The following is a 57,671-nucleotide window of genomic DNA, read 5'->3' on the forward strand; positions in this document are numbered from 1 at the left end:
GCTTTTTGGTTTTTGGCTTCTTCGTGGTCATTGCATCGGTCATGGACAATCCCTTTCGGTATTATTTCATGACCCCGGACTCACACGAAAATTCTGACAGGCTCACAATTCCAGCTTCTCGAAACCGGCAAGTTCAAGCGGCTGTGAGCACGTTCGCTGGAATAGTTCTTTTATGCTTGTCCCAGGTATCGAGCGGCCCATCTGATGCAACTTAAGTCAACGCTGGCTTTCATAACTTTCGCCTGCTTCGCCAGCACGGGCTTTGCTTACGAATTCGAGAACGGGGTCCCGCTGACACTGGGCTTTCAGTTGGGCGAAACGACGGTCGAAGACGTTCAACTTCGAATAACCGGTCATGACGTTGAATTGGCGATATCGGTGCGGAACGCTACCGGGCAGCCGCAGTACGCGGGCTTTTATGCAGCCACCCCGCTGTTCGGGAGCCTTGGTGAGGGCGAAGAAAATTCAGATAAGACCTTTCCGGGGCTGAAGGCTTTCCACGATGGGAAGCCAGTGCGAACCTCACGTCACCATCGGGGCTTTTTCTTAGGACGGGACATCACGGCGCTTCTTCGTAAGGCCGGTGTGAATCCGATTCCGTCGAACAGTGGCGACTGGAGAAAAATCGAAAAGCTGCCGCGCTTGCAAGACCTCCGCTTGGAAAACTGGCAGGGCCAGGCCTCCTTGGGCTGGAGTGTGCGGTTGGCACCCGATTCCACGGCGCTTGAGACGATCAGGTACACGGCGTTGCCCAAGTTCGCTTTGGAAACCATCGACGCCGACTCCTTTACCCAGTTAGTACAACAGCATTGCGGCTCGCCTGAAAAGCTGAGGGACATGCTCCATCTGGCAGCGCCGGAAGAAACACTGGTGCTGACGGAGGTTTTCGAGTTTCCCCTTCCCTCCCTCGCGTTGCAGGATACGCGTTTGACGATAGAGAAGCCGGTGAAAAAAATGCCAGGCGGTCGCCGCTTCGCCACTTTGGCATGCGGTTTTGATGGCGCCGTGACGGTGCCGTCGGACGGCACGATTCACAGAGCTACCTATTCTGTCTCCGCCCTGGTGGTCTCCCTATTGTCCAGCGCACCGGAAAAATGAAATCTCGAATCAGATTTGGAGCCGCGATGCTTGCCACGGCCCTTGCCAATGTCGACGCCCAAGCACAGATGGCCACCTTGCATTACATGGTGGGAATCGTCAGCTTTACAGAGGACGCGACATATCCAGATTCAAAGCAAGCCTGAAGTTGGAATCGAGGTGCCGCCGGGAGGGCACACGTAGGGATTGTCGTCGCTGGTGAGCAGTTATATCGCGGATCGCAAGCAAATCTGGCTGAAAGGGCAGAAACGCAAGGTAGCCCAAAAGGCGGCTGGCGCGGGGCGGCGCCAGCCGCTGCCAGGTCTCATGCGCCCGTCGCAGTTTTCTCAAGCTTGCTGCGGCTGTACACGCGGCATTCGTTTTTCTTCCAACGGCCTTCACAGACGCGAATACGGCAGCGGGCGGCGTCCTGCTTGCCCTGCTTCTTGCATTGGTCAAGCGCCTTCGGCAAGGAGACGCGGGCGCTCGCGGAAGTATCGTACTTGGCGTGGGCAACCAGGGCCGCCAGGAGCTGCAAGTCGTTCTCTTCTTCCGCCGATGGCTGCGTGGCTTCCGGCTCCGCTTCCTTGACTGGCTTTTCCTTGGCTGGCTTGCGTACCGCCTTTGCTGCCACAGGCCTGGATGCTGCCGGCGCACCGCCTTCCAGCATCTGCTTCAAGGATTCTTTTGGTTTGCCGGCGACAGGCGGCGGCGATTCATCGATGATGGCCGCGACTTGCGGCGCTGGCGCGGTCAACGCGGCGAGCGGGGAATTGTCCGCTGGCTGCACAGTCTCCGCGACCACTGCGTTGGCAGCTGCCGGTGTGACTGCAGGCGGGGTAGCTGGCGCCGGCGCCGGTGTGGCAGCCAAAGTTTCGGCAGCCGGCTCGCTGTCGCCGAACGACACGAACGCCAAAGCGACTGCGACAACCAGCACGCTGACGCCGCCGGCAATCCACAGGTGCTTGCGGCGCGGTGCTTCCGCGACCAGCGGCGGCTCGAATTCCGCAGGGGAAGCTGGTTGATTCTCTAGAGCATTTTGCTGCTCAGCCGTAAGCAGGCTTGGACGGCCTGCCGGTTTCCGGGTTTCGTTGCTTGATGACAATGGATTACTCCTGGCAAAGGTTATCATTAATATACTTTACCTATGGAAAAAGGTGCGCACTCTAGAGCGCAGAGCCGCTAACGGGGGTGCGCACGATTGAAATCCCGGCAAAAGCGGATTATCAGAACTTCAAGATATACTTTCCCGCAAATAACTTATTGCTAAGGCGACACGCGCCCGCAGTGTTATCAAATTGGTAATTTAGATTCCAGAGGTCAATAGTGGTGTTCGTTGCCGTCGTGCTGTATTTCCTGCTGGCTTGCGCGCTGAGCTGGATGGTCCTGTTCCCTGCGGGACGGGCCTATGTCTCGCGCCGCCTGGAGCTGGTAGGCAGCCGCGTCCAGCGCAGTATGCAAAACATCGCACGCCGCGGCGGCGCACAGGCCGGCGCGCTGGGATCGGAATCGGCATTCGCCGTACGCCAGGGCGGCAACTTCCTGCGCGAGCATAAATGGACCGCGATTGCGGCGCTGGTGATCATGCTGCTGCCCGCTGGCGTGGCGTGGATGGCGAGCAGCCGCACCATGGTGGGCGGTTTCGATGCACCGGTGCGCGAAGCGAACCAGCAGGTATCGGCACTGCTGCAGGGCGAGCAGCTCGTTCCGCCGCCGGCCCTGCCGCCGGTGCTGTTCATGACGCCGGAAGTGGAAGTCGTGCGTCCTAACCTGGTGTCGGCGAGCCGCGACTGGGCCTTGCTGGATAAGGAATATTCGCAGCGCTTGCTGCAGGCGTTCCGCATCATGAAGGAGCGCCATGGCTATGACATGGCCATCCTGGAAGGCTACCGCAGCCCCGAACGGCAGGATGCGCTGGCGGCGCAAGGCAGCAACGTAACCAATGCCAAGGCCTTCCAGAGCTGGCACCAGTATGGCCTGGCCGCCGACTGCGCCTTCCTGCGCGAGGGCAAGCTGGTGATCTCGGAGCGTGATCCGTGGGCCATGCGCGGCTACCAGTTGTTTGGTGAAGTGGCGGAAAGCCTGGGCCTGACCTGGGGCGGCCGCTGGAAAATGATGGATTTCGGCCACACCGAGTTGCGTGTGGACGGCGTGAGAAAGAAATAGGGGTACGAAATGCCAGGAGCACTGATCCTTTTAGGCGACAAGACGACACATAAGGGCACCGTGGTCGAAGCTTCGCAGCAGAGCGATAGCGGCGGCAAGCCGATCGCCGGCCTGGGCCACAAGGTTTCCTGCCCGGTTCACGGCGATACCACCATCACCAGCGGTGACCAGAGCCTGCTCGTCGACGGCAAGCCGGCGGCGCGCCATGGCGACAAAACCAGTTGTGGCGCTACGCTGATCGCGAGCCAGCAGAATTCGACGGACGCGGTGTGAGGCAGGCATGCAGAATTGGATGAAACGCAGCTTGCTGGTGCTTGGTGTATTCGGTCTTTGCTGGATTGGGGCGGTTTGGTACTGGCGCACTACCACGCGCATGCCCGACACGGGCGACCTGACGCTGGCCATGCTGGTCATGCCGCTCACGCTTATCATGGGCTTCGTGCTGGCGCGGAAGACTTTCGCCGCACCGGAGGCGGTGACGGCAGGTGCCGGCGGCGCCCAAGCCCCAGCCACCCCGGAGCTGCAGGCCGGCCGGGCGACGCAGGGCTCGGGCGACGCACATGGCGCCGCAAACGTCGCGCATGCAGCCGCACCGTGGATGCAATTTGCTGTCGCAGGCACTGCCCTGCGCATGGCGCACGGCGACTCGCCGGCTGAACTGGCGGCTGCCATCGCCGAGGGCGAAGCGCGCCTGGACCTCGATCCTGAACTCACGGATTTGCAAGGCTTTCCGCTGCTTGCCGGGCGCGTGGCGGATATTGCCCTGGGGCCGCTGGAAGAATGGCTGTCTTCCCTGCAGCCGGCTCCGCGCACGCCGTCGGCGCAGCACCTGCGCGCCATGGCGCTGGGCGGCGATATCGCCGCCAGGCTCGCTGCACAAGCCTCGGAAAGCGGCAGCGATGGCGTGCTGCAACTGATCCCCCTGCTGCCACAGGACTGGCCGGCCACTACGCAGGTGCTGGCTACGCGCTGGCTGGAATATTCCATCACTGAGGCGGGCTGGCCGCTGGAGCAGCTGGCTGTGCGCCAGCCTGCAGCGGCAGCACATGCCTTCGCAAGCGCTGTACCGCCAGCACCGGCAACCACCCTTGCCGCGCTGCGCGCAGTGTCGGCCCAGGCGGCCGGCGCCGACGCCCCCGCGCTCAACCTGCTGCTGGCATGCGGTTCCGATATCGATGCCGATGCGGTCGAAAACCTGGCTGTCAACGGCAAGCTGTACGGCGCGCGCAATCCGAACGGGCGCATGCCGGCGGAAGGTGCCGCGGGCATCCTGCTGCAGTCGCAGCCCGAAGCTGGCGAAGAGTTGCGCCTGCTCGCGCTGCACGCGAAGGAAGATGCAACGCTGCGCGAACTGGCGCAGGAAGCCCTGGTCCAGGCCGATGGCGCGAAGCCGGCCTATGTTGCCGCCGATACCGATCACCGCGCTGCCCTGATGTCGGACCTGATGCAATGCGTCGAGGCTGCAGTCCCAGGGCTGGACGCCAATACTTCGCTGGCCTGCGTCGGTGCAAGCTGCGGCCACACGGGCGCTGTCGGCGCCCTGGCGGCGATTGCGCTGGCCCATCACCAGGCAATGGACAGCAGCGGCATTGCGCTCGCGCTGGCCAACAGCGACCCAACCCAACGTTACGCCTTGCTGGTCGGCCCGCTCCCGGCCCCGGCAAGTAAAGCGCCATCCCTTAGCTAACCTTGCAAGAGTAAAAAATGATGCACAGAATCCGGGAAATCCTGACCTCGCGCACCGCCTTCCTGATCTATGGCTGGCTTGCCTTCGCGGCATTCCTGCTGGTCGCGGCGGTACTGCTGGAATTGCCATACACCCTGGCCTTTGCCGTGTTGGCAGCAGCGCTGCTGCTTGGCATAATGGTCTGGTCATGGCGCCGCTATCGCGCGCGCCGCGCCGCCAACCAGCTGGGCAGCATGCTGGAACAGCAGGCCGTCACCACGCAGGCCAAGGCCGAACCGGCGCCGCGCCACGAAACGGAAGCGCTGCGCAAGCGCATGCTGGATGCGATCCAGACCATCAAGACTTCCAAGCTGGGCCTGCGCTCCGGCAGCGCGGCCTTGTACGAGCTGCCCTGGTACATGATCATTGGTAACCCGGCCGCCGGCAAGAGCACGGCAATCGCCAACTCGGGCCTGCAGTTCCCGCTGGCCGGCAGCCGCATCGTGCAAGGCGTGGGCGGCACCCGTAACTGCGACTGGTTCTTCACCACCGACGGCATCCTGCTGGATACCGCGGGCCGCTACGCAGTCAACGATGAAGACCGCGCCGAGTGGTTCGGCTTCCTCGGGCTGCTGAAGAAGTACCGCAAGAAGGCGCCGATCAACGGCATCATCATCGCCGTCAGCATCGCCGAACTGACCGGCAAGCGTCCTGAATTCGCCATCGAGCTGGCCAAGAACCTGCGCCAGCGCGTGCAGGAGCTGACCGAAAAGCTGGAGGTGCATGCACCGGTCTACATCGTCTTCACCAAGGCGGACCTGATCAACGGCTTCACCGACTTCTTCCACGATACCGAAATCGGTGAGCGCGACCGCGTCTGGGGCGCCACCCTGCCCTACCACAAGAACCAGCCGAACGAAGACCTGCTGCGCCAGTTCGACGCGCGCTTCGACGAGCTGTACGAAGGCCTGAAGGAAATGAGCCTGGCCAATATGGCCCTGCAGTGGCGCGAACGCCTGCCGTCCGGCGTGTTCACCTTCCCGCTGGAATTCAACTCGGTCAAGGCGCCCCTGCGCACCTTCATCGCGACCCTGTTCGAAGAAAATCCTTTCCAGTTCAAACCCGTGTTCCGCGGCTTCTACTTCACCAGCGCGCTGCAGGAAGGCGAAGGCGTTTCCGCCACATCGCACCGCGTGGCACAGCGTTTCGACCTCAGCCTGCAACGCCAGGAACACCACGGCAGCGAACAGCAGCATGGCTACTTCCTGCTCAAACTGTTCCGCAACGTGATCTTTGCGGACCGCAACCTGGTGGCGCAGTACGCCAGCCCGGCCAAGGTCCGCATGCGCTACGCCGCCTTCTTCGGCGCCGTAGCCCTGAGCGGCCTGCTGCTGGGCGGCTGGAGCTGGTCGTACATGGGTAACCGCACCCTGGTGGCCAATGTGCAGGCCGACCTGGATAAGGCAGTCAAGCTGCAGAAACAGCGCCCTGACCTGGCGGCACGCCTGGAGGCGCTGGAAATCCTGCAGGACCGTATCGAACAGCTGGACCGCTTCCGCGACAACCGTCCGCTGTCGGTCAGCCTGGGCCTGTACCAGGGCGCCTACCTGGAACGCAAGCTGCGCGAGGAATACTTCGCCGGTGTACGTGAAGTGATGCTGAAACCAGTTGGCCAATCGCTGGAGACCTTCCTCGGCGAAGTCAACACCAATGCCGAACGCCTGCAGCCGCTGGCGCGCAATGCCGCCGCAACCCCTGCCGCGGCAGCGGCCGGCGCGGCACCTGCCGCCGGCGCGACCCCGGCGCCGGCCGTCGCACAAGCCGGACCGCAGCAGTTCAAGGACGCTTCTCCGGAAAATGTGGAAGACGCCTACAACGCGCTGAAAACCTATCTGATGCTGGGCGATAAATCGCGCGCCGAAGCCAGCCACCTGAACGACCAGTTGACCCGCTTCTGGCGCGTTTGGCTGGAATCGAACCGCGGCGCCATGCCGCGCGAGCAGATGATCCGCAGTGCGGAACGCCTGATTGCCTTCTACCTGTCCGAGATCAACGATCCCTCCTGGCCGACGGTCGAAAACCGCCTGACCCTGGTCGACCAGTCGCGCATCACCCTGCGCGGCGTGGTGCGCGGCATGCCGGCGCGCGAGCGCGTGTACGCCGACGTCAAGGCGCGCGCCTCGACCCGCTTCCCGTCCATGACCGTGGCCCGTATCGTGGGCGACCAGGACCGCGAGCTGGTGCTGGGCAGCTATTCGATTTCCGGCGCCTACACCCGTGCGGCGTGGGAAGGCTATGTGCGCGACGCCTTCAAGGAAGCCGCCAACCATGAACTGCAAAGCGCCGACTGGGTGCTCAAAACCGCCGCCAAGGACGACCTGACGCTGGAAGGCAGCCCTGAGCAGATCCAGAAAGCCCTGGTCGACCTTTACAAGAACGACTATGCCAAGGAATGGCAGAAGTTCCTGCAGGGCGTGGCAATCAAGGACCTGAACGGTTTTGAAGCGGCGGCCGGCGCAATGAACCGACTTGGCGATCCGGCGACTTCGCCGATTTCCAAGCTGGTCACCACCGTCTACCAGGAAACCTCGTGGGACAACCCTTCCCTGCTCGATAGCGGCCTGCAGCGCGCCCAGCGCGGCATCGGCGACTGGTTCCGCGAAACCATCCTGCGCCAGAAGCCTTCGCAGGTGAACATCAACCTGCCGGCCAATCCACAAGGCCAGCCGGGCGCACCGCTGCCACTGGGCCCGGTTGGCCGCGAATTCTCCGGCGTAGCGCAACTGGTGGTGGTCAAGGACAACAACGCCTCGCTGATGCGCGGCTATATGGACAACCTGGGCAAGCTGCGCGCCCGCTTCAACCAGATCCGCAACCAGGGCGATCCCGGCCCCGGCGCCAAGCAGCTGATGCAGCAGACGCTGGACGGCAGCGGTTCCGAACTGGCTGACGCGCTGAAGTATGTCGACGAGCAGATGCTGGTGGGCATGAACGATCCGCAGAAACAGGCCATCCGTCCGCTGCTGGTGCGCCCGCTGATGCAAACCTTCGCCGTCATCGTGCAGCCTACCGAAGCCGAAATCAACAAGGTGTGGGCGGCGCAGGTGCTGGAGCCGTTCCGCCGCGACCTGCAGACCAAGTACCCGTTCGCGACCGAATCCAAGCTGGAGGCAAGCAATGCCGAAATCGGCCAGGTGTTCGGTCCGGAAGGCGCAGTGGCGAAGTTCTTCAACACCACCATCGGCCCGCTGGTGGTACGCCGCGGCGACTCGCTGAGCGCCAAGACCTGGGCCAATATGGGCATTACCCTGTCGCCTGCCGTCGCTAACGCCTTCCCGGGCTGGATCGCGCCGCTCAGCGCCAACGGCGTCGCCAACCAGGCAGCCAGCAGCGAAGAAGCGCAAACCCGCTTCGAGCTGCAGACCGTCGCCGTGACCGGCGTCAGCGAATACACCATCGAAATCGACGGCCAGTCGGTACGCTGGAAAGGCCAGCAGCAGCCATGGGTGTCGATGGTATGGCCCAACCCGCAAGGCGTTCCAGGTTCGCGCATCACGGCTTTCACGCCGGACGGCAGGAAAGTGGTGGTGCTGGAAGAAAATGGACACTTCGGCTTGAAGAAAATGATCGATGCAGCGCAGCGCAAGCGCCGTCCGGACGGCAGCTTTGAGCTGAACTGGAGCAACGGCGGTGTGACCGTGGCGGCCAACCTGCGCCTGCTGCCTTCCGCACCGGCGCCGGTTGCGGCGCCGGTCCAGGCCAGCCAGGGCTTCCGCAAACTGCGCCTGCCTGACGCGGTGGTCGGCGGCCCGGCACCGGCCGGCGCCGGCGGCGAGCCAGCGATTGCCGCGGCGGGAGGTGCGCAATGAGCCGCGCTGCTGCTATCGGTTACTTCGGCAAGATCCCAAGCCGGGCTGACTTTGTAAAAGGCGGCAGCGACCCGAAAGTGCTGCAGATGATGGATGACTGGATGGCGCGCTCGATGGACATGCTGAGCATCGACGCGCGCTGGAAGCTGACTTACGACGCCGTACAACCGCTGCACTTCGCCCTGTTCGGGCCGCGCCGGCGCGCGGCTATCGCCGGCCATATCGCGGCCAGCAGCGACCAGTCCAGCCGCCGCTTCCCTTTCCTGATGGCTGGCAGCATCGACGTCGACGAACCGTCGTCCTTCGCCGCCAACAGCCCGCTGGTGCTGAACCGGCTGTGGAATCGCCTGGAAAACCTGAGCGGCGGGGTGTTGTCCGCCGAGGATGCGGCAGCGCCGTTGCAGGCCTTGAACGGCAACACCGTGGAACTGGACACCCGTGCCAGCGCCTACGATGCGGCGTTTGCCGATTTTCTCGAGCTGCAGACTGTCGCCGGCCTGGATGGCATGCTGGCGCAGGCCGGCTTTACCGGCAGCGTGCGCCAGGTGCTGCTGGCACTTGGCATCCTGTTGCAGCCGGTCATGGCAAGCAGCTCGAGCCGCCTGGAGAAAAGCCTGGTGCTGCCGCTGCCTACCGATCCGATGTACCGCTACCTGGTGGCGGCGTTCTGGATGCATGTGGTGACGCCGTTCCTGGCGCGCGCCGACTTCGAGCTGTCGCTGTTCGTCACGCGGCTGGAAGGCAAGCCGGTGCTGGTGCTCGGTTTCAGCGGCGCATCGCCGCAAACCCTGCTGGGCATCATGGACCCGCAAGTCGGCGAAGGCCACCACATCGCCTTCGACAACGTCGAATGGGTCGAGGACCAGGTCAATGAAGACTATGCGATACAGAAGGTATCGGCCTACCTCGCCAATCCCGGACTTTCCCTGAAATCTGCGCACGACTCGCTGCGTACTTCCTTTATCGGAAACTGATATGCGTTACCTTCCCCTTCTCCTGCTGTGCGCCGCCTTTGCGGTGCAGGCGCAAATACCCGGCCAGGTCGTCGCCAGCGGCACCGTGGCCGATGAAGCCAGCAAAACCGCCGTACTGGCCAAGCTGCGCGAAGTCTACGGCGCCGACAAGGTGCTCGACCAGATCACCGTGGGCCAGGTCACCACCCCGGCCAACTGGGGCGACTACGTGCAAAAGCTGATTACGCCGGACCTGAAGCAGGTCAGCCGCGGCCAGCTCAAGGTCGACGGCACCACCGTCAGCGTACGCGGCGAAGTCGCCAACGAAGCGCTGCGCCAGCGCATTGCCAGCGACTTTGCCACGCGCCTGAATCCCACCTACACCGTCACCAACGGCCTGCGCGTCTCGGCGGCGGACCAGGGCGTGCTGGACCGCACCCTGGCCAACCGCATCGTCGAATTCGAAAGCGGCCAGGCCGTGCTGACGCCGACCGGCAGGACCATCCTCGACGAAATGGGCTCGGCGATGCTGAAGCTGAAGGGCCAGAAGGTCGAAATCATCGGCCATACCGACAATGTCGGCCTGCGCACCAGCAACCAGAACCTGTCGCAGGCGCGCGCCGAAGCGGTGCGCAACTACCTGGCCGGCAAGGGCATCCCTGCCGAGACCCTGGTCGCATCGGGCTCCGGCCCGGATCGCCCGATCGCCAGCAACGATACGGTGGAAGGGCGCGCGCGCAACCGCCGTATCGAATTCCGCATGGCCCAGTAACCGAGGAGATATCCATGTTTAACGCAGACACCTTGCTGGCGCCGATCTCGCCGGCGCAACCGGCCGGCAACGACCTGGCCTTCTCCAGCGACTTCGACGCCATCGCGCAGGCGCGCCGCTTTGACGACCCGTCGCTGGAACAGGGCGAGTGGGTCACCGAACTGAAAGAAGCCGATTGGGCTTTCGTGGTCAAGCGCTGCAGCACCCTGCTGGGCGAAAAAAGCAAAGACTTGCGGGTGGCGGTCTGGCTGGCGGAAGCCGCGGCCAAACAGCACCGCATGCAGGGCCTGGGCGAGTCGTTCCGCCTGCTGGCGGGACTGATCCGCGAATTCTGGAACAACGGCCTGTACCCTGAGCCGGATGAGGGCGACATGGAGCAGCGCGTCGGCAACCTGGCCTGGATCCTGGGCCGCACCCCTACCCTGCTGCGCGAAATGCCGCTGACCGAAGGCCAGGGCACGGCCTTTTCCGCCATCGACTTCGACATGGCGCGCAAGCAGGCCAGCTTGCCGGAACACGCGCGCAATTCGGGCTGGCCGAAGCTGGCCGATATGGAAACCGCGCGCTCGCGCAACTCGCCGCGTTTCCGCGAACAGTTCGCAACCGATGCCCGTTACTGCATGGATGCCTTGAAAGAACTGGAGCAGGTGTCCGATGAATTCCTGGGCAACGACAGCCCGGGTTTTGCGGCCGCGCGCGATGCCGTGCAGGCCATGATCGATGCCATGCCGTCGCATGCGGGCTTGCCGGCCACGGTCAGCACGCCGCTTGGCGTGGCGCCGGCGGGCGAGCAGATCATCATTGCGCAGCCGACCGCCGGCGTCGTGACGCAAGCCAGCGGCCCTGTCGCGTCGCGCGCCCAGGCCATCACGCAGTTGCGCGAGATCGCCAGCTTCTTCCGCCGCACCGAGCCGCACAGTCCTGTCTCCTACTTCGCCGACAAGGCTGCCGACGCCGGCGAGCAGGACCTGCACACCTGGCTGCGCAGCGTGGTGAAGGATTCCAACTCGCTGCAGCATATCGAGGAGATGCTGGGCATCCCCCCGTCCAACTGATCAGGCTACGCTGTAGCTGAAGTTCCCCTGCTGGTCGGCCGCTACTTCGATGCGGCCGATCGCACTTCCCTCCGCCATCTTCGCCAGCACCGCTTCCGCCACCTCTGGCAGCAGCGTGCCATTCAGGATATTGTCCACATTGCGGGCGCCCGAATCGACTTCGGTGCAGCGCGCCAGCACGGCTTCCACCAGCGTATCGTCGTAATGGAAGGTCGCCTTGTGGTTGGCCGCCACGCGCTGGCCGATGCGGTCCAGTTTCAGGGTAATGATGCTGGCCAGGACGTCGTCGCCCAGCGGGTAGTACGGCACCACTTTCAGGCGGCCCAGGAAGGCCGGCTTGAAGGCTTTGACCAGCTGCGGGCGGATGGCCGCTTCCAGTTCTTCCGGCGCTGGCATTTCTTCCGCCTCCTTGTTCAGGCAAGCCTGCATCATGGTGGCCGAGCCGACGTTGGAAGTCAGGATGATGATGGTGTTGCGGAAGTCGATCTCGCGCCCTTCGGCGTCATCCATCACGCCCTTGTCGAACACCTGGAAGAAGAGTTCCAGCACGTCCGGGTGGGCTTTTTCCACTTCATCCAGCAGCACCACGCTGTACGGGTTGCGGCGCACCGCTTCGGTCAGTACGCCGCCTTCGCCGTAGCCGACGTAGCCTGGCGGCGAGCCTTTCAGGCCGGACACGCTGTGCGCCTCCTGGTATTCGCTCATATTGATGGTGACCATCTTGCGTTCGCCGCCGTACAGTGCATCGGCCAGGGCCAGCGCGGTCTCGGTCTTGCCGATGCCCGATGGGCCGACAAACAGGAATACGCCTTTCGGCTTGTTCGGGTCGTCCAGGTTGGCGCGCGCCGTGCGCACGCGCTGCGCCACCGCTTCGAGGGCGTGCGGCTGGCCGATCACGCGTTCTTCGAGCGCCGGGCGCAGCTTCAGCACGGCCTGGATTTCGTCCTTCACCATCTTGCCGAGCGGGATCCCGGTCCAGCCGGCGACGATTTCGGCCACCACGTTGCCATCCACCTGCACCGGCACCATCGGCGCTTCGCCTTGCAGTGCGCGCAGTTCCTTGAGCAGGGCCTGGATGTCGTGCGCCTGGCTCGCGGTGCCGCCGTCCTGCTGGGCCGATGCCGCCTCGACGCTGGCGCGCGCCTCGCCGATCTGCGCCGCCAGCGCCTTTTCCTGCTCCCAGCGCGCTTGCAGCGCCGCCAGCTCTTCCTGCGCGGCGCCGCGCAAGCCGGCCAGCTCCTGCAGGCGCTCTTGGTGCGCGCCGCCGGCAGCCAGTTCGCGCTCCAGCGCGCCCGTTTCCACCGCCATGCGCTCCAGGCGGCGCTGCAGCGACTCGATCAGGGCCGGCGTGGCGCTCTGGCCCAGGGCGACTTTGGCGCAGGCGGTATCGAGCACGCTGATCGCCTTGTCCGGCAGCTGGCGGCCCATGATGTAGCGATGCGACAGGCGCACCGCTTCGGTGATCGCCTCATCGAAGATGCGCACGTTGAAATGCTGCTCCATCAGCGGCGCCATGCCGCGCAGCATGGCGCACGCCAGCTCCTCGCTCGGCTCCTCGACCTTGATCACCTGGAAGCGGCGTGCCAGCGCGGCATCCTTTTCGAAGTACTTCTTGTATTCGCCCCAGGTGGTGGCCGCGATGGTGCGCAGCTCGCCGCGCGCCAGCGCCGGCTTGAGCAGGTTGGCCGCGTCGTTCTGGCCGGCCTGCCCGCCGGCGCCGATCATGGTGTGCGCCTCGTCGATGAACAGGATGATCGGGGTCGGGCTCTTGCGCACTTCGTCGATCACGTTCTTCAGGCGGTTTTCGAACTCGCCCTTGACGCTGGCGCCGGCCTGCAGCAGGCCCATGTCCAGGGTGTGGATCGCCACGCCTTTCAGCACGTCCGGCACGTCGCCTTGCGCAATGCGCAAGGCCAGGCCTTCCACCACGGCGGTTTTGCCGACGCCGGCCTCGCCGGTCAGGATCGGGTTGTTCTGGCGGCGGCGCATCAGGATGTCGATGGCCTGGCGGATTTCCGCATCGCGGCCGATCACCGGATCCACCTTGCCGGCGCGCGCGCGCTCGGTCAGGTTGGTGGTGAACTGGTCCAGTGCCGGGGTCTTGCCGGCCGGCTGCTGCATTTCGCCGACCGGGTCGCCGCCCAGGCCGCCCTCGCCGCCGGTAACCGCGGCGCGCGTGGCGGCTGCCGCCTCGGCTTCTTCCGAGTTGGCGGTCAGCTTGTCCAGGTGGTGCTTGATATCGTCCGCTTCAAAGCGGTGGAACAGGGCCGAGCTGCGGTAGGCAAGCTGCGACAGCTCCGGATCGGTCAGCATGGCCTGCAGCAGGTGGCCGCTGCGGATGAACACCTGCTGGCCGGCCTGCAGGTCGAGCGATGCGATCAGCCAGGCATTTTCAAACAGTTTCGGCAGGCGCGCCGAGAATACCGGCGTGCGCGCGTTGCCGCTGCGAAAGCGCGCGATCTCGGCCTGCAGGTCCGATTGCAGGCGGCTGGTGTCGACTTCAAAATGGCGCGCCAGCGCCACCATGTCGCTGCGCGGATTCTCCAGCAACGCCAGCAGCAGGTGCTCCTGGTCCACCTCATACTGGCCAAGGCCAACGCAAATGCTGGCCGCGCGGGTCGCCGCATTGCGGCAGGTGTCATTCAGTTTCCCGATCAGGGTTTTCAGGTTGATGCTCATCGAGCGGTCCTCACATTGTTAATCCATGGATGAAGTAGCGGACATCGGTGCGGTCTTCGCTTGCACCCTCGTCCGGTATAAAACTGTCCCAGCCCAGCCTTGCCCCCGCGCCAAGCGACGCCCCGGCGACGTCTTCGGCGCGCAGCACCAGGCAGATTTCGTATTCCAGCGTCACGCCGGTGAACATCGACAGCAGCTTTTCCAGCGCCCGCGCAGCGGTGCCGCCGGGCAGGAAGGCATCGAAATCAGCGCGCCGCAGCGGGCCAATGGTCAGGCGCATGCGCAAGTCGCGCTGCCAGACGCGCGAGCCGATCATGGCGGTGGCGCCCAGTTGCGCCTGTTCGCCGCCAAGCACGGTTTGCTGCAGCGCCGGCACCGCGCACCAGCAACCGACAAACTGGGTGGCCGCGATCGCCACGCGGAAGTATTCGCCCAGCACGCGCGCCATGGTCGATGCCGAGGCGGGACGCTGGCGCAGCGCGGTGGCAAAATAAGCCAGCGACTCGTCGCGCACGGCGCCGCATGCCTGCGCATCGCGGCCGGCCAGCCTTTGCGTCAAGCCCTTGTTGCCAAGCCCGCCAAGTGCCAGCAGCAATGGCAGGAAGCGGTCCTGCCCATCGACCTGGTATTTCAGCTCCAGCCGGTATTTGCGCCATGCTTCGTAGAACAGCGACAGCGAACGGGTCGAAAAGGCATCGAGGAAGGCGCGCGGGCCCTCGTCCTTCGCGTACAGCTGGTGCGATGCGATGGATTCCGTGTAATGCGCCGGCAAGGCGCCTGCGCTGCCCAGGAAGCCCATGAAATTGGGCGTCATGCGCAGGTAGCGCAGCTGCTTGCTTTGCAGGGCATCGGCCAGCGCCGCCGCGGTCGGCAGGATCTCACGCGGTTCCGGGTGCAGCGTCTCGAGCTGGCTGGCCGGGAAGCGCAGCGTCACCGAGTTCTGGAAGCGCATGAAGTTCGCCACCGCGCCTTCCTGCGCGACGCCGTTGCGGCGCAGCCATAGCTCCACCATCCGCACCGCCTGGAAGAACTGGAAGCGGAACGGCTCGGCGAACAGGCGCTCGATTACAGCAGGCTCAAATCGCCGCTTCGCGGTGTGCATCGCAACAGCTCCTCCCCAGTCCTCTCGGCCACGACGACCAGTTGCGTAAAGCTGTTGGCATGTACGTACAGCCCCAGGAAGCGCTCAATCACCTGGGCAAAAGCATGGATGCCGCTGCCGACGAAAGCCTCTTCCTCGATGGTCAGCCTTACCTCCATGCCGCGCACCACGCAGGCGAACGGGTTCCCTGCCAGCCAGGCGTTGGCCGGCTTGTATTCGACCGCCTGCAGCCCGCGGATCTGGCGCTGCGTAGCGGCGGAACGCGGCAGGTCGTAAAGACCCAGCATTTCCTGGAACGCCTCCAGGCCGCCGCCGGACAGCGACAGGTGGTTCAGCGACAGGTGCGATACCAGGCGCCAGTGGGCGCCGTGGCCGCGTTCGAAGCACTGGGACGGCGTCGGCTTGCGCAGGAAATTGATGCTGCGCACGCTGGAACCGCCTTCCAGGAACAGGTCGCCGCCGCGCAGGCCGTAGGCCAGCGAAGCCGGCAGGTCGCGGTTGAGGGTGTCGGTTTCCACCGCCGCCGGATCGAAATCGATATCGACAATGGTGATCTCGGTTTCATAGCCGGGACTCTTGTGCGCCATCTGTTCATCGCGCCGCATGACCCAGTAATGGCCATGCTTTTCCGGCGTCTCGCCGTGGCGCAGCGAATAGAACGGGCGGAATTCAATGATCGATTCGCCCTGCGGCGTCTGGCGCACCATGCGCACCGCATCGATGGCATACACCTCGTAGGCGTAGGCGCGGCGCGCATCGGCCAGCACCGGGTAGCTGGCCGAGGTATGCGAGATGCGGATCGGCTCGCCGCGCTGGCGGAACAGGTTCACCACCGGCGTGCAGCCCAGCAGCAGGTTATTGGTCGACAGCGTCGACAGCATGCGCGCCGCATGCGAATCAGGACGTATCCCGCCCATGGCGATATGCAGCGTCAGGCGCTTGGCGCCGAGCGGCAGCAGCGCGCACAGGGCCGCCAGGTCGATATCGAAGAAATTGAATTTCTCGGGGAAGCAGAAGTATTCGGTCAGCAGGCGATAAGCCTGGTGCGAGCGCGCCGAAAAATCGATCAGCGCGTCTTCCTCGTCAAAGCCGGCGGCGGCGACCGGAATGCGCGCCAGGGGCAGCCAGCGGCCGTTGCCGTCGCACTCGACCCAGGCCTTGGCACTGCGCATGAACAGCGCATCGCGCAGGGCGGCGCAGAAGGAAGGCTCACCGTCGATGAAGACGCGCAGGCTGGACACGTCCATCGCCGGCAGGCCGACCTGCTCGGACAATGAATCGATCGTGATCGCCAGGCCGGCGCCGGCGCCCGGCGGCAGCTGCACCGCTTCCGGCGCAGCCAATGCGGCCGTGAACGAGGCGCGGCTCAGCGCCAGGGGCGCCACCGTCACCGGATAGGAGGTACGGAAAGTGCACGCAACGCCGTTGACGGGCCGCGTATTGAGCACCGTCCCGCGCGCAATCTCGCTGGCCGCAGTCAACTGGGCGGCGGTGGCGGCATAGTCCATGCGCGCGATCGAGCACGATGGAAACGGGCGCAGGTAGTGCGGGTAAAGCACTTCGAACAGTGCTTCGGTAAATTCGGGGTAATCGTCGTCCAGCCGCTTCGATACGCGCGAATTCAGCAGCGCGAAGGACTGGATCATGCGTTCGATATGTGGGTCTTCGCATACCTCGCCGCCAATCAGCAGGCGGCCGGCAATCTTGGGGTAGCGCTCGGCGAATTCGCGCGCATAGCGCCGCAGGAATCCCAGTTCGCGCTCGTAATACGGCAGTAACTCTTCCAAATCATGCTCCCGGCAGCGCGCGGCGTGCCTTGCTAATCGTGTATTGCAGGCTGGATGGTGTCAGGACCGCGTCGAAATTGACCGGCTCCTGTGCTGCGTGCAGCACCAGCAGCGCCGTAATGGCGAAATTCAGGCGGTCGATGCCGCCCTCTTGCATTTCAAGTGATGCCCGTACATTGCGCAGGCGCGGTTCATGCCGTGCGATGGCACGTTCCAGCCCCTGGCAAATGGCAGCGCGGTCGTCCGGGCTCGCCAGCGACATGCCGGCGAAATCGTTCAGCCCATAGGTGACGATGGAACGACCGCACTCCGGAAAGCGTTTGAGCAGGTGCTCAGGGATGACGGTGCGGGTATTCAGCAATGCTTCCAGGTCGCGCGCGACGGAGTCTTTCATCTCGTCGAGCGACATCCGGTAGACGGCCGCACTGCCGGAGCCGTCGCCAGGCTGGAGCAACCGGTCCATCAGCCCCGGTGCAAATCCCCTTACCGTCATTCAGTCCCCGCTTAAGCTACTTTGTTGGACGACAGGTCCCAGCCGCCGGAGGTGTTGCCACCGGAGCCGCCGCCAACTTTCTGCTGGGTGTACTTCCATTTTACTTTGGAGTACTTCAGAGCCACGTCTTCGGCCAGGATGTCGCCTGGCTTGACTTCTGGAGCCACGCTGGAGATCAGCACGTTTTCCAGTTCGATTTCGAAGTACTTGACGCGGTCGCCCTGGCCGTCAGCACGCATGAACTCGATTTTTGCTTTTGGCAGGGTTTTGCCCGAGGAGCAATTCTGCAGCAGCAGCGGCGAAGCCAGGTCGGCCAGCTTGGAAACAACGATATCGCGGTGCTCGGTGCGTTCCGCGGTGTGGCCGCCGCCAGTAGATGCGGTGGCCGACTTTGGCTGCAGGACTTCCCACTGGACGGATTTGACTTCGATCCAATCCTTGTGGGAGGTATCGGTGGACTCGCCTTTGATACCGTCGATTTGCAGGTAGACGTCGATTGCCATGGTATTCCTTTCTGTGTTGAAAAATAAAAATTAAGACTTGGTCGATTGCGGCAGCTCCGCGACCAGACGGAGTGAGACGGACAGCTCGTCGAGCTGGAAGTGGGGACGCAGGAAGGACACAGCGCGATACACGCCTGGACGGCCAGGCACTTCAGACACTTGCACGTTGGCTTCACGCAGCGGGAACTGCGCTTTTTGCTCCTGGCTGGCGTTATCGTCCAACAGCACGTACTGGGTCAGCCAGCGGTTCAGGTAATCCTCGACGTTGGCGGCAGCTGCGAAGCTGCCGATCTTGTCGCGCATCATGGCCTTCATGTAGTGGGCGATGCGCGACACGGCGAAGATGTATTGCAGCTGGGCCGACAGCACGGCGTTGGCGTTGGCAGCGTCGGTGTTGTACTTGCGCGCCTTCTGCGCGGACTGCGCGCCGAAGAAGGCCGCGTAGTCGGTATTCTTGCAATGCACCAGCGAGATGAAGCCAAGGTCGCTCAGCTCTTTCTCGCGGCGGTCGGTAATGGCGATTTCGGTCGGGCATTTCAGCGCGACTTCGCCTTCGTCGGTCTTGAAGGTGTGGGTTGGCAGGTCTTCCACCAGGCCGCCGCCTTCCACGCCGCGGATGGCAGCGCACCAGCCGAAGTCCTCGAAAGCACGGGTCAGGCGCACGCCGAAGGCGTAGGCTGCGTTACACCACAGGTATTTCTCGTGGTCGGTACCGTCCACGTCTTCCACGTAGTTGAAGCCTTCAACGGTGGCGCCGTCGGCCGGGTTGAACGGCAGGCGGCCCAGGAAGCGCGGCAGGGTGAGGCCGACGTAGCGCGAATCTTCGGACTCGCGGAACGACTTCCACTTGGCGTATTCCACGGTGTCGAAGACTTTCGACAGGTCGCGCGGCTTGCCCAGGTCGGCGTAGGTCTCCAGGCCGAACAGCTCGGGCGAAGCGGAGCTGATGAAAGGCGCGTGGGCGGCAGCGGCCACGTGCGACATCTGCTCGATGAAGTACATGTCTTCCGGCTGGCGGGTGATTTCAAAGTCGCCCAGCAAGGCGCCGAACGGGGCGCCGCCGAAGGTGCCGAACTCCTCTTCGTAGACCTTCTTGAACATGGAGCTCTGGTCGAATTCCAGCGCGCCCTGGAAGTCCTTGACCAGCTCCTTCTTGGTCGCGTTCAGCATCTTGATCTTCAGGCCGGTGCTGGTGGCGGTGTTCTTGACCAGGTAATGCAGGCCGGTCCAGCTGCTTTCCAGCTTCTGGAATTCCGGCGCGTGCATGATGACCGACAGCTGCGAGGAGATCAGGCGATCCAGCTCCGCCACGCGGGCGTCGATGGTGGCGGCCAGGTTGTCCGACACCACCACGGTGCCGGCCATGACTTGCTGCGCCAGCTCGGCGATGATGTCTTTCGCACGGGCGTGCTCACTGGTCGATTTGGCGACCTTGCTCTGCTCGACGATCTGGTCGAGCAGGTTTACTTCTGCGGTGGCCAATGCACCGGCGGCGTTCAATTGGGCCGACATCTCATTCTCCTTGTTCAGGCTTCTGGCCCAGTTCGGCCAGTTTTTCTGTGCTGCGCAGCACGTCGTTCAGCAGGTCTTCCAGCTTGTCGTTGCCGGCCAGCTTGTTGCGCAGGTCGGCCAGCTTGTTGCGCGCTTCCAGCAGCTGGCGCAGCGGCTCCACCTGCTCCACCACCGACTCCGGACGGAAATCCGAAATGGCCTTGAATTTCAGGTCGACGCCGAACTGGCCTTCGCCGCCCAGCTCATTCGGCACGCGGAAGGCGGCGCGCGGTTCCACGCCCTTCATCACTTCGTCAAAGTTGTCGCGGTCGATCTGGACAAAGCTGCGATCCTTCAGGCGTTTCTTCTCCACCTCGGAATTGCCGCCGAAATCGCCGACAACCCCCATCACAAAGGGCAGTTCCTTGTTTTCGATTGCGTCGCCGATTTCCACGTCATAGGTCATCTGGACCCGTGGCGGACGGATTTTCTGCAGGCGCTTCTGGACGCTTTCGTTTTTGGACATGGCTTCTCCTTCTTTGGACTTGGTGGTTATTTCAGTGCGCCGAACGGGTCGGCGCTAGGGGCTGCTACAGGTGGTTTTGCCGTCTGGCCGCGACGGCCGCCGGCGTTGGCGGTGCTGTTGCTGCTGTTGCTGCCGGCATTGCTGCTGGTGCGAACCTGCTGCTTTTTATCGGCATTCGGCACCAGCACGGATTCACCCAGGCTCTCGCGCAGCAGCTTGGCCAGGTCCTGCGATTCGGTACGGATCGAACCGGACAGGTTGTTCTGGCGGCTCAAGTCGCCCAGTGCGCGGGTGGACAGGCGCAGGCCGGAAATGGCAATGATGCTGTTGGCCAGCTGGTCGGACGGGTCGCGCACCAGGATTTCCTGGGCGCTTACGATCGCTTCGCCATATTGCCCTGCGTCATAACGGGACTGGGCGATGTTCACCCAGGGCGATTTGTCGGCAGGATAGGCGGTGGCGGTTTCCTTCCACAGGGTGATGGCCTGCTCTTGTTTGCCGGCGACCTTGGCTTCGGTTGCCCGGGCCAGCATGTCTTCCAGCTTCGGCTTGACCGGAGCGGCGACTTTAGGATCCATGGTCTGGCAAGCAGACAGGGAAGCAGCGATTGCTGCGATGCACAAAACGCGGGAGATAACAGTGATTTTTTTCATAACTAACCTCATCGAACGGACAAATAGCTTTTTTACAATAGTTGCGTCCGACGAACGTTAGCAGAAAAAAAATATTACCCACGCACAATTGAATCTCACCAATATTCACACCCCCGCGCACGATTGAGCCTTTTAGTACAGGCTTTTCAAGGAGGTGTTATTGTTCTAGCACTTACCAGAAAACAATTATCAGAAGGATCACAGATGGCCAGCAAGGTGTTATGGGGCGAAGGCTTGTTTTTGCGCCCTCAGCATTTCCAGCAACAGGACCGCTATCACGAGCACCGTTTGCATCGCAGCGTAAAAGCCGTGCACCCGTATGCATGGGGCGTCGACCGGCTGACGATCGACATGGAAGCCCTGGCACATAACACACTGCGCCTGCTGGACCTGTCGCTGGTACTGCCGGATGGTGAACTGATCGAAGCGCCCGGCCACGACAACCTGCCGGAAGCGATCGACCTGGGCCAGCTCGCACAGTCGCAGCACAGCGTCACCTGGTATGCCGCCCTGCCCGTGTTCAAGCATTTCGGCGGCAATTTTGCGCAGGCCGGCCAGCCATCGAATGGCGCGCGCTTCTCGCAAACCAATGCCGACACGCCCGACCTGTACACGCAAGCCGCGCAGGCCGAACTGGCCTTCCTGAAAAAATCGCTGCGGCTGGTATCCGATGCCGAGCCGCGCGAAGGCTATGTGTGCCTGCCGCTGCTGCGCCTGCGCCGCCTGTCCACCGGCGGCTTCGAACTCGACCCGAGCTTCGTGCCGCCCAGCCTGACGATCCGTACCGCCCAGCCCCTGTACCTGCAACTGCGCCGCCTGCTCGACGCACTGCAGGCCAAGGTCAATGCGCTGTACGGCCACCATCGCGAGCCAAGCCGCAACGTGATCGAATTCCGCAGCGGCGACATGTCCACCTTCTGGCTGCTGCATACGGCCAGCACCGCCTTCGCATCGTTGTCGCACTACTACCATAATCCGGAACTGCACCCGGAGCGCCTGTACGAACAACTGCTGTCGCTGGCCGGCGCGTTGATGACGTATTCGCGCAGCTGGTCGCTGTCCGACCTGCCGCCCTATCGCCACGACGATCCGGGTCCGGCGTTTTCGCAGCTCTACATGATCGTGCGCGAACTGCTCGATACCGTGATTTCTTCGCGCTATTTCGCCATCGCCTTGTCGCAGCCGAAACCGGCGCACCACCGCGGCATGCTCGATTCCGGCAAGATCAGCGACGACACCACCTTCTACCTCGCCGTCGGCGCCGAAATGCCGGCTGTGGAACTGGTGGAAGTGGTGCCGCTGCGCTTCAAGGTCGGCGCGCCGGACGACGTGGAAAAGCTGGTGCTGTCCGCCATGCCGGGCGTGCGCCTGGCACACGCGCCGCAAGTGCCGGCTGCAGTGCCGGTGCGTCCCGACACCTGCTACTTCACGCTCGATGCCAAAGGCCCGCTGTACGAGCGCATGCTGCAGGCCCAGTCCATTGAAATCTACGCCCCTGCCGGCATGCGCGAATTGCGCCTTGAATTGATCGCTGTGAACTCCTGAACCAGAGCAGAACATGAACACCATCGCCCCACCTTCACTGATCGCCGAAGCAGTCGCCGCGCCGGCCGCCAACGGTTCCCTGCTGGACATGATGTACGACGGCTTCTACGCCCTCTTCATGCTGAAAAACGGCAGCGCCCCGCAAGACCACACCGAATTCCAGTCGCGCATGGCGCGTTTCCTCGACGACTTCGGCCGCAATGCGCGCAAGAAGAACGTTTCCGCCGACGATATCGACGCTGCCAAATACGCCTTCTGCGCCGCAGTCGACGAGATCATCCTGCGCTCCCATTTCTCGATTCGCGACGCATGGGAACTCAAGCCGCTGCAGCTGACGCTGTTCGGCGACCAGCTCGCCGGCGAGAACTTCTTCAACCGCCTGGACGCGCTGCGCACCCGCAGCAGCGAACACGTGGAAGCGCTGGAAGTGTTCCATATGTGCCTGCTGCTTGGCTTCCAGGGCCGCTACATCCTGGAAGGTTCGGAAAAACTGGGCTACCTGACCAGCCGCCTGGGCGACGAAATCGCCCATATGAAGGGCCGCCGCCCCGGCTTCGCGCCGCATGCCGAACGTCCCGACCAGGTAATGCACAAGCTGCGCAGCGACCTGCCGCTGTGGGTGCTGTGCTCCGTGTTCGCACTGATCTCGGCGCTGGCCTATATCGGCCTGCGCGCCTCGCTGTCCAGCCATACGGCGCAGCAAGTGAGCGCCTATAACGACGTGGTGCGCATGGCGCCGCGCCAGGCCCACGTCACTATCACCCTGCCGTGATGCGGTCGTTGTTCGGGACAGGCCTGGCCCAGCACGGCCGCCTGTTGACGCTCTCCAGCGCCCAGGAATCCGGCTTGCCGGAAAGCCTGATGGCGGAACGTTTTAGCGGCCGCGAAGGCGTGAACGAGCTGTTCTGCTTCGACGTCGATGCGCTCAGCACTTCCACCAACCTGGATCTCGGTCAGTTCATCGGCGAAGAACTCACCATCCGCCTGTTGCAGCCCGATGGCAGCCAGCGTTCATGGCACGGCCTGTGCACGCAGGCCAGCTGGCTGGGCGCCGATGGCGGCGTGGCCCGCTACCGCCTGCGCCTGGAACCGGCGCTCGGCCTGCTGCGCCTGCGCCGCGACAACTACATCTTCCAGGACAAGTCGGTACGCGACGTCGTGCAGGAGCTGCTGGCCGACTATACCCAGGTGCGGCTTGATTTCGACGCGGTGCAGGAACTGGCGCCGCGCGCCACCATTACGCAGTACCGCGAAAGCGACTTCGCGTTCCTGTGCCGCATCCTGGCGTCGGAAGGCTTGAACTGGCGTTTCGAACACGACCAGGACGAGCAGGCCAGCGAGGACGGCCAGTCGCGCCACCGCGTGGTGGTGTTCGACAGCCAGGCAGAGCGCCCTGTGGTGCAAGCCCTGCGCTTCCACGGCGTGCGCGCTACTGAACGCGACGACTCGATCGACCAGTTTTCCGCGCGCCGCGCCATCGCGCCGAACGCCATCAGCATCGCCAGCTGGGATCCGGCCCAGGTCTCGGCGCCGGCCGCCGAGCAAACCAGCAACCTCGATGCCGGCGAACTGCCATCGATGTCGATTTACGATGGCAGCGAAGAACGCAGCTACACCGCCAGCGGTGAGGCGGACGGCCATAGCCTGCTGATGCTGCAGGCGGCCGAACTGGCGAACAAGCAATTCACCGGTGAAGGCTCGGCACGCCGCCTGGCCGCCGGCAGCGATTTCGCGCTGACCGGCCATGACCGCTTCGACGGCGACGAATTCACCGCGCTGTGGGTCGAACACGAAGCCCGCAACAACTTCACGCCTTCGTTGAAGGCCGGCCCCGGCGTGGCCCCCGGCACCTACCGCAACCGTTTTGCCTGCGTGCGCTCCGCCGTACCGCTGGTGCCGCCCGCCACTGCCCTGCGCGTGCAAGGCGCGGCGCTGGGTGCGCAAACGGCCCTGGTGGTCGGCCTGCCCGGCGCTGCCAACACCACGCAGCGCGGCCAGCAAATCCGCATCCAGTTCCCATGGCAGCGCGGTCCGGGAGCCAATCCGGGCGGCGCCGGCCACAATACCGATACCGATGGCAATGCACCGGGCGACGATAGCTCGGGCACCTGGGTGCGCGTCTCGGAAGCACTGGCCGGGCCGAATTTCGGCAGCCAGTTCACGCCGCGCATCGGCACCGAAGTGCTGGTCGACTTCATCGAAGGCGATATCGACCGCCCTATCGTGGTGGCCCAACTCTACACCGGCAGTGACCGGCCGCCCTTCCCGGCCGGCGTCGATTCCGCCGCCAACCACGCCGGCGTCATCTCCGGCATCCATAGCCACGCCCTCGACGGCGGCGGCTACAACCAATGGGTGCTGGACGACACCAGCCAGCAGTTGCGCATGCGCCTAGCCAGCAGCACGGCTGCCAGCCAGCTGAACCTCGGCCATATCGTGCACCAGGCACCCGATTCAGCCACGCGCGGCGCGCACCGCGGCACCGGCTTCGAGCTGCGCACCGACGCCTGGGCCGTACTGCGTTCGGGCGAAGGCCTGCTGCTGACCACCAGCCGCCGCAGCGCGCAAGGCAGCGGCATCAGCTCGACCCAGCTTGATGCCGAGGACGCGGTGGAACGCCTGCGCGCCGGCCAGAAGCTGGCCGACAGCCTGGCCAAGCCCGCCGCGCAGCAGCAAGCCCTGTACAGCGCGGCAGCAAGCAAGGCGCAGCAGGACATGCTCAAGCAGCTCGATCCGAAACAGGACGGCAAATACGCCGGTGCGGTCAACGGCCACGCCGCCCAGCGCGCGCAGGATGGCGCACGCGACCTCGATCCCGCCAAGCCGGTGGAACGCTTCGGTGGCGCGGTCGCCGTGATCGACAGCGTGGACAGCATCAACCTCGCCACGCCCGCCTCCACCCTGCTGTTCGCCGGCAAGCAGCTGCACTGGACCAGCGGCTCCGACCTGCACCTGACTGCCGGCCAGACCTATTCCAGCGTGGCCGGCAATGCCGCCACCCTGTTCACGCGCGAAGGCGGCATCAAGGCCATTGCCGGCAATGGCGACGTCTCGCTGCAAGCCCACGCCGGCGAACTGGAAATCCTGGCCGACAAGGAAGTCGTGGTCCTGTCGGTCAACGACGGCATCGAGATCAAGGCCAACAGGAAGATCGTGCTGCATGCCGGCCAATCCTCGATCGTGCTGGAGGGCGGCAACATCACTTTCGCCTGCCCAGGCAACTTCACCGTCAAAGCGGCCAAGCATGACTTCCAGGGTGCCGGCTCCGCTGCTGCCGAACTGCCCCCATTGCCAAATGGCCTGGTCAGCATGCCGGAAGCATTCAAGTCGGAGGCGGGCCCGCACAGCTTGCGCTTCGCCTTCGCCGGCAGCGACAAGCTGGGCGACCTGATGGGAATTACCGGCCAGCCGTACAAGCTGGTGGATGGCAAAGGCAAGGTCGTGGCCGAAGGAACGGTGCCAAAAGATGGCCGCCTGCCACGCAAGGACTTCCCGCAGCAGGAAGACCTGCAACTGCTGATCGGCGACGACTCCTGGCGCGAACAGCCTAATTTCGCTGCAGCCGGCGTGCCGCCGACGCCTTTCGAGCATTACGTCGAAATGCACAACAGCCCGGAACTGCTGGTGAGCTACACCTCGCAGGCGCATCACGATGATGTCCAGTTCCTGGACTCCGACATGATTGCCCACCTGATGGGCACCCCAATTGGAGATGATGAATGATCAAACGCCTTTTCTTAGGCGCCCTGTTAGCCCTTAGTATGACGATGCCGGCATATGCCGCAAAAAACGTAGTACCAATGAGCCAGGGCCTGCATGAATGGCAGACCAGTTCCGGCAAGCTGATCCTGGTGGTCGGCAGCTACCAGGATGTGACCTCCTTCCACCGCAGCTACAGCTTCTATTTCAAGACCAACGGCGACCAGGACTGGAACCAGGTTCCGCTGATGCCGAAAAACAGCGGCATGGAATTTACCTGGGAAAGCGCAAGCGGAGGCGACGTGCTCCTGGCCGATGGCATTGTCGTCTCGCGCCAGGAAGGGACCTACTTCGTCGTCGCCAGCAGGAACTCCGACAAGGGATACAGCGCCGCAGGCGCGGCCAACGCGACCTGGTACCAATTCGTCGAAACCGATGGCAGCGATCCTGGCCAGCCGGCGTATTCGCTGCAGCCGGTATTCACCCGCCCGTATGGCAAGGTCAAAAATGGCGTCGAGGAGATACTCGCCAAGGAAGCACTCCTGAAGCCAGCGCGTTGAGAGCACCATCATGACGAAAGAGTTCCTGAGCGCGAAGTACGACGCCGACACCCTGACCGTTGACTATGTCGCCGGCGACGGCAGCCACCTGCTTCGCAGCGGAGGCACCGTTGCCTGGCGCTTCAACAATCCCGGCAACCTGCGCCCCGGAAAGAAAGGGGTGTTGATTTACGGCGCGATCGGCATCGGCGACACCAAGACCAACAAGTCGTTCCTGATCTTCTCCAGCTACGAAGAAGGCCGGAAACAGAAGAAAGCCTTGCTGCGCAGCCGCTATAACGACCGCACGATTTACACCATGCTGACCGGTATCGACGACGGCAAGGGCAAGCTCATTTACGGCTATGCCCCGAAGACCGACAGCAACGATCCGGAAAAGTACGCCACGGTGATTTCCAAGCATACCGGCTTGCCGACGACGACCAAGCTGTCCAGCATGACGGACGCTCAGCTCGAAAGCATGATGGATGCGATGGAGAAGCACGAAGGCTTCCACGGCAAGAAAGAGACGCGCAAGGAAAAAGAAGTTCCCGCCACGAATATCGTGGTCACCGATGGGGCAAAGCCCAAGGCCGACCTTCCGGTCAAGGTGGAAATCGCCGGCAAGGCGCATGAGACCAAGACCGACAAGAGCGGCCGCGTGCCGACCATCGTCCACCTGACGCCCGGCGAACAGGTCAAGATTTTCCTGACCGCAGTCGACGGGCAATGGAAGAAGGCACACGAGTTCGTCATGGCGCAGGAGTCGAAGACGCTGGCGCTGATCCACTCGCTCGACATTTTCTCGGGCACGACGGAAGTCAAGAAGAAGGGGGAAACCAAGGCCCCTGCAGCTCCGGCAGCACGCACACCGACCCAGTATGTGGTCCAGCCGGGTGATACCGCGGGCCGCATTGCCAAGGACTTTGAAACAACCGTCGCCGAACTCCAGCGTGACAATCCGCACATCAAGAATATCGCTCGCATTTTCCCCGGCGATAAGCTTTCCGTGCATGGCAAGGCGTCCGCAAAGCAGGCCAAAGCTGGTGGCGCCACCAAGCCTGCGCCCCTGCCCCAGGCGCCGAAGAAGAGTGCACCGGAAAAGAAACCTGAGCCGCCAAAGCAAGCCCCGGCCAAGCCTGCCGAGCCGGCACGCAGCAAGGAAGGCAGCGGCGCACCGCTGGCATTGATACCGGTTGACCAGAAGCGCGCGCCGTGGATGGCTGTCGCTATCGAAGAAGCGAAGAAGTGGGCAGGCAAAACAGAAAGCACGATTACCAAGACAAGCAACTATCACAAGTTGACCGGTGCCGGATTCCTGACTTCCCTGGAAGGCAAGGACAACGCCTGGTGCGCATCGTTCGTCACCTATTGCCTGACCAACGCCCAGCCGGCTTATTCGAAATGGAAGAACTCATTCCGCGCCCGTGCAGTTGCGCTGGATGCCACCTTCGTTGAGATCAAAGAACCGGTGTACGGCGCGATCATGCTGCAGGGTACCCACCACGTTGCCTTTGTCTATGCCAAGGACGGCGACAGCTACGCCTGCCTTGGCGGCAACCAGTCCGACCAGGTCAACTTCACGCCATTCAAGAAAAGCCTGCGTTTCTTCGTCCCGATCGCGTACTCGGAATTTGCAAAGAAGGAAATCAAGGATGGCAAGAGCCTGGTCAACCATTCCTGCGCTGACTTGAACAAGGCCTTCGGTATCTCGCTGCACAAGAAGGAAGGCGACGCGACTCGCTAGGAAATAACGATGAACAGATCTGCGAACACCCTCACCTATTCCGCTTGCTTCCTGCTCCTGCTGGCCTGCCAAAGCAGCCAGGCCAGCGAGCTGGCTTCCGTCACCATACCTGCGTCAGACATTGGCCAGTTCCACCTCGAAACCAGCGGCAAGGTCGTACTGGGGAAAAAGGTGAACGACTCGCTTGGCGAGCATATCCTCCTGCTGACCGAGAAACCGCGCGCCTCTCCTAACGGCCGTATCGAGCATATCGAACTGGTCGCCGCCTACTACGATCAGGCCGACGGCAAATGGGCGCCTTCCTGGACCATCAAGGACGGCGTGGATTGCCCCGGGCTCGATATTGCAGCCTCCTTCTTCGCCGGCGCAACCACCATCACCGACCTGGATAAGGACGGCAAAGCGGAAGTCACCGTCGCCTACAAGACCTTCTGCGGCGGCGGCGTCGATCCCTCGATCGTCAAGGTGATCCTGCGCCAAGGCAAGCAGAAGTTCGCCATCCGCGGCGAATCCCTGATCAAATTCAAAGGCCAGGAACCGATGGGCGGCACGAACAAAGCCGATAAAGCGCTGCTGGAAAGCGATAAAGCAGCGTTCAAGCGCCATATGGATAAAGTCTGGCAGCAAGTCTATGTCGAGGTGAACGATCGATGAAGCGGCTTGTCGTCGCTCGGGTCTATTAACATTTCCCTGAAAAGTAATTTCCACCGGCGCCTGCGCCATCCAGCGACTAACCCGCATCGAACCATGACTGCAATCCATTTTGCGAAGTCTCTGGCGCATATCCTCGCAGTATTCGCATGCTGCGTGGTCTTTTCTGCGCAGGCCGCCGGGTCGAGAGACTTCGGCTGCCAGCCAGGCACCCAGCGTCCAGGAGCCTCGCTATGCCTGCCCGGCAAGACGCTGACGATTGACTATCGGTCGAAAGCGCGCACGGTCAGCATCACAATCAACGGCAGCTCGCACGTGGTCGAGCGGATTGACAGGAACTTTGGCCCGGAGTTGATCGGGATGGAACTGTACATCCGCTTCCTGCCAATGGAACTGCAGCCATACTTGTCGCGCAACGTGGTCCTGTTCAATTCCGTTGTGCGCAGCAGCGGTGGCGAAGGCATGGGCCAGTGCGGATCAGGGGGCGAGGTATTTGTGAATGCCATGAGCATCAGCGGTGCAAAAGCCAGAGTGCTCGGTAAGGTACAGGTAGAGAGCTGCTCACTATCGATCGTCCCTGCCAACATGGAGCAAGAAACGGCCTTCTCCGAATACTCGGTCGTGGACGGCAGGTTGGCGGTCAGTTTCCGTCATTACCCGGAAATCGAGGGACGTCCGACAGGCGTGCTGTCGAGCGATTTTCGCCAATTTGAATTCCAAGAAACCGAACATTGAAAACCCTGGTCCTTTCCGTATCGCTGCTGGTATCCCTGACAGCGGGTTCCAACCCGATAAACACGCGCGACATAGGAAATCCTTTCGCGGTCCTGCCTGGACAGGGCAAGCAGTGATGATCGGGACTTTCGGCCGCCATCTTATCGCCGTGCCCCTTCTCCTTCTTGCTGGGTGTAGCCCCGACGTTTCAAAGCCGGGCGTATCTGATGATCTGGGCAAGCTGCGCGGGATCATTGAGTTGCAAATTCCGGCAAAGTCCGTGCGCTGGGAAACCTTTGGCACGCCTGAATACACAGGGGGCGTGCCGGGACCGACCTTTCTCATTACGCTCGTCGCCGAACTGCAGGCGGACAAATCCTGGTTCGAGGAACAAAAGGACCCAACAGGCTCTATCTATATCGCACCGGAATCGGCACGAACATGGCTCTCTGAAGACCTCCGTCAAATTCTGGATAAAGATAGGGGCGGCAAAGTAGACCTATCCAATAAGGCCAACTGCCGAAAGTTCACCACCACGCTTAAGAAAACGGGCGAGCCGCTCGAAGGATTCGTTTGCTCCCGCGCAGACCGAATATTGCTTCACTTGACCATTTGGTCAGAACAGTAGAACTCAACATGAAAATGAAACTCGCTGCCCTTGCATTTCTCGCCTCCTGCACCGCAGCCTCCGCACAGTCGCCGATAGCGGCTATCGAAGGTGAATACAAACTCACTTCATCGACCGCCGTACCGGCGAGCAAATGGGGCTTCACCAAGGCCCACATTTCGATCAGAAAGCTGGATGAACAGCACGTGGTGATCCTGCTGTCATGCGAATGGAAGGACGAACCCAAAGCCAAGTGCGATAACTATTACTTTGCAAAATGGCGCGACGATAGCCTTTACTTGCAGGATATGAACACCGACGGCTTCTTCCGCATGTATTTCGATCCGGCCGCCCGCATCTTTACCGTGATCTGGCGCGGTTCCGATCGAAAAGGAAGCATCCGGCGCGACGTGTACGGGCCCGCCAACGGCGCACCGGAAGATGCAGCGTTAATCCGTCGCCTGAAGCGCGCCGAGAAGAGCTACGTAGATCCGGACAACGTACGCGCATTCGGCACACACGACAAATGGACGTACGACGCGAACCGCATCGAGTTCCAGAACTCTACACCTTGATGTAAATCTTTCGCTTGTCCAGCCCGTAGCCCACCAGCCAGCAAGCAAGCATGAACAGCAGCGCAAAGGCCAGCGAGGCAGCTTTCGGGCTGCCGAGCGGCTCCAGCGCCGCGGCCAGCGGCGCGTATGAGCCGGTCTTGTCCAGCACTACGACGGCAACCTGCGACAGCATGTAGATCAACAGCGTGTTCTTGCCGAACACTTCGAAGAAATACGTCCAGCGCCGCACGCCGCGCACTTCGATGAGCCACGCCAGGGCTACCAATACGAGCAGTGCGCTACCGGTCGAGAGCAGTACATAGCTTCCGGTCCACAACTTCTTATTGACCGGCAGCAGGGGCGCCCAGCACAGGGCCAGCACCGACAGCGCCACGCCGGCAGCGGCCATTATGCCGAGCGTGCGCTTGGTCGCCTTGCTCTCGCGCAGATATCGGCCGGCGAAGTAACCGCCGATGACGTTCACCGTTGCCGGCAAAGTACCGAGCAAGCCTTCAGGATCAAAGGGAATGCCCTCCCCTTTGTAGAGGTGAGCGGCGCCAAATACCCACAAGTCGATGGCTCGTCCAGCATTGCCTTCCAATGTGTAGTCGCCGAACAGCCCCATGACCAGCCAATGGCCGAACAGCGCGGCGACACTGAATACCACGGCGCCGCGCTCACCCAGGTAATGCAGCACCAGCGCCGCAATGCCGAAGCACAGTCCAATGCGCTGCAGCACACCGGGCAGTCGTACCTCGCCCAACGGGCCGCCCAGCTTGGGCAACAGGCATAGCAGCAGGCCGAGGGCGATGATGGTCAAGGTCCGCCTGGCGATCTTGGCCAGTACGGCGCTGCCACCCATGCCTTCATAGCGCGGCAGTGTGAACGCAAGCGCATTGCCCACCACGAACAGGAAGCATGGGAAGACCCAGTCCGTCGGCGTAAATCCATGCCAGGGCGCATGCAGCAGCGGCGCATAGACGTGACTCCAGCTGCCCGGCGTATTCACGATGATCATCAGGGCGACCGTCAGGCCGCGCAGGACGTCCAGCGATTGGTAGCGTGCGGCAGCAGTCATTGTGCCGCCTCGCGCACGCGCGAATCAGCCGGTGCCAAGATGCGCTGGTAGGCGCCTGCCGGTACATCTCCCATCGAGCTACAGGCCGCCTCCGCCGCCTTCGACGGCTTGCTGCACGGCTGGTCGCGGTCGAGCGACCAATAATGGATTCCCGCCATGCCCAACTTGCGCACCGCTGCGGCAGTGGCGCGCGCATCCTCCAGGCTGTACACGTTTTCCAACACGTCGTTTACGCCGATCATCGGCGTCAGTTCAATCTGCGCATACGGCACCTGGTACTTGCGATGCACGTTGTGCGCGGCCTGCACGGCAGAAGCGCCCATATCGCAGCGTCCGCGCCGCGCCACGCATACCTTTCGGCTTGCCGGCCCATAATCCATCACCATCAGGTTCAGCACAAATTCTTGCACGCCATGCCTGCGCAACGCCGCCAGCACCTGTTCACCTGTCTCATTGAGGCTGCGCCCGCTGCCGTCAGAGGCGGCGTGGGTGGCGATGGTAAAGCTGAAGCGCAAGTGCGGATGCGCCCTCTGTGCCAGGGCGATGCGCCCGACCAGCGCATCGATTTGCTGCGCCGTCTGGCCGTGTTCAATATCAAAGTCAAAACCGATCAGCTGCGGCGACTGGTAGCGCGACACAAATGCTTCCATGCCTTCGTCGGTGGCGCAGGTGAAGATATTGCCCTGCCCTCCTGTCGAAACGATATAGCCGACACCGGCCTGGACGAAACGCGGCACATTGGCGGCAGCGACCGCAGCGCCATCGGCCTCGCCCCAGCGCTCCTGGCCGCATTCGCCGCGGGCAAATGCCCAGGTCTGCACGCCCTGCGCCGGGTCCCACGGCGACAGGTACTTATAAGGACTTTGGACAACCGGCGGCGCCGCGGCGGCTGCAGTCGAGAGGGCGGCGAGCACCGCCAGCATTATTTTACGCATTCAAACTCCGGATACAAAAAAGGCAGGGCCCCGGAGGAACCCTGCCATAACACTCTCACTTCGGGATCAGTTACATTTTGCCGCGCACGCCGAAGAACAACTGCTTGCCGTTCTTGTAGAACGCGCGTGGCTGGTTACGGGAAGAAGCGTACGACTTCAGGGTCGGATCGTTCAGGTCCTTGCCTTCCAGCGACAGCGTCAGGTTGTCGGTCAGGTTGTAGTTGAAGGCGGCGGACAGGGTGCCTACATCATCCTGGTAGATTGCGCTGTTGCGGTCCAGGCCATTCAGGAAAGCCGAACGGAAGCTGTAATTGATACGTGCGCTGAACTTGCTGGTCTCGTAGAATACGCCCAGGTTATAGGAATTCTTCGAAGTACCGATCATGCTGCAGTCACCCAGGTCGGCACAAGCCGATTTCGGTGCCGCTTCGGTTTCCTTGCCGTCGGCGTAGGTGTAGTTCGCGTTCAAGCCGAAGCCGTTGCCCAGGTCCTGTACATATTGCAGCTCCACGCCGCGTACACGGGCCTTGGTGTTCACTGCGGAGCTCATGTTGTACGTGGTGACCCTGCCGGCCGACTGGTTGAAGAAGTCAGCCTGCGAGGAACCGAAGGTCACGTAGGAGCCCATGTGCATGTTGTAGATGTTCATGCCCAGCAGGGACTTCGGCATGAAGTACCATTCCAGGCCCACATCGACGTTGTTCGACATGATCGGACGCAGGTTCGGGTTACCGCCGGAACCGGAGAAGGTCAGGTCACTCAGGCTCAGTGCACCCAGCGAACCGAAGTCAGGACGAGCCAGGGTGCGGCTGGCGGCACCGCGCAGTTTCAGGTCCGGCGTCAGGTTGGTGTACAGGTTGATGCTTGGCAGGAAATCGTTATAGGTGTTGGAGCTGTGGGTCGGATTCCAAACGTTGTTCGGCGAACCATTGTCGACATCGATCTTGGTCTTCACGAAGCGCACGCCGACGTTACCGCCGAAGTTTCCGAACTCCAGGTCGCCCATCACATATGCTGCCGTGGCTTTTTCCTTGATCAGGAATTCGCTTTGGTAGGCGTGGTTGGCGAAGCTGACATACTTGTCGCCCCAGGCCTTCATCGACTCGGCGTCGAAAGTCCACGCCTTGTTCAGCAAGTTAGGCAGTGGGCTGTCCGGGAAGTTGGTCAGGCCGGTTGGACGGTTGGCCAGCTGCGAACCGGCAGCAGCGACAGTGCCGCCCAGCCAGGTCAGGGCACGCTCGTGGTTCGCGCTGCGTAAGCCGAAATGCAGGGTCGGCACGCCGTTCCACTGGGTCTTGTACTGGCCGTCGACCTGGCCGTAGGTTTCCTTGTCCTTTGCGGTCACGTCCGAGGCCCAGCCGCCGAAGAAGTCGGCGCCGGTGCGCGGGTTGAAGGTACCGGCGTTATCCACGATCACGGTGGCAGGAGAATCCAGGCCATGGGTGGTCAGGCTGTTGCCCGCGTAAGCCAGCCAGGCTTCGTAACCGTAGTCGCGGGCGTAGCCGGTACCGCGTGTGGTACCAATCTGGCCTTTGAACTTCAGGTCCTGGGAAGGACGGTAGTTGAAGTCGAAGTTGACGAACTTCGAATCGCTATACGAACCAGGTCGGGCAATGATGTCCTGCACCGATGGCCCCATCTTCGAGCAGTCCGCCACCGGGCAGGCACTTGGGAAGGTGATCGAGGTGATGGTATCGCCGGTGACGGTCCACTTGGACGGGATGACGCCGCCCACGCCGGACCAGTTGTTGGTCAGCGGCTGGTATGGCGCCAGCATGAAGTTGGCATTGATATTGTCCGCATCCAGACGGGTGTAGAAGCCGTTGATGTCGAAGTCGAACTCTTTGTTGACCTTGACCTGCACGTCGATCATGCCGCCCTTGCGCTCGCGCTCCTGGTTGAACATGGCGGTACCGGTCAGCAGGGAGATGTACTTGCCTGCCACTTCCGGATTGGCGGCCACCCACTGCGGCGCATAGCCTGCGTTCAGCTTGTCCCACCACAGGAATTCCTGGCCGATACGGCGCAGGGTGCGTTTTTCGTCGAACACCTGGACCAGCACGCCCACGTTGTTCTGTTCATTTTTCCAGTTGCCCAGGGCGCTGAACTGCGCATCGGTTTTCTTGGAGCCTTCGCTGTACACGCCAGTCACGGCGCCCATCACGGTCAGCGGATCCTTGAAGCTCAGCGGCTTGCGGGTTTCGATGTCGACGTTGCCGGAGGCACCGCCTTCGATCAGGTTGGCCTGGGAAGACTTGTGCACGGTAACGCGGCCGATCAGCTCCGACGGGAACATCGAGTAGCTGACGGAACGGCCGCCGTTGGTGATGTTGGAAATGTACCAGTCGCCGCTCGATACGGTGTGGCCATTCAGGGTTGTCAGGGCCAGGTTGGATGGAGTGCCTTTCAGGCTGACGCGGTCATTCTCGCCAAAGCCGCCTTCCGAACCGCCGGCCGTGGCAACGGATACGCCTGGCACGCGCTGCAGCGAGTCAGCCACGCTCTTGTCCGGCATCTTGCCCACGTCTTCAGCGGTAATCACTTCTACCAGCGAGTCGGCATTGCGCTTCTGGTTGATCGACTGTGCCAGCGCGGCACGCACGCCGGTCACGACCACGACGTTCTGCTCGGCTGGAGCAGCCTGCTGTGCTTGCGCCATGCCAGCGGTTGCGGTCAGGATGGCGACTGCAGTCGCGATCGGTGTCATATTGCGGTTCATTTACTCCCCCTAAGTATGGGCTGTCTCAAAGCCCGGTCTATTGTTACCAGTTTCTAAAACCACGTTCAAACCAATTGGACGCCAATATACCCCGATCGAATACCAGATCACTACCAATTTACATATTTTTTTCACATGTTGTACTGAAAAGACATACCACTTCATGCACAAAAGCCTACTGTTAGCGCTATCCCATGGGGCGGCGGAATGCGAGTGGCAGCATACCGCTGGTCCGAAGGTCTTTTTTTGGTATTATCAGCCGCACCACAAGGGAGACTAAATGGCATCGCTCGCTCAGATCATGGAAGACCTGGTGCAGACCAGTAGCCAGCCGCTTTACCAGCTTCTGCAACGCGCCTTGCGTGAAGCAATCAACCTGCATGTGTTTGGTCCCGACGAAGCCCTGCCCGCCGAGCGTGTGCTGGCGGCCGACCTGGGAATTTCCCGCATCACAGTGCGCAAGGCCATCGACGGCCTGGTGGAAGAAGGCATGCTGGTGCGCCGGCCGGGTTCCGGCAATTTCATCAACACGCGCATCGAAAAGAACTTCGCCAAACTGACTTCCTTCTCGGAAGACATGCGTTCGCGCGGGCGTACTCCGCGCAGCGTTTGGCTGAAGAAATCGGAAGGAACCGTGACGCCGGAAGAAGCCCTGCGCCTGCGGCTTAGCCCGGGTGCGCCGGTGTACCGGTATCACCGCATCCGCTTTGCGGACGAAGTGCCGATGTGCGTGGAGTACGCCACCATCGTGGCCGATGCGCTGCCATCGCTGGAATCAGTGGACGTGTCGATGTATGAGGCGCTGGAAGCGGCCGGCCAGCGGCCGGTGCGCGCGCTGCAGCGCCTGTCCGCCCTGCTGCTGACAGGCGAACAGGCCAAGCTGCTGCAGGCGAAGGAAGGCGATGCCGGGCTGGCCGTCGAGCGCCTTGGTTTCGTGCGCGATGGCCGCGCAGTGGAATTTTGCCGCTCGATCTTCCGCGGCGACATGTACGACTTCGTCGCGGAACTCTCTACGCCTTAGTCTTCCACGTAGCCCTTGCGCAGCTTCTCATCGACCAGCTTCGCCATTTCACGCATCGCGCGCTCGGGCGTTTCGAATTGCTTGAGCAGCGACTGGCCGGCGCTGCCCATGCGGCCGTAGCTGACGGTCAGCTCGCTGCCGCGCAGCGAAGCGCGCCAGAACTTACGTGACGCGCCCTGTTCGAAATGCAGGTTGCGTGCCTGGCCCCCGCCCTCGACGGCCGTTGCCGCTTCGGCCACCGGCGCCGCGTCTACGGCGGCCGCCAGCGCAGGAGACGGTGCGAACGGCACCGGATCAACCATCTGCTCGAGCGCCCTGTCCTCTCCCGCGGACAGCATGGCCTCGATACGCTGCACGACGGCGCCAGGATTATCAAGCCAGTCCTTGCCCGGGATATCCAGCACACGCCAGCCGAAACTGCGCAACACGCCGGGGCGGAATACATAGCGCTCGACGCTGTCGCTGACCGTTTCCGCCGGATTATCCAGCAGGATCGCCAGCGCATAGCCTGCGCTCGATTCATCAACGATGGCCAGGTCGCAACGGAACTGCGAGCGGCCGACATTCAAGTGCACCTGGTGGCCGCGCTTGCGCAAAGCTGCCGCCAGCGCGTCGCGGATGCTGTCCTGCGGAATATCGCGGGTGAACGCATGGCGCGCCCCATGGTTCAACGCTCCCAGTACCGATTGGGCGCGTTCGAACTGGCCCATGGCGCTGGCCTGTGCGAACTGCAGGAACGAGCGCAGCGCCGCCGCACCGTCGTTGTGGACATTGGTGATGGCCTCGGCGTGGATGGTCGACACCACCGCCATGCGATGGCGCGCCCGGCTGAAAATCACGTTCAAGCGCTTTTCGCCGCCGCGCTGGTTGATCGGGCCGAAATTCATCAGCATCTTGCCATCCGGGCCCGGCGCATAGCAGATACTCAGGATGATCACATCGCGCTCGTCGCCCTGCACGTTTTCCAGGTTCTTGACGAACAGGCCGTTGAACTGGTCATCGTCCTCACGCACATACTCGCGCTCCAGGCGCATCGCAAAGTCCGCATCCTCCTCTGCCAGGGCTTCCAGGGCAGATTCAATGGCGCCTTGCTGCGCCTCGGAAAACGCCACGATGCCCAGGCTCATGCCTGTTTCGCGCAAGAGCATTTCACGCACGGTAAGCGCGATATAGCGCGCCTCCGCTTCGTTGCGGCGCCCGCTATAGACGCCATCGGCCACCTGGTGGAAGCTGACCGGGCGCGCCATTAACGCCTCGGCCGCCGCGATGCCGACACCTTCGTCGTCTGAGCGGCGCGGCGTGGCAGTTGCCGATTCCTGCTCCAGCATACGGTCCGGAATGGTTACCAGGCGCCCTTCGTAGAATGCGGCGTTGGAGAAGCTGATCAGGGACTCGTGTCGGCTGCGATAGTGCCAGGCCAGCAAAGTCGCCGGCAGGTTGCGCGCCGCCTGGTTCAGCAGGCTGTCCGCATCGAGGTTGATCGCGATGCGTTCGCCGCCTTCTTCCACCAGGATCTCGTCATCGCCTTCGCCGGCGCTGGCGCTGAAGAAGCTGGTGGGCGGCAACTGCATTTCATCGCCCACCACTACAACCTGGCGCGCGCGGCATAGCGCCGGCACCGCTTCCTCGGTCGGAATCTGACTGGCCTCGTCGAAGATCACCACGTCGAACAGGTCGGCGGAAAGCGGCAGCGTATCCGACACCGACAATGGGCTCATCAGCCAGATCGGTTTCAGGTCGTTCACCACCAGCCCTGTCTCGTCATCGCTCAGGTCGCGGATCGAGCGGTGCCGCATGCTCTTGCCGAACTCGTGTTCCAGCTCGCGGCGCCCGGTTGCATACAGCTTCTTGAACGCCTTGGCATCGTCATCGAGCTGGGTGGCCGACGTGGCCGACACCCGGACATGCTCGCTGAAGCGCGCGTGTTGCGTGGCTTGCACCACCTGCGCATTCAGCGCCAGCAATTCGCGCTGCTGCAGTGCCATGGCATGTACTGCCTGCGCCAGTGCCGCGCCATTGAAACGGGCGAGCACCGGGTCGGCGCGCAGGACCCGGCGCAGCGCTTCGTCGGCGACCAGCGCGTCCAGGCCTTGCGGCGCATAATCCAGGCCTTGCAGGGCTAGCGCGCAGGCCGGGTCGGCGGCATGCACTGCGCGCAGCAACGGCAGCATGTCCGGCAAATCATCCAGCGCTTCGCGCAAGTCGCGCAGCAGTTCGGCCAGCGCGTCCAATCGCATGCCAGCGTCCAGCACCAGCTCTTGCCCGAGGCATTGCGCCAGGCGGGCCAGGGCCTGCCGCGAGGCAGCCCCGGCACGTGCCAGGGCAAGCGGATCGGCCGACTGGCGCAGCCGCGCCACCAGCGACGACAGGCCGTCGGGCGCGCTGAGCCGCTGCTCGATGTCATCCAGTGCGCGCAGGAAGCCCTGCAAGTCGCCCACCCCGTATTGCTGCTGGCCGGCCGCGGTGGCGGCGCCCAGGTTCGACTGGGCAGCATGCTCAGCCGCCAGCGCCTCCAGCACCTGCCGGTAGCGTGGACGGACGGCGTGGCGGCTGAAATCATAGCGCCGCTGCACCTCGCCGCGCATGCGCCACCATGCCGGCTGCAGCCAGCGCAGGATGGAACCTTCCAGGCGTCCTGCCAGTTCCAGGGCTGCCAGCGTGTCGCCTGGCGCAAGCTTGTCGCGCCAGTTTGCCGTGGCCTCCTGCGCCGTCGCCAGGGACTGGACATGGCCGGCCAGCGTGCTGCGCAACGCCCCCAGCGCCGCAAACTGCGGCGATCCATGCTCAAGCAGCGAGAGATGGTTTGCCACACCGGTGTCCAGCAGCCATTGGCTGTCTGTCGCGTCGCGCAGCGCCTGCTGCAGCGTCGCATCGGAACCTGGCTCCAATGTGTCAAGCAGGACTTCTGCCTCCTGGCACAGTTGCTCCAGCCTGCCGTATGCACGTTCGTCAGCCACCACTGCAGCGGCCAGCCGTGCGAACGGGTGCGCCGCCAGGCTATCCAGCCCGAAGCGCTCGCGCATGGCGCGGTGCAGACGCTGCACCAGTTCGCGCTGCTGGTCCCATGACGCCAGCGACGGCAGGCGTTCGCGCCATGCCGGGGATAGTTCCGGCATGGCCGGCGCTTGCGCCAGGCGCCGCAGCAGCGATCGCACAGCAACGCCCAACTCCGCAGGCGCCCCCGCAATTGCCGCTTCAAAGGCATCGATGGTGGCCTGCTGCCCGGCCAGGGCATCAGTGATTTGCGCGCGGCGTGCAGCCAGCGCTGCGCTGGCCGGCGCCCCGGCAACCCATTTCTCATAGCAGGCGCGAAGGTCGGCGATATACGCCTTTTTGTCCGCCTGCGAGTCGTGGATCAGGCAGCACAGGGAATCCAGCCCGCTTTGCTTCAGGCGATGGAACACCACGTCGAGCGCCGCCCTCTTCTCGCATACGAACAGCACGCGCTTGCCGCGGCCGGCGTAGTCGGCAATCAAATTGGTGATGGTCTGGGACTTGCCGGTGCCCGGCGGCCCCTGGATGATGAAGCTGCCCTGCGCGCGGGCCAGCCGCACGGCAGTATTCTGCGTCGCGTCAGCCGCCACCACATTCCATTGTTCCGCCGGCCCCAGCGGCGGCGGCACGCCGGCCTCCAGCGCCCGCGGCTCGATCGAGAAGATGCGGTCGAACGAGGGATTGGGCGCGGGATCGTCCAGCAGCTGGGCGTAATCGCGCACCAGCGACATCTTGCGGTAGTTGAAATTGGCCAAGGTTACCTGGGTCAGGTCCAGGTCCCATGCATAGCGGTGGCCTTCCGTTTCTTCCAGCATGTAGCCGGCGCGCTCCTCGGCTTGCGCCACCGGCTCGCCCATGTGCGCCAGACGAGGCGCGGCGATCGGCGCCGCCCCAGCCTCGAACCGCTGCGGCAACACGCTGGGCCGCACCCAGTGTTCGAACAAGGCCCGCCCCAGCGGCCGGTAGTCATCGGCGGCATAGCTATACGGCGGCAGCCAGCCATCGCTGCGCTTTGCGCCAGCCGTTGGACGGCGGCGCTGGTACTGCTGCAAACGCTGCAAGGCCTTCTGGCGCACCAGGCGTACGGCAGCCTTTTCAACCAGGCGCAACTCGACTGCCGGTTCCGACTGGCGAATCTGCGCCAGGATATCGGCGTGCACCTCGGCCAGCGAGGTGCGTGACAGGTCCACGGTTTCGCCCAGGCGGATGCCGTACAGCTGGTTCAACTGGTGCCGCAGCACGGGATTGAATTCAGCCTCGCCGCCGGTGCACTGGATCACATACTGGTCGCGTACTCCTTTGCGCTTGACCAGTTCGACCGGGAGCCACAACAGAGGCGTCGTGATGCGTTCATCGGGCGCCTCTTTCAGGTTGTGCCAGCGCAGGAAGGCGATCACCAGGCGCAGGTTGCTGAAGCCGTATTCAGCGCGGTCGCGCCGCGTCTCGCTGATCAACTGGTCGAGCGCCGCAGGCAGGTAGGGCTGGTCGTCAAAACGCAGCCAGCTTTGCAGCGCCACCGGTTTGCCCGCCACCAGCTCGGCCGCGAACGGGCCGCCCCAGGTACAGATCTGCTCCGCGTCGATGCTTTCGACCTGCAGCATCAGCGGAACGCTGGCCACAGTCAGGTTAACCGTGGCAGCGGTCGGCCGGAAGTACAGCAGGCGGTTGCGGCGCGACAAATCGAACAGGCGATCGCGCAAGTGGTTCAACACCGCCGTGCGGCGCGGCGCGGCGCCGTTGGCGCCTGCCAGCGCACGCTGCACGTCCAGTATTTGCGGCTGGTCGCGCCAAGTGCGCAGGCGTGCAGCCAGTGCGGCGACGTCGGTAGCGCGTTCATGGCGGTTTACTTCCGTCATTTCGACGATGACCGCGGCGACAATCGGATGCAGGCGGTCGTGCGCCAGGAACAGGTTGCGGCGCGATCCGGCAAACTGCTGCAGGTCCTGTCCGTCCTGGAAGTCAAGGCCGCAGGCCAGGCTGGCCAGCAGCATGCCCAGCATGTAGACGTCACTGATCTCGTCGTGGTGCCCGGCCAGTTTCTCCCAGCTGCACGGCCCCGGCAGGTGAACCGGCCGCGTAATGGCGGCGGCCAGGTCGAGCTGGACTTCCAGGTCGTTGCTTTCGGTCCCGCCGCCATCGATACGCCGCTGCTCCAGCGTCCCTACGATATTCAGGCCCGACGCCGGGTGCGGCTGCAGCTTATGAACCGCGGCGAGGTCCATGCGCGGCTGCTGGCCTTCCGCCAGCCGCAGGCGCAGTGCGCCCTCGCCGTCGACCAGCACGTCGCCAGGGTCGAGGGCCGCGACCCTGCCTTGCCCATGCAAGGCGGCGACCTGGTTAAACAGCGGCAGCAGCAAGACCAGCACATCGTCAGTCGACAGTGCTGCCCCGGCTTGCGCCTCGATCAGTTGGCGCAGGGTGCGCACGTCATGCTCGCTCATTGATTCAACTCCTTGGCCAGCTGACGGTTATAGCGGTCCAGTTCTCGTTTGCCAAAGCCGGCGTCGCGCCACAAGTTGCGGCGCAGGCCCTCCAGGCTGCCCAGTTGCTGCGCCACCAGTCCGGCGCGCAGCAGCGCCTGCTCGCTCTGCTCGCTGTCGGCCAGCGCCATATCGAGCATGAGCGCATTCAGGTAATCGCGCACGCCGTCATCAACGGCATCTTCACCGAATGCTTCGGGCGCAATCACGGCTTCGCTGCCGCTCCAGTCGGGGAACAGCAGGCGTACTTGCGCCAGCACGGCTTCGCTCGCGAGCTCGGTGCCGCCCAGGAAATAGGCGAGGAAGCCGCGCGTCATTTCCTGCATACGCAACTGCGACGGCAAATCCAGCCGCGGCAGCGACAAGCGGCCATGCAGGCGCGAATCGATCCAGCTGTCCAGCTCCGCCGCGCCCTCCCACCATAGCGACAGCGCGCGGGCGCGGATAAAGGTCTCGGGATGGCTGTGCGCCGTGCTGGCGCCGGCCTCGCTCGATTCGATCTCGCTGGCCTGGCGCAGGTAAGCCGCCGGATCGACGCTGCCGATGCCGGTCTGCACCTTCACCAGCGTCGATACTGCCGGCCCCACGGCTTGCGCGGCAATGGCGCCGCCGCGGTCGGCAAACAACTCGGTATGCAAGGCATAGCGCCGATAGGTCTCGCGCTGGCTGGCGCTGGCATTGTGCGATGCCAGCGTGTCGGCCAGGATGCGATCCGCAATCAGGAAACTGCCGCCGTCCATCGACCAGAGCAGGTAATGCGCGAGCTCGTGCCCGAATAGTGCCAGCAGCTCTTCCTGCGACAGGCGCTCCAGCACGGGGCCTTGCAGGACGATGTGCACCTCGTCCGGCACGAACACCAGCGCCGCGTTCATTTCCTGTCCAGGCGACTGGTATAGCGTCGCCGGCGCCAGGATGCCGAGCCTGACCATGGCTTGGGCCAGCGTGCGGTGCACGCTGGCGTGGCTTTGTTCCTCGATGCGGTAAGTGTCGCGCAGCAACAGCGCGCGCAATGACTCGCGCTGCTCCGCGTCGGAGCGGCGCTCGCTGGCCCAACGCCATACCTCGGGTTCGTGGCGGCGCAAGTGGTCAACGACCTGCGCGTGATAGGCCAGTGGCTGCAGCTCCATGTTTTCCACTTAGCGCTTGGCCTTCGAAGCGTCGCTGGCAATCACCACCGACAATTTGGCCGGATCGATATGCTTGCGGAAGGCTGCACTCACCTGCTCCGCGGTCAAGGCCTTCAGCTTCGCCTCATATTCCTTGCTCCACACAAAGGTGCGGTCCAGGTAGCGGAAGTGCGACCAGGCGCCGGCTACCACGTCATCCTTCGAGCGGTTCTGCACGCGCTGCTGCATCAGGCCCGATTTGGCACCGGCCACTTCGGCCGCGGTAAAACCGTTCTTCACCGCGCGCTCCAGCTCCTGGAGCACAGCCGCTTCCAGCTTGACCATATTCTGCGGCGCTGCAATCGCTTCAACGCTAAAGCCGCCCGCGTCGTCACGGTCGCCGGCATCAAGCGAGGAACCGCCGCCATAGGACAGGCCCTCCTTCTGGCGGATCCGGTCCATCAGGCGCGACTTCAGGCCGCCATTGCCGAAGATGTAGTTCGCCAGCTCCAGCGCCGGATAATCGGCATCGTCCGTGCGCAGCGGGATATTCATACGCGCGGCGAACATGCCGTTTTCCTTGTCCGGCGCATCCAGCGTGAGGCGGGTCGCAGCCTTCTCCGCATGTTTATCCAGGATTGGCGCGTATGCGGCCTTGCTTTGCCAGCCGGCCAGCTCCTCGCTGGCGACCTTGACCAGTTCCGCCTTGTCGAAGTCCCCGACTACGGACAGCTCGCCGCGCGCAGTGCCGTAGAACTCATCGTGATAGGCCTTCACCTCCGCCAGCTGCATCGCCTTGACCGCCTCGATCTGTTCGTCGAGCGTCATCACGCTGCGCGGGTCGCCTTTCGGCCAATGATCGAAGTACTCGGCCAGCTTCCTGCCCGCCATCGCCTGCGGGTCGTTGCGCGAAGCATCGATGGCGACGATCCACTGCTGGCGCATCTGCTCGAATTCCGCCTCCGGGAACGAAGCATCCTTCAGCACGTGCGCCACCAGGCGCAGCGCGGCAGAGAGGTGTTCGCGCGTGGTCTCGAAGTGATACAGGCTGCCCGACATCTTCAGCTTCGACATTGCATCGGCCAGCTGCGCGCGCGAATACTTGCTGGTGCCGCGCGCCAGCATCTGGTCCGCGGCCGCTGCCAGCATCTGCTTGCCGAACTGGTTCTTCTCGTCGCCCCAATGCAGGCGCAGGTCCACTGCCACCGTCTCGCCGCGATTCTTCTTCGGCAGCAGCGCCAGCTTCAGGCCGCCGATTTCCTTCAGCTCCGTGCGCGCCATGATGTTGTCCTGGCTCGGATCGAAGTTTTCCGAGGTCAGGGCGCTGGCCTTGCTCTTGTAATCCTTGACCAGTTCGGCCGCGGTCGGCGCCGCGCCGATGTCCGCGCGCTGCGGCGCGTCGTCCGGGATGAAGGTGCCGACGGTGCGGTTGTCGCGCTTCATATAGCGTCCCGCCGCTTCCGCCACCTGAGTGGAGGTGATCGCCGCCAGGCCGTCGCGGCCCTGGAACAGCAGCCGCCAGTCGCCCAGCGCGATATGCTCGCTCAAGGCCACGCCGACCTGCTGTGGATTGTTCAGCGCCTTTTCGATCGAGTTGCCGTACTCGCGGCGCGTGCGCTCCATTTCCTCTTCGGTCGGCGGGGCCTTGGCAAAGCCCTCCACCGCCGCGATCAGTTCATCGCGCACCGGTTCGATCGGCTGTCCCATCTTCACCACCGCGCCGAACACTTGCAGGCTTGGCGCGAAACCAGGCTGGCTCATGGCAAACACCTGCGCTGCCTTGCCGCTTTCGACCAGTTGCTTGTGCAGGCGGCCGTTTGGCGTGTCGCCCAGCACCTGCCCCATGAAAGCCAGCGGATCGGCATCGTTATGCAGGCCCGATGGAATCTTGTAGCCCACCAGCACGATCTGTACATCGCCCTTGCGGCGTACCGCGTACTGGCGCTCCCCATCCTGCGTCGGCTCCACGGTCCAGAACTGCGGCAGCTTGCGCTTCGGCTTCGGGATGGCGCCGAATTTCTTGCTGATCCAGGCCAGCGTCTGCGAGGGATCGAACTTGCCCGCCACCAGCAGCACCGCGTTGTCCGGCTGGTAGTAGGTATGGTAGAACGCCTGCAGGTTCTCGATCTTGACGTTTTCGATGTCGCTGCGGTTGCCGATGGTGGAGCGGCCGTAGCTGTGCCAGTCGTAGGCCACGCTTTCCAGGCGTTTGTACAGCACTTCGAACGGGCTGTTCTCGCCGCTTTCGTACTCGTTGCGCACCACGGTCATTTCCGAATCCAGGTCCTTCTTCGAGATGAAGGACCTGGTCATGCGCTCGGCTTCCATGTCCAGCGCCCACTGCAGGTTTTCCGGGCTGGCCTGGAAGACTTCGTAGTAGTTGGTGCGATCGAGCGACGTGGTGCCGTTGAACTCCATGCCGCGCTCGGAAAACTGCTGCGGGATATTGCGATGCTTGGGTGCGCCCTTGAACATCAGGTGCTCCAGCAAGTGCGCCATGCCCGTTTCACCGTAATTTTCATGGCGCGAGCCGACCAGGTAGGTGACGTTGACGGTCACCGTCGGTTTCGACGCATCGGGGAACAGCAGGACTTTGAGCCCGTTGGGCAGGCGGTATTCGGTAATGCCTTCGACCGAGGGGCCTTTGGCGACGCCGGCGGGCAAGGTTTGGGCGAGAGCCGAAGAAGTGGTCAGCAGCAGCGCTGCGACGTATCTGATGTGCATGGGGTTCTGCTCATGTTGGCAAAACCCTATCCTACGACACTTAAGCCTTTTCGTCAGGTATCAGGCAGGCTTCGACCACCTGCAGCTTGTTATCCTTGGCGAATTCCTTAACGAAGTTATAAGCCATCGGCTGGATTTCGCGCAGGCCTTCGTTGACGACAACGGCCTTGATGCCGTTGACGACAGTCGGGGTGACGTAGGGTGAGAACTGCAGGTGGGCATGGCGCCCGCCGGAGCCTTCCGGGCGGAAGCACGCCAGTACACCGGCCAGTCGTTCCGCCCAGTCGCTTGGACGGAATTGTTTGCCGTCGGTCGTAAGCCCAAGAATGAAGAACTCGCTGGCCATATACCTGAAACCCGGTTGCTGTGAGGAACCCCAGTATTATATCTTATAGAAGACTTGAACGGGGCTCCGGGTTCAGGTCATTTTAGCCGAGCCACACCGCTCCGGACAGCAGCAACAGCAGCATCATCCACAGCAGCAGTGCGCGCCACACCAGGCCGACCGTGCTTTGCAGGGCGCGCACGCCCGGCTCATCGCCCGGCAGCTGGTCCACTTCCATGTCGCTGATGTCGACGGTTGCCGCGTCGGACGGAATGATCTTGGCCGCGTTTTCATTCGGCGTGCCGAGGCGCACGCCCATGGCGCCGCCGCCGGCCGACAGGATGATGCCGATCGCCTCATCCTTCCAGCGGTGGGCGAAATTGCGCCAGGCGTAGATCGCATCTTCGAAATTGCCGACCACGGCGAAGGCCACAGCCGTCAGGCGCGCCGGAACCCAATCGATCCAGTAGAACGCCTTGTGGGCGAAGATGCCAAAGGCTTCCTGGCGCATATGCTCCGGCTCGTTCCAGGCGCGGGCCAGGTATTCGGACACCCGGTACAGGATCGCGCCGCAAGGGCCAAGCGGCATCAGGAACCAGAAAAACACGCCGAACACATTGCGGTGGGTGGTCACCAGCGCCTTCTCCACCGCGATGCGGGAGATCTCGCTCACTTCCATGCCCACGGTATCGATCTTGCACCACTCGGCCAGCAGCGAGCGCGCCTGGCTTTCATCGCCGGCACTCAAGGCCAGCTGGATCGAGGTGAAGTAATGGCTGTAATGGCGGAAGCCCAGCGTCAGGTAGACGATCAGCACGTTCCAGGCGAAGGCCGCCAGCACCAGGTTGTAGCGCAGCAGCAGCCAGTACACCAGGCCGGCAGGCAGCGTCAGCGCGCCGATCAGCAGGAACCAGCCCATGCGGCCATGGCTCGCATGCCCGGCATTGAACCATTGCTCCATGCGTACGGCCAGGCTCTTGATTTCCGCCCAGATCGGGTTGTCCGCTCGCAGGGGCTTCAGTTGTTCGAACAGCAAGGCCACGAGAATGGAGAGAAAAGTCATCTAAATCCTTTGATTAGCAGTACCACAATGCCCGCTACGATAGCTTATGCGCGCAAGAAATGAAACAGGTTGCGCAGCATGCCGGCCGTTGCGCCCCAGATAAAATAGTTCTGGTAAGGCATTGCGTAAAAAGTGCGGCGCCCATTCGGCAGCTCGGCTGCCAGGCGCTGGTGGTTGGCGCCATCCATCAGGAACTGGAACGGCACCTCGAAGATCTCGGCCACCTCGAACGGGTCGGCCTTCATGTCGAACGGCGGCGTCACCAGACCCACCACCGGCGTCACGGCATAGCCGGTCCCGGTGTAGTACAAGGGCAGCGTGCCGATCACGTCGATATGGCGGCGATCCAGGCCGATCTCCTCCTCCGTTTCGCGCAAGGCGGTGTCGATCGCATCGGCGTCAGTCGGCTCGGCGCGGCCGCCGGGGAACGCCACTTGCCCGGCATGGTCGTTCAGGTGCGCGGTACGCATTGTCAGCAGCAGGTGGACGCCATCTTCGCGCAGCACCAGCGGCACCAGCACGGCAGCCGGCGTCGGTTCGCCGCGATGCAGGCCGAGCGGCGGCTCGGACGGTTCCGGCGTCCAATCAGGCGGCTCGGCAAAGCGGCGTCGCAGCCAATCCGGCGCCAGGCGCTCCAGCAGCACCGCGGCTTCACCGGCAATTGCTTCAATCGGTAGCTGGGTCGGGTCGAAAGGAGTTTTGGCCATAGGCGGCATTGTACCAAGCTGAAAAAAAAGGACGCCCGAAGGCGTCCTTTTCCGAATCCGATACCGGAGTATGGATTACGCTGCGGTTGCCGCAACTTTGCGGTTTGGCAGTTTTTCCTTGATACGTGCGGATTTGCCCGAACGCTCGCGCAGGTAGTACAGCTTGGCGCGGCGAACGTCACCACGACGCTTCACTTCGATCGAAGCGATCAGCGGGGAGTACAGCTGGAAGGTACGCTCAACGCCTTCGCCGGACGAGATCTTACGAACGATGAAGTTCGAGTTCAGGCCGCGGTTACGACGAGCGATAACAACGCCTTCGTAAGCCTGGGCGCGCTTGCGGGTGCCTTCAACTACGTTTACGTTGACGATCACGGTATCGCCAGGTGCGAATTCAGGGATGCTCTTGCCCAGGCGAGCGATTTCTTCTTGTTCCAGTTGCTGGATCAGGTTCATTGTATGACTCCTATTACCATCTTGCCGGCGCGATCAGGGATGCCCGGTAGAGGATGGGGTTGAAACACGGCAGGCAACATGCCTGCCACGGTACTACAACGGGTTTACAAACCCGCCAAAAACTTTTCGTCCTTCTTCGAGAGCAGGCCCGCTTCGCGCGCCTTTGCCAGCAGGTCGGGACGCTTGCGCGCCGTCGCTTCCAGCATGCGCTCACGGCGCCACTTCTCGATCTCGGCGTGGTTGCCGCCCAAAAGCACGGGTGGCACTGCCTCGCCTTCATAAATCTCTGGCCGCGTATAGTGCGGCGAATCCAGCAGGCCGTTGACGAAACTGTCTTCGACTGCCGAAGCATCGGTATTCAGCACGCCTGGCAACTGGCGCACCACGGCATCCATCAGGGCCATGGCAGGCAGCTCGCCGCCGGACAGCACGAAATCGCCGAGGCTGATTTCTTCATCGATGCAACGGTCCAGCAAACGCTGGTCCACCGCTTCGTAGCGGCCGCACAGGATCACGAGGCCGGGCTCCTGCTTCAACTGCATCACGCGTTCATGCGTGAGCTGCTTGCCTTGCGGCGACATGTACACCACGCGCGGCGCCGGCAAGCCGGAAACCACCTGGCGCTGCTTAGCGGCCGCGATGGTCTGTTCCAGCGGCTTGGCCAGCATCACCATCCCCGGGCCGCCGCCGTAAGGGCGGTCATCCACGGTGCGGTGGTTGTCAGTGGTGAAATCGCGCGGATTCCACAGCGACAGGCCCCAGCGCTTCTGCTCGAACGCACGGCGGGTTACGCCGGACTGCGTCAAGGCAGCGAACATCTCGGGGAACAGGGAAATGACGTCGAATTGCATTGTGCGGTTCCGGATTAGTAATCCAGGCCCCAGTCCACGATGATCTGCTTCGCGTCCTTGTCCACCCTGATGACAAACTGGCTTACAAACGGGATCAGGCGCTCTTGCGCCTTTCCATCAGCCTCGTACTCGACGCGCAAAATGGATTGTGGCCCATTGCTCATCATGTCCGCGACTGTTCCAAGGCTTTCGCCCTGTTGATTCTGAACTGCCAGGCCGAGCAAGTCGCCCCAGTAGTATTCGTCTTCTTGCAGCTGCGGGAAATCGGCGCGCGAGACGAATACGGCCGCGCCTTTCAGCGCTTCTGCTTCGTTACGGTCCGTCATCCCGACGATAGTGGTGACGACATCGCCACCATGCAGCTTAGCCCGCTTGACTTCCACGTCACGCAGGCTTGGCTTGTCGAGCCACCAAGTGGTGGCATGCAGCAGCGCATCTGCTTCGGAGTTGAAGGGTCGGACACGGACCCCGCCGGTGATGCCGTAGGCACCGAAAACAAAGCCAACCTGAACCAGGTCAGCCGGGGCTTGCACCCCAGATGCGGTCTTGCTGCTCAAAGCTTGAATTAAGCTGCTTTCTGGGTAGCAACCAGCTTGGCAACAGCTGGGGACAGCTGAGCGCCAACGCCTTGCCAGTAAGCCAGACGGTCAGCAGCAACGCGGAAGGTTTCTGCTTGGCCGGTAGCCATTGGGTTGAAGAAGCCGATACGCTCTACGAAACGGCCGTCACGACGATTGCGGGAATCGGTTGCAACGATGTTGTAGAAAGGACGCTTCTTGGCGCCACCACGAGCTAAACGAATAACGACCATAATATTTCCAAAAAAGAGTGCTGAGTCGGATAAAGCCGCAAATTATAGCGCGCTTTCAATCCGACCTGCAAGATTAATCAAATTGGTGGGGACTTGGACAATCCGAAATTATCCCCTGAACTAGCCACGGCGGCAACAGCTTTGTTGTGCGATACTGCCGGTTTTTCGGACTTTTCGGCAGCAATCATGTCTGTTTTACACAAAAACAAAACCTTTGCCGCCCTGCTCGCCGCCGTCGCCGGCGGCCTCGGCCTGCACCGCTTCTACCTGCGCGGCCTGGCCGACAAATGGGGCTGGCTGCACGCGGCCAGCCTGCTCGGCTGCGCCGCCGTGTTTGCGCTGTGGCCGAAAGCCGATCCCTACTTCCTGCTGCTGCCACTGATCGTGTCGATCCTGGTCGGCGTGCTCGAGGCCCTGGTCCTGGGCCTCATGCCCGATGAGAAATGGGATGCCGCCTTCAATCCCGGCTCCGGCAAGCAATCGAGTTCGCGCTGGCCGCTGGCGATCGTACTGGTCGCCAGCCTGATGTTCGGCGCCTTCAGCCTGATCGCCACCATCGCCCGCCTGTTCGACCTGCTCTACACCGGCGGCATCTACGGCTGACCCCATGGTGGGACACAGGCTCATGTACGGCTAACGTCTTGTCACAAATTTGCATTCCATTCGGCAACTATTGACCTATACTCACCACACTACAACCGTTTTTGGAGAACCCATATGAAAGTAATTAAATTCCTCTTGCCAGCCATCCTGGCCGTAACGGTTACCGGCGCGAATGCGCAACCGAAACGCTCTGTTTGCGCCGATTGCGGCACTGTGACCGCTGTTAAAGTCGTCGAAAAAGATGGCGAAGGCGGCGCGACCGGCATTATTGCCGGCGGTCTCGCTGGCGGCCTGCTGGGCAACCAGGTAGGCGGCGGCACCGGCAAAACCCTGGCCACCGTTGCTGGCGCTGCCGGCGGCGCCTACGCTGGCAAGAAGATCGAAGGCAAAATGAACAAGGTCAAGGAATGGCACGTGACCGTCAAGTACGAAACCGGCAAGGTCGGCACCGTCGTACTGAAGAACGATCCTAACCTGCGCAATGGCGACCACGTTCGCCGCGAACACGGCGGCCTGGAACGCTACTAAGCCCTCCGCGACAGCAGTAACCCCATCCCCGCGCCGGCCAGCAGGCCGGCGCAAATCCGATTGAACGTCCTCTTGCCGCGCGGTTGCGCGAACCACTTCTGCATGCGCGCGCCCATCCAGGCGTAAGCCGCCAGCGCCACCAGCTCCAGCAGCAAAAACAATACGCCCAACACGAAGAACTGTGCGCCTACCGGCCCGGCAGGATCGACGAATTGCGGCAGGAAAGCCGTGAAAATCAGGATTGCTTTCGGATTGCCCGAAGCGACCAGGAATTCCTGGCGTGCCAACTGCCACCAGCCCGCAACTGGCGCAGCGCCCGCCACCTGCCCACCCGGCGGCGCACGCCAGAGCTGCCACGCCAGGTAGAACAGGTAGATCGCGCCAACGGTCTTGATCCCATAGAACAGCAGCTCGGAGGTATGCAGCACCGCTGCCAGCCCGGCCGACGCCAGCGCGATCATCCCTGCAAATGCGACCAGCCGTCCGGCACCCGCCAGGCACGAGCGGCGAAAGCCATAGCGCGTGGCATTGCTGACCGATAGCAGGTTGTTCGGCCCGGGCGCCATATTCAATGCAAAACAGGCGGGCACGAACAGCATGAGGGTTGAAGCATCCATGGCCGGCTCCATATGGAAATTTTAGTTAATATACAACGCCAAAACGCGCAAGGAGACACCGTGACAGACAATACTACGCCCCACTTCCCGCCCCACTTCCCGCCCCACTTCCCGCCCCAGTGGCAACCCCTGGTGGACCGCGCAGCCAGCGCCTTGCGCGAACTGGCCGTCAATGAGGACGCCAAGGCCCGCTTCCTGGAGGACCCGATGCTGCGCCCTTACATGGAGCGCGTATCGCAGCGTTATGTTGCGGGCAGCACGGTAGCGGACGTCATCGTGCGTGCCGCGATGATCAACCAGAACGGGCACCGCGCTTCCGCCGAGTACATGGGCGAGAGCGTACGCGACGAAGCTTTCGCCAACGCGGAAACCAGCGTATTCCTGCAGCTGGTGCAGGCCATCGGCGAGCAGCACCTCGACTGTTCGATCTCGTTCGACTTGTCGCATATCGGCTCGCTGGTCGATCCGGAGCTCGGCTATCGCAATGCGCGCCGCATCGCGCGGGCAGCGCAGGAGATCGGCCAGGAAGTGATGATTTCGATGGAGGCTTCCGATCGCACCTCCGGCATTTACGAGACCTATAGCCGCTTGCACCAGCAGGACGGACTGGCGAACGTCGGCATCACGGTGCCGGCCAAGCTGCACCGCACCGCGAACGACCTCCCTGCCCTGCTGCGCCATCCGGGCCGCATCCGCCTGGTCAAGGGCGCCATGTTCGAACCGGTGCAGATCGCCTATCCTCGCAACAGCCCCGAACTGGCTGCGGCCTATCGCCGCTACGCAGCCGTACTGCTGCGCAGCGGCCACAAATGCTCGATCGCGACGCATGACCGCCCGGTCCAGGACGAGCTGGCGGCCATGATTCGCGCCGAGGGCATCGCAGCCGGCCACTACGAATTCGAGTCGCTGATCGGCCTGGGCGAGCAGAATATCTCCGAGCTGCGCGACGGCGGCTTCGCCACGCGCGAGTACGCAGTTTTTGGGAAGGAGTACTTCTTGTACGTATTGAACCGCATCTCCGAAGAACCAGTCCGCGTCTACCAGGCGGTCGTTGACGCCCTGGGTGCGGCATGATGCGCCGCCTTCTCGCCGCAGCAGCCCTGGCCGCAGCCAGTGCCGCGCAAGCGCAATCGGTAGCGATCACCATCGATGACGGCCCCAACGCCGGCAACACGCCCCGCATGTCTGCGCAGGAACGCAACCAGGCTATCCTGGCTGCGCTTGCCAAGCACCGCGTGCAGGCGGCACTGTTCGTCACCACAAGCTACGGCGCCAACACGCAGCAAGGCCTGCCGCTATTGCAAGCCTGGAGCAAGGCCGGCCACGCGATCGGCAACCACACGGTGACGCATCCGGACCTGGAAAAAGTCCCGCTGGCCGAATACCAGCGCCAGGTGATGGAGTGCGACAGCTTGATCAGCACCCAGCCCGGCTACCGGAAATGGTTGCGCTTTACCTATCTGCGCGAAGGGAATACTCCGGAAAAGATCGATGGCATGCGCACATTCCTGCGCGACCATGGCTACCGCAATGCGCAGGTGAGCCTGGACACCAGCGATTGGCGCCTGAACGAAAAGCTGGAACAGGTACTGGCGAAGGATCCCAAGGCCGATGTCGGCGCGATCCGCACTGCCTACCTGGCCCATATCAAGCAGCGCGCACTGGCTTACCGCGAGCTGTCGCAGCAACTGCAAGGACGCGATATCTCTCAGGTCCTGCTGCTGCACCACAACCTGATCAACGCACTATGGCTGGACGACGTGCTGGCGCAATTCGGGCAGATGGGCTGGAAGATCGTCACGCCGGCAGAAGCCTTTGCCGACCCGGTCTACCAGCTGGAGCCGGTGCGCAAGGTTGCAGGCCAGAGCTTGCTGCTGTCGCTTGGGCGGACACTGGGACTGGGAATGATGCCTGGCGGCGAGCGCCTGGTGGATGATGGGGACTACGAGATCGCTGAACTCGCGAAAAAAGGACTGTAAGGCCAAAAAATTGTCGTCCGATTTTCGGTTGCAGCCCAGGCAGGAGCCTCGTTAAGCTCCTGCCATCAATCCTCCGCTTCCCTCCTCGACGATGAAATTCACTGATCCCACCGACATCCAGCGCTGCTACCAGGCACTGGTCGCACGCTCGCCTGAACATGTCGGCGCATTTTATGCGGCGGTCAAGACCACGGCATCTTCTGCCTGCCAACCTGCCGTGCACGCGAGCCGAAGGCGGAGAATGTCGACTTCTTCTCCGACATCAAGGAAGCGCTGGCGCTGGGCTTCCGCCTGGCCGGAGAAAACGCGCATACGCGCCAGGCCGAGACAGAGATCGCAGAATACTTCGAAGGCAAACGCCGGCAATTCAGCGTGGCGCTCGATGCGTCGGGAAGCGACTTCCAGCGCGGCGTCTGGAATGCGCTGCGCGCAATGGAGTTTGGGGAAGTGACGCATTACGCCGACCTGGCAGCGCGCCTGGGGGCGCCCAACTCGGTGCGGGCAGTAGCTGGAGCGAATGGGGCAAACCGGATTGCGATCATCATTCCCTGCCACGGGTTATCGGCAAGGATGGATCGCTGACGGGCTACGGCGGGGGATTGGCGCACAAGGAATGACTCCTTGCGCATGAAGGGCGGCGCAAGGGCCGCCCCGCTGCAACTTAGAACTGCTCGACTTCCAGGCCCAGCACACCTGCGCTGCCCTCAACGATGGCGGCGCGCATGCCGGTGGAGCCGGACAGGATGTGATCCGCGAAGAAGCGCGCGGTCACGATTTTGGCGTGGTAGAACGATGCATCGCCCCCGCCTGCCGACAGCTTCGATTGCGCGATCAGCGCAGCACGGCCCATCTGCCAGCCGCCGAAGACGATACCGGCCAGCTTCAGGTACAGCACGGAACCCGAGAATACGCCCTTGATATCCGACTTGACGTGGTTGACCACGTACTCCACCACCGCTTCCAGGTCGTCGGCGCCTTGCGCCAGGTGCTTGCGCATTGCGGCGAAATCAGGGCTGTTCACGCCAGCCAGTTCTTCGGCAGTCGCGCGCACTTGCGCAATGATCGATTTGGCCAGCGCGCCGCCATCACGCACGGTCTTGCGGCCGATCAGGTCATTGGCCTGGATCGCGGTGGTGCCCTCGTAGATGGTCAGGATCTTGGCATCGCGGTAGTGCTGCGCCGCGCCGGTTTCCTCGATGAAGCCCATGCCGCCGTGCACTTGCACGCCGTCGCGGGCCACGTTTTCCGACATCTCGGTCGACCAGCCCTTCACGATCGGCACCAGGTATTCGTAGACAGCCTGGTTTGCCGCGCGCACTTCCGCGTCTGCGTGGTGGTGTGCCACGTCATGGATGCCGGCAGCTACGTAAGCCAGCGCACGCGCTGCTTCGGTCTGGGCGCGCATCGACATCAGCATGCGGCGCACGTCCGGGTGGTTGATGATCGCCACGCCAGCCGGGGAGCCGTTCAGGTCGCGCGACTGCACGCGGTCCTTGGCGAAGGTCACCGCCTGCTGGTACGCATTTTCCGCCAGGCCCACGCCCTGCATGCCGACGCCGAAGCGGGCTGCGTTCATCATGATGAACATGTATTCCAGCCCGCGGTTTTCTTCGCCCACCAGGTAGCCCACGGCGCCGCCGTTGTCGCCGAACTGCAGCACGGCGGTCGGGGAAGCCTTGATGCCCAGCTTGTGTTCGATCGACACGCAGTGCGCATCGTTGCGCTCGCCCAGCGAACCGTCGGCGTTGACCATGAACTTCGGCACGATGAACAGCGAGATGCCCTTCACGCCAGCCGGCGCATCAGGCGTACGCGCCAGCACCAGGTGAACGATGTTCTCGGCCATATCGTGCTCACCGTAGGTGATGAAGATCTTGGTGCCGAATACTTTGTAGGTGCCATCGCCCTGCGGTACGGCGCGGGTGCGCACGGCTGCCAGGTCGGAGCCGGCTTGCGGCTCGGTCAGGTTCATGGTGCCGGTCCATTTGCCGGTCACCAGCGGCTCCAGGTAAGTTGCCTTCTGCTCGTCGGAACCAGCGGTCAGCAGCGCTTCAATCGCGCCGTCGGACAGCAGCGCCACCAGCGCGAACGACAGGTTCGAGCCGTGCAGCATTTCCACGCATGGGGTGCCGATCAGCTTCGGCAGGCCCTGGCCGCCGAATTCAGTCGGGTGCTGCAGGCCTTGCCAGCCGGCTTCAGCGAACTGCTTGAAGGCTTCCTTGAAGCCCTTCGAAGTGGTGACCTTGCCGTCAGTCCAGGAGCTTGGCTCTTTGTCTGCTGCGTGGTTCAGCGGGGCGATCACGCCGCTCACGAATTTCGCGTTTTCTTCCAGTACGGCTTCCGCGGTTTCCGCATTTGCATCTTCACAGCCTGGCAGCGCGGATACGCCTGCCAGGTTTGCCAGTTCGTTCATCACGAACAGCATGTCTTTCATTGGGGCTTGATAGCTCATGACACCTCTCCAAGGTAGTAAAAGGGCCACTTGCGTGGCCCCGGTACTCAGTCCTTTTTCAGGACATTTATTTAATTAACCCAGTTCCTTGACCAGTTGAGGAACAACCTCGAACAGGTCGCCTACGATGCCGTAGTCGGCAACGGAGAAGATTGGAGCTTCAGGGTCTTTGTTCACGGCCACGATGACCTTGGAATCCTTCATGCCGGCCAAGTGCTGGATCGCGCCGGAAATACCGACGGCGATGTACAGGGAAGGAGCAACGATCTTGCCGGTCTGGCCTACCTGCCAGTCGTTCGGCACGAAGCCTGCGTCCACCGCGGCGCGCGATGCACCCATGGCGGCGTTCAGCTTGTCAGCCAGCGGTTCCAGGATCTTGAAGGCGTCAGCGGAGCCCATGCCGCGGCCACCGGAAACGATGATCTTGGCAGCGGTCAGTTCCGGACGGTCCGACTTGGCCACTTCGCGGCCAACGAAAGCGGACTTGCCGAAATCGGCAGCGGCAGCCACGGTTTCCACGGCAGCGGAACCGCCTTCGGCAGCAGCAGCGTCGAAGCCGGTGCTGCGTACGGTGATGACTTTGACTTTGTCCGACGATTGCACGTAGGCGATTGCGTTGCCGGCGTAGATTGGGCGCTCGAAGGTGTCAGGCGCGTCAACCTTGGTGATTTCGGAGATCTGGGCCACGTCCAGTTTTGCAGCTACGCGTGGCAGGATGTTCTTGCCGTAGGCGGTTGCCGGAGCCAGGATGTGAGAATAGCCACCAGCGATCGCCAGGATCTGCTCGGAGACGTTTTCTGCCAGGCCGTCGGCGAAGTGGGCTGCGTCAGCGTGCAGCACTTTGGTGACGCCGGCGATTTTCGCGGCGGCAGCGGCGGCGGCGCCGGCGTTCGAGCCAGCGACCAGCACGTGTACTTCGCCTGCGCATTTGGCGGCGGCGGTAACGGTGTGGAGGGTGCTGCCCTTCAGGGATGCGTTGTCGTGTTCTGCGATGACGAGTGCGACCATGATTGAGTTCCTAGAGTATTCGGTGAATTAGATGACTTTAGCTTCGGCGCGCAGCTTGGACACCAGGGTCGCTACGTCAGGCACTTTGATACCAGCGGAACGCTTGGCAGGCTCGGCCACTTTCAGGGTTTTCAGGCGTGGGGTCACGTCAACGCCCAGGTCTTCAGGCTTGACGACATCCAGCGGCTTCTTCTTCGCCTTCATGATGTTAGGCAGGGTCACGTAGCGTGGCTCGTTCAGGCGCAGGTCGGTGGTCACGATAGCTGGCAGTTGCAGCGCCAGGGTTTCCAGGCCGCCGTCCACTTCGCGCGTCACGGTGACTTTGCCGTCGCCCAGTTCAACCTTCGAAGCGAAGGTCGCTTGCGG

The 57,671-nt window shown here is 62.9% G+C and carries 49 protein-coding genes (1 of these 49 running past the window's edge); 23 read left to right on the forward strand and 26 right to left on the reverse strand.

Annotation, left to right across the window (positions count from 1 at the left end; translation table 11 throughout):
- Positions 1-204: 204 nt before the first annotated feature.
- Complete coding sequence (locus ASE26_RS02890) at positions 205-1,098, forward strand: hypothetical protein (protein WP_055936867.1); 894 nt, start codon at positions 205-207, stop codon at positions 1,096-1,098.
- A 304-nt stretch (positions 1,099-1,402) separates the two neighbouring features.
- Here ASE26_RS02890 and ASE26_RS02895 read toward each other — a convergent pair whose 3' ends face one another.
- Positions 1,403-2,182, reverse strand: coding sequence for a hypothetical protein (locus ASE26_RS02895; RefSeq protein ID WP_055936864.1), 780 nt, complete (start codon positions 2,180-2,182; stop codon positions 1,403-1,405).
- 221 nt (positions 2,183-2,403) lie between these two features.
- On the opposite strand from ASE26_RS02895, the gene ASE26_RS02900 reads away from it, so the two are divergent.
- The 7 genes from ASE26_RS02900 to tssA are packed head-to-tail and all read left to right on the forward strand — an operon-like array spanning position 2,404 to position 11,558.
- Entirely contained in the window at positions 2,404-3,243 is an 840-nt protein-coding gene (locus ASE26_RS02900) for a M15 family metallopeptidase (protein ID WP_057245564.1), read from the forward strand.
- A gap of 9 nt (positions 3,244-3,252) precedes the next feature.
- On the forward strand, positions 3,253-3,516 hold the full coding sequence (locus tag ASE26_RS02905) for a PAAR domain-containing protein (protein ID WP_055936860.1): 264 nt from the start codon (positions 3,253-3,255) through the stop codon (positions 3,514-3,516).
- Between the two features lie 19 nt (positions 3,517-3,535).
- Complete coding sequence (locus ASE26_RS02910) at positions 3,536-4,930, forward strand: hypothetical protein (protein ID WP_055936858.1); 1,395 nt, start codon at positions 3,536-3,538, stop codon at positions 4,928-4,930.
- A 20-nt stretch (positions 4,931-4,950) separates the two neighbouring features.
- Positions 4,951-8,778 (forward strand): type VI secretion system membrane subunit TssM, encoded by a 3,828-nt coding sequence (gene tssM, locus ASE26_RS02915; protein WP_055937536.1) that lies wholly within the window; start codon positions 4,951-4,953, stop codon positions 8,776-8,778.
- Positions 8,775-9,752, forward strand: a complete 978-nt coding sequence (gene tagF, locus ASE26_RS02920) for a type VI secretion system-associated protein TagF (protein WP_055936856.1) — start codon at positions 8,775-8,777, stop codon at positions 9,750-9,752. The genes tssM and tagF overlap by 4 nt, the downstream gene beginning before the upstream one ends.
- A gap of 1 nt (position 9,753) precedes the next feature.
- Complete coding sequence (locus ASE26_RS02925; protein WP_055936854.1) at positions 9,754-10,503, forward strand: OmpA family protein; 750 nt, start codon at positions 9,754-9,756, stop codon at positions 10,501-10,503.
- Positions 10,504-10,517: 14 nt separating this feature from the next.
- Positions 10,518-11,558: a type VI secretion system protein TssA gene (tssA, locus tag ASE26_RS02930; RefSeq protein ID WP_055936851.1), complete on the forward strand. Its 1,041-nt coding sequence runs from the start codon at positions 10,518-10,520 to the stop codon at positions 11,556-11,558.
- On the opposite strand, the gene tssH is transcribed toward tssA, so the two are convergent.
- Genes tssH through ASE26_RS31355 form a run of 8 tightly spaced genes read right to left on the reverse strand, consistent with a single transcriptional unit; the run spans position 11,559 to position 20,792 of the window.
- Positions 11,559-14,237, reverse strand: coding sequence for a type VI secretion system ATPase TssH (tssH, locus tag ASE26_RS02935; protein WP_055936848.1), 2,679 nt, complete (start codon positions 14,235-14,237; stop codon positions 11,559-11,561).
- A gap of 10 nt (positions 14,238-14,247) precedes the next feature.
- A complete protein-coding gene (gene tssG, locus ASE26_RS02940) occupies positions 14,248-15,339 on the reverse strand; it encodes a type VI secretion system baseplate subunit TssG (protein WP_055937533.1) in 1,092 nt (363 codons plus the stop codon).
- A complete protein-coding gene (gene tssF / locus ASE26_RS02945; RefSeq protein ID WP_057245566.1) occupies positions 15,303-17,126 on the reverse strand; it encodes a type VI secretion system baseplate subunit TssF in 1,824 nt (607 codons plus the stop codon). Before tssF ends, tssG begins: the two co-directional genes overlap by 37 nt.
- Before the next feature lies 1 nt (position 17,127).
- Positions 17,128-17,589, reverse strand: a complete 462-nt coding sequence (gene tssE, locus ASE26_RS02950) for a type VI secretion system baseplate subunit TssE (RefSeq protein WP_229207284.1) — start codon at positions 17,587-17,589, stop codon at positions 17,128-17,130.
- A 41-nt stretch (positions 17,590-17,630) separates the two neighbouring features.
- The gene (locus ASE26_RS02955) at positions 17,631-18,122 is read right to left on the reverse strand and encodes a type VI secretion system tube protein Hcp (protein ID WP_055936839.1); all 492 of its coding nucleotides are present in this window, start codon (positions 18,120-18,122) and stop codon (positions 17,631-17,633) included.
- A gap of 30 nt (positions 18,123-18,152) precedes the next feature.
- Positions 18,153-19,634 carry a type VI secretion system contractile sheath large subunit gene (gene tssC, locus ASE26_RS02960; protein ID WP_055936836.1) on the reverse strand — a complete coding sequence of 494 codons (1,482 nt, stop codon included), beginning with the start codon at positions 19,632-19,634 and terminating at the stop codon, positions 18,153-18,155.
- A gap of 1 nt (position 19,635) precedes the next feature.
- The gene (gene tssB, locus ASE26_RS02965; RefSeq protein ID WP_055936833.1) at positions 19,636-20,139 is read right to left on the reverse strand and encodes a type VI secretion system contractile sheath small subunit; all 504 of its coding nucleotides are present in this window, start codon (positions 20,137-20,139) and stop codon (positions 19,636-19,638) included.
- Positions 20,140-20,165: 26 nt separating this feature from the next.
- Entirely contained in the window at positions 20,166-20,792 is a 627-nt protein-coding gene (locus ASE26_RS31355) for a M48 family metallopeptidase (RefSeq protein ID WP_082591280.1), read from the reverse strand.
- Positions 20,793-20,996: 204 nt separating this feature from the next.
- Between ASE26_RS31355 and tssK the strand changes: the two genes are divergently transcribed.
- The 9 genes from tssK to ASE26_RS03015 all read left to right on the forward strand — a co-directional run bounded on the left by tssK (position 20,997) and on the right by ASE26_RS03015 (position 30,869).
- Positions 20,997-22,337: a type VI secretion system baseplate subunit TssK gene (tssK, locus tag ASE26_RS02975; protein ID WP_055936831.1), complete on the forward strand. Its 1,341-nt coding sequence runs from the start codon at positions 20,997-20,999 to the stop codon at positions 22,335-22,337.
- Between the two features lie 13 nt (positions 22,338-22,350).
- A complete protein-coding gene (gene icmH / locus ASE26_RS02980; RefSeq protein WP_055936828.1) occupies positions 22,351-23,109 on the forward strand; it encodes a type IVB secretion system protein IcmH/DotU in 759 nt (252 codons plus the stop codon).
- On the forward strand, positions 23,109-26,060 hold the full coding sequence (locus ASE26_RS02985) for a type VI secretion system Vgr family protein (RefSeq protein ID WP_057245567.1): 2,952 nt from the start codon (positions 23,109-23,111) through the stop codon (positions 26,058-26,060). Before icmH ends, ASE26_RS02985 begins: the two co-directional genes overlap by 1 nt.
- Positions 26,057-26,596, forward strand: coding sequence for a hypothetical protein (locus ASE26_RS02990; RefSeq protein WP_055936821.1), 540 nt, complete (start codon positions 26,057-26,059; stop codon positions 26,594-26,596). Before ASE26_RS02985 ends, ASE26_RS02990 begins: the two co-directional genes overlap by 4 nt.
- 10 nt (positions 26,597-26,606) lie before the next feature.
- A complete protein-coding gene (locus tag ASE26_RS02995) occupies positions 26,607-28,322 on the forward strand; it encodes a LysM peptidoglycan-binding domain-containing protein (RefSeq protein ID WP_055936817.1) in 1,716 nt (571 codons plus the stop codon).
- A gap of 9 nt (positions 28,323-28,331) precedes the next feature.
- Positions 28,332-28,976 carry a M949_RS01915 family surface polysaccharide biosynthesis protein gene (locus tag ASE26_RS03000; RefSeq protein WP_055936814.1) on the forward strand — a complete coding sequence of 215 codons (645 nt, stop codon included), beginning with the start codon at positions 28,332-28,334 and terminating at the stop codon, positions 28,974-28,976.
- A 93-nt stretch (positions 28,977-29,069) separates the two neighbouring features.
- Entirely contained in the window at positions 29,070-29,708 is a 639-nt protein-coding gene (locus tag ASE26_RS03005) for a hypothetical protein (protein ID WP_057245569.1), read from the forward strand.
- A 115-nt stretch (positions 29,709-29,823) separates the two neighbouring features.
- Positions 29,824-30,315, forward strand: coding sequence for a hypothetical protein (locus ASE26_RS03010; RefSeq protein WP_057245570.1), 492 nt, complete (start codon positions 29,824-29,826; stop codon positions 30,313-30,315).
- Between the two features lie 8 nt (positions 30,316-30,323).
- Entirely contained in the window at positions 30,324-30,869 is a 546-nt protein-coding gene (locus ASE26_RS03015) for a hypothetical protein (RefSeq protein WP_057245571.1), read from the forward strand.
- Here the strand turns inward: ASE26_RS03015 and ASE26_RS03020 are convergent.
- The 3 genes from ASE26_RS03020 to ASE26_RS03030 form a co-directional block, all read right to left on the reverse strand.
- A complete protein-coding gene (locus ASE26_RS03020; RefSeq protein WP_057245572.1) occupies positions 30,859-31,926 on the reverse strand; it encodes an acyltransferase family protein in 1,068 nt (355 codons plus the stop codon). The genes ASE26_RS03015 and ASE26_RS03020 overlap by 11 nt on opposite strands.
- Positions 31,923-32,861: a glycosyl hydrolase gene (locus tag ASE26_RS03025; RefSeq protein ID WP_156398177.1), complete on the reverse strand. Its 939-nt coding sequence runs from the start codon at positions 32,859-32,861 to the stop codon at positions 31,923-31,925. The genes ASE26_RS03020 and ASE26_RS03025 overlap by 4 nt, the downstream gene beginning before the upstream one ends.
- Before the next feature lie 70 nt (positions 32,862-32,931).
- Positions 32,932-35,580 (reverse strand): TonB-dependent receptor, encoded by a 2,649-nt coding sequence (locus ASE26_RS03030; protein ID WP_055936797.1) that lies wholly within the window; start codon positions 35,578-35,580, stop codon positions 32,932-32,934.
- Positions 35,581-35,860: 280 nt separating this feature from the next.
- On the opposite strand from ASE26_RS03030, the gene ASE26_RS03035 reads away from it, so the two are divergent.
- Positions 35,861-36,601: a GntR family transcriptional regulator gene (locus ASE26_RS03035; RefSeq protein WP_057245573.1), complete on the forward strand. Its 741-nt coding sequence runs from the start codon at positions 35,861-35,863 to the stop codon at positions 36,599-36,601.
- On the opposite strand, the gene ASE26_RS03040 is transcribed toward ASE26_RS03035, so the two are convergent.
- The 10 genes from ASE26_RS03040 to rpsP form a co-directional block, all read right to left on the reverse strand.
- The gene (locus tag ASE26_RS03040) at positions 36,598-42,036 is read right to left on the reverse strand and encodes an AAA domain-containing protein (protein WP_057245574.1); all 5,439 of its coding nucleotides are present in this window, start codon (positions 42,034-42,036) and stop codon (positions 36,598-36,600) included. The two genes, ASE26_RS03035 and ASE26_RS03040, sit on opposite strands and share 4 nt — an antisense overlap.
- A complete protein-coding gene (locus ASE26_RS03045; RefSeq protein ID WP_055936788.1) occupies positions 42,033-43,202 on the reverse strand; it encodes a M48 family metalloprotease in 1,170 nt (389 codons plus the stop codon). The genes ASE26_RS03040 and ASE26_RS03045 overlap by 4 nt, the downstream gene beginning before the upstream one ends.
- 9 nt (positions 43,203-43,211) lie before the next feature.
- Positions 43,212-45,905, reverse strand: a complete 2,694-nt coding sequence (locus ASE26_RS03050; protein WP_055936785.1) for a pitrilysin family protein — start codon at positions 45,903-45,905, stop codon at positions 43,212-43,214.
- Positions 45,906-45,945: 40 nt separating this feature from the next.
- A complete protein-coding gene (locus tag ASE26_RS03055; protein ID WP_055936782.1) occupies positions 45,946-46,251 on the reverse strand; it encodes a DUF3579 domain-containing protein in 306 nt (101 codons plus the stop codon).
- An 82-nt stretch (positions 46,252-46,333) separates the two neighbouring features.
- Positions 46,334-47,293 carry a CobD/CbiB family protein gene (locus tag ASE26_RS03060; protein ID WP_055936779.1) on the reverse strand — a complete coding sequence of 320 codons (960 nt, stop codon included), beginning with the start codon at positions 47,291-47,293 and terminating at the stop codon, positions 46,334-46,336.
- Between the two features lie 44 nt (positions 47,294-47,337).
- Positions 47,338-48,000, reverse strand: a complete 663-nt coding sequence (locus tag ASE26_RS03065) for a CoA pyrophosphatase (RefSeq protein WP_055936776.1) — start codon at positions 47,998-48,000, stop codon at positions 47,338-47,340.
- A gap of 75 nt (positions 48,001-48,075) precedes the next feature.
- A complete protein-coding gene (gene rplS / locus ASE26_RS03070) occupies positions 48,076-48,456 on the reverse strand; it encodes a 50S ribosomal protein L19 (protein WP_055936773.1) in 381 nt (126 codons plus the stop codon).
- Positions 48,457-48,560: 104 nt separating this feature from the next.
- Positions 48,561-49,307 (reverse strand): tRNA (guanosine(37)-N1)-methyltransferase TrmD, encoded by a 747-nt coding sequence (gene trmD / locus ASE26_RS03075; protein WP_055936770.1) that lies wholly within the window; start codon positions 49,305-49,307, stop codon positions 48,561-48,563.
- Positions 49,308-49,321: 14 nt separating this feature from the next.
- Entirely contained in the window at positions 49,322-49,864 is a 543-nt protein-coding gene (gene rimM / locus ASE26_RS03080; RefSeq protein WP_057245575.1) for a ribosome maturation factor RimM, read from the reverse strand.
- Positions 49,865-49,872: 8 nt separating this feature from the next.
- Positions 49,873-50,118 (reverse strand): 30S ribosomal protein S16, encoded by a 246-nt coding sequence (gene rpsP / locus ASE26_RS03085; protein WP_055936763.1) that lies wholly within the window; start codon positions 50,116-50,118, stop codon positions 49,873-49,875.
- 186 nt (positions 50,119-50,304) lie between these two features.
- Between rpsP and ASE26_RS03090 the strand changes: the two genes are divergently transcribed.
- Both ASE26_RS03090 and ASE26_RS03095 read left to right on the forward strand, forming a co-directional pair.
- Positions 50,305-50,721 carry an NINE protein gene (locus ASE26_RS03090; protein WP_055937527.1) on the forward strand — a complete coding sequence of 139 codons (417 nt, stop codon included), beginning with the start codon at positions 50,305-50,307 and terminating at the stop codon, positions 50,719-50,721.
- Between the two features lie 114 nt (positions 50,722-50,835).
- On the forward strand, positions 50,836-51,249 hold the full coding sequence (locus ASE26_RS03095; protein WP_055936760.1) for a glycine zipper 2TM domain-containing protein: 414 nt from the start codon (positions 50,836-50,838) through the stop codon (positions 51,247-51,249).
- Here ASE26_RS03095 and ASE26_RS03100 read toward each other — a convergent pair.
- Complete coding sequence (locus tag ASE26_RS03100; protein ID WP_055937524.1) at positions 51,246-51,866, reverse strand: LysE family translocator; 621 nt, start codon at positions 51,864-51,866, stop codon at positions 51,246-51,248. The genes ASE26_RS03095 and ASE26_RS03100 overlap by 4 nt on opposite strands.
- Positions 51,867-51,926: 60 nt before the next feature.
- Here ASE26_RS03100 and ASE26_RS03105 point away from each other — a divergent pair, with 60 nt between their 5' ends.
- The 3 genes from ASE26_RS03105 to ASE26_RS29655 all read left to right on the forward strand — a co-directional run bounded on the left by ASE26_RS03105 (position 51,927) and on the right by ASE26_RS29655 (position 54,427).
- Positions 51,927-52,940, forward strand: coding sequence for a proline dehydrogenase family protein (locus ASE26_RS03105; protein ID WP_229207282.1), 1,014 nt, complete (start codon positions 51,927-51,929; stop codon positions 52,938-52,940).
- Positions 52,937-53,845: a polysaccharide deacetylase family protein gene (locus ASE26_RS03110; protein ID WP_229207281.1), complete on the forward strand. Its 909-nt coding sequence runs from the start codon at positions 52,937-52,939 to the stop codon at positions 53,843-53,845. The genes ASE26_RS03105 and ASE26_RS03110 overlap by 4 nt, the downstream gene beginning before the upstream one ends.
- A 204-nt stretch (positions 53,846-54,049) precedes the next feature.
- Positions 54,050-54,427: a methylated-DNA--[protein]-cysteine S-methyltransferase gene (locus ASE26_RS29655; RefSeq protein ID WP_229208111.1), complete on the forward strand. Its 378-nt coding sequence runs from the start codon at positions 54,050-54,052 to the stop codon at positions 54,425-54,427.
- A gap of 79 nt (positions 54,428-54,506) precedes the next feature.
- Here ASE26_RS29655 and ASE26_RS03120 read toward each other — a convergent pair whose 3' ends face one another.
- The 3 genes from ASE26_RS03120 to ASE26_RS03130 all read right to left on the reverse strand — a co-directional run.
- On the reverse strand, positions 54,507-56,297 hold the full coding sequence (locus ASE26_RS03120) for an acyl-CoA dehydrogenase (protein WP_055936754.1): 1,791 nt from the start codon (positions 56,295-56,297) through the stop codon (positions 54,507-54,509).
- 75 nt (positions 56,298-56,372) lie between these two features.
- The gene (locus ASE26_RS03125; RefSeq protein ID WP_055936751.1) at positions 56,373-57,305 is read right to left on the reverse strand and encodes an electron transfer flavoprotein subunit alpha/FixB family protein; all 933 of its coding nucleotides are present in this window, start codon (positions 57,303-57,305) and stop codon (positions 56,373-56,375) included.
- Positions 57,306-57,332: 27 nt separating this feature from the next.
- On the reverse strand, positions 57,333-57,671 hold the 3' end of the coding sequence (locus ASE26_RS03130; protein WP_055936748.1) for an electron transfer flavoprotein subunit beta/FixA family protein. 411 nt of this gene lie beyond the right edge of the window; 339 of the gene's 750 nt are visible here — the last part of the coding sequence; its start codon lies beyond the right edge, outside the window; it ends in the stop codon at positions 57,333-57,335.

The sequence above is a fragment of the Duganella sp. Root198D2 genome (assembly GCF_001428585.1).
Taxonomy (GTDB): Bacteria; Pseudomonadota; Gammaproteobacteria; order Burkholderiales; family Burkholderiaceae_D; genus Rugamonas.

Bases quoted from the DNA above. Each gene is read 5' to 3' on its own strand.
- ASE26_RS02890 (WP_055936867.1), top strand. From the start codon at position 205: ATGCAACTTAAGTCAACGCTGGCTTTCATAACTTTCGCCTGCTTCGCC.
- ASE26_RS02905 (WP_055936860.1), top strand. From the start codon at position 3,253: ATGCCAGGAGCACTGATCCTTTTAGGCGACAAGACGACACATAAGGGC.
- ASE26_RS02910 (WP_055936858.1), top strand. From the start codon at position 3,536: ATGAAACGCAGCTTGCTGGTGCTTGGTGTATTCGGTCTTTGCTGGATT.
- tssM (WP_055937536.1), top strand. From the start codon at position 4,951: ATGCACAGAATCCGGGAAATCCTGACCTCGCGCACCGCCTTCCTGATC.
- tagF (WP_055936856.1), top strand. From the start codon at position 8,775: ATGAGCCGCGCTGCTGCTATCGGTTACTTCGGCAAGATCCCAAGCCGG.
- ASE26_RS02925 (WP_055936854.1), top strand. From the start codon at position 9,754: ATGCGTTACCTTCCCCTTCTCCTGCTGTGCGCCGCCTTTGCGGTGCAG.
- tssA (WP_055936851.1), top strand. From the start codon at position 10,518: ATGTTTAACGCAGACACCTTGCTGGCGCCGATCTCGCCGGCGCAACCG.
- tssH (WP_055936848.1), bottom strand. From the start codon at position 14,237: ATGAGCATCAACCTGAAAACCCTGATCGGGAAACTGAATGACACCTGC.
- tssG (WP_055937533.1), bottom strand. From the start codon at position 15,339: ATGCACACCGCGAAGCGGCGATTTGAGCCTGCTGTAATCGAGCGCCTG.
- tssE (WP_229207284.1), bottom strand. From the start codon at position 17,589: ATGGACCGGTTGCTCCAGCCTGGCGACGGCTCCGGCAGTGCGGCCGTC.
- ASE26_RS02955 (WP_055936839.1), bottom strand. From the start codon at position 18,122: ATGGCAATCGACGTCTACCTGCAAATCGACGGTATCAAAGGCGAGTCC.
- tssC (WP_055936836.1), bottom strand. From the start codon at position 19,634: ATGTCGGCCCAATTGAACGCCGCCGGTGCATTGGCCACCGCAGAAGTA.
- tssB (WP_055936833.1), bottom strand. From the start codon at position 20,139: ATGTCCAAAAACGAAAGCGTCCAGAAGCGCCTGCAGAAAATCCGTCCG.
- ASE26_RS31355 (WP_082591280.1), bottom strand. From the start codon at position 20,792: ATGAAAAAAATCACTGTTATCTCCCGCGTTTTGTGCATCGCAGCAATC.
- tssK (WP_055936831.1), top strand. From the start codon at position 20,997: ATGGCCAGCAAGGTGTTATGGGGCGAAGGCTTGTTTTTGCGCCCTCAG.
- icmH (WP_055936828.1), top strand. From the start codon at position 22,351: ATGAACACCATCGCCCCACCTTCACTGATCGCCGAAGCAGTCGCCGCG.
- ASE26_RS02985 (WP_057245567.1), top strand. From the start codon at position 23,109: ATGCGGTCGTTGTTCGGGACAGGCCTGGCCCAGCACGGCCGCCTGTTG.
- ASE26_RS02990 (WP_055936821.1), top strand. From the start codon at position 26,057: ATGATCAAACGCCTTTTCTTAGGCGCCCTGTTAGCCCTTAGTATGACG.
- ASE26_RS02995 (WP_055936817.1), top strand. From the start codon at position 26,607: ATGACGAAAGAGTTCCTGAGCGCGAAGTACGACGCCGACACCCTGACC.
- ASE26_RS03000 (WP_055936814.1), top strand. From the start codon at position 28,332: ATGAACAGATCTGCGAACACCCTCACCTATTCCGCTTGCTTCCTGCTC.
- ASE26_RS03005 (WP_057245569.1), top strand. From the start codon at position 29,070: ATGACTGCAATCCATTTTGCGAAGTCTCTGGCGCATATCCTCGCAGTA.
- ASE26_RS03010 (WP_057245570.1), top strand. From the start codon at position 29,824: ATGATCGGGACTTTCGGCCGCCATCTTATCGCCGTGCCCCTTCTCCTT.
- ASE26_RS03015 (WP_057245571.1), top strand. From the start codon at position 30,324: ATGAAAATGAAACTCGCTGCCCTTGCATTTCTCGCCTCCTGCACCGCA.
- ASE26_RS03020 (WP_057245572.1), bottom strand. From the start codon at position 31,926: ATGACTGCTGCCGCACGCTACCAATCGCTGGACGTCCTGCGCGGCCTG.
- ASE26_RS03025 (WP_156398177.1), bottom strand. From the start codon at position 32,861: ATGCGTAAAATAATGCTGGCGGTGCTCGCCGCCCTCTCGACTGCAGCC.
- ASE26_RS03030 (WP_055936797.1), bottom strand. From the start codon at position 35,580: ATGAACCGCAATATGACACCGATCGCGACTGCAGTCGCCATCCTGACC.
- ASE26_RS03035 (WP_057245573.1), top strand. From the start codon at position 35,861: ATGGCATCGCTCGCTCAGATCATGGAAGACCTGGTGCAGACCAGTAGC.
- ASE26_RS03040 (WP_057245574.1), bottom strand. From the start codon at position 42,036: ATGAGCGAGCATGACGTGCGCACCCTGCGCCAACTGATCGAGGCGCAA.
- ASE26_RS03045 (WP_055936788.1), bottom strand. From the start codon at position 43,202: ATGGAGCTGCAGCCACTGGCCTATCACGCGCAGGTCGTTGACCACTTG.
- ASE26_RS03050 (WP_055936785.1), bottom strand. From the start codon at position 45,905: ATGCACATCAGATACGTCGCAGCGCTGCTGCTGACCACTTCTTCGGCT.
- ASE26_RS03055 (WP_055936782.1), bottom strand. From the start codon at position 46,251: ATGGCCAGCGAGTTCTTCATTCTTGGGCTTACGACCGACGGCAAACAA.
- ASE26_RS03060 (WP_055936779.1), bottom strand. From the start codon at position 47,293: ATGACTTTTCTCTCCATTCTCGTGGCCTTGCTGTTCGAACAACTGAAG.
- ASE26_RS03065 (WP_055936776.1), bottom strand. From the start codon at position 48,000: ATGGCCAAAACTCCTTTCGACCCGACCCAGCTACCGATTGAAGCAATT.
- rplS (WP_055936773.1), bottom strand. From the start codon at position 48,456: ATGAACCTGATCCAGCAACTGGAACAAGAAGAAATCGCTCGCCTGGGC.
- trmD (WP_055936770.1), bottom strand. From the start codon at position 49,307: ATGCAATTCGACGTCATTTCCCTGTTCCCCGAGATGTTCGCTGCCTTG.
- rpsP (WP_055936763.1), bottom strand. From the start codon at position 50,118: ATGGTCGTTATTCGTTTAGCTCGTGGTGGCGCCAAGAAGCGTCCTTTC.
- ASE26_RS03090 (WP_055937527.1), top strand. From the start codon at position 50,305: ATGTCTGTTTTACACAAAAACAAAACCTTTGCCGCCCTGCTCGCCGCC.
- ASE26_RS03095 (WP_055936760.1), top strand. From the start codon at position 50,836: ATGAAAGTAATTAAATTCCTCTTGCCAGCCATCCTGGCCGTAACGGTT.
- ASE26_RS03100 (WP_055937524.1), bottom strand. From the start codon at position 51,866: ATGGATGCTTCAACCCTCATGCTGTTCGTGCCCGCCTGTTTTGCATTG.
- ASE26_RS03110 (WP_229207281.1), top strand. From the start codon at position 52,937: ATGATGCGCCGCCTTCTCGCCGCAGCAGCCCTGGCCGCAGCCAGTGCC.
- ASE26_RS03120 (WP_055936754.1), bottom strand. From the start codon at position 56,297: ATGAGCTATCAAGCCCCAATGAAAGACATGCTGTTCGTGATGAACGAA.
- ASE26_RS03125 (WP_055936751.1), bottom strand. From the start codon at position 57,305: ATGGTCGCACTCGTCATCGCAGAACACGACAACGCATCCCTGAAGGGC.